Genomic DNA, 57671 nt, shown 5'->3' with positions numbered 1-57671 from the left:
CGCCCGAGAGTGTGGCACCGCGATCGCCGAGCATCGTGTCGAGCCCCTCCGGCAGTTGAGCAAGCAGATCATTCAACCCGGCGTATTCGAGTGCGGTGGTCAGGTCCACGTCGGATGCGTCCGGACACGCGATCTGCAAATTGAAGCGCAGCGTGTCCTTGAACAGGAACACGTCCTGTGAAACGCAACCGACGCGTTGGCTCAACGTCTGCCCATCGATGCACCCAATGTCCTCTCCAAATATCCGGATCGCCCCCTCGTCCGGGACAAGCTGCCTCGTAAGCGCCTTGACAAGCGTACTCTTCCCTGCACCGCTTGGTCCAGTGATGGCGACTCGTGTTCCTGAATCGATAGTGAAACCAATATCATGCAGGGATTGTCGGTTCGCTCCCGGGTAAGTCACGCAAACGCGCTCGAATTCGATTGCGGGTGCAGCAGATTTGGCCGGCGGCGTCGGGTTGAACCGGGACCACGGCGCAGTGGTAGTGGACAGCTTATCGAGGAATCGCCGGAACGTGGTCAGCGATTGTGTGATTTCCGTAAACATATTGCCGAGGACTTCGATCGGCGAAAGTAGCGTCACGGTGTACGCCGCAACCAGGACAAAATCTCCGATCGAACGCGCTCCGGTTGCGACTTCATGCAGAGCCATCAGGAATGTTATGCCAAACAGACCGATGAACAAGCAAGCGTTAATGAACTGCATACGCAAGCTGATTTGCCAATAGTGGCCTTGCGTATGCCGATCTTCGTCGAGCACCCTTTGGTAGCGGAAGAGCAAGAATTGATACCCGTTGAACTGGCGCGCCACCTGAATGTTCGCGATCGAATCCGTCAACGTCCCAAAGGATCTTCTGCCTGCATCCATGCAACGCGACTTCAGTTTGACCAACCGCCTGCCGTGGGTCATGTTATTCGTCACGAAGAGAGCAACATAGATCGCTATCGTCCCGGCAACCAGCAAATCACGATTGGAAGCCAGGACCACGACCGCAATGCAGACCTGGACAATCGGAGAGATAAGCGACGTGGAGAGATTGCGGATAATAAGGTATAGATCATTCGAAGCCTGGCTTATCTCCTGGGTCAGTTCTCCTGAATTCTTTTCGACGAAGAAACTTTCCGGTTGTCCGCAAAGGTAGTTGAAGTAATCGGCGAGCAGCGAGCGGTTTGCACGAAGGCGAAGCATGCTCTGAAGATAACGGTCGACGGTGCCCAGAAGCTTGGGCATCGCGATGGTGATCAGGTAACCCGCCGCGAGATAGATGATGTAAGCGGGCATCCGGCGATCCGCCGCGAGCAGGCTGTCGGTCAATCTCGCCAGGAAGACTGGTGACATCGCCATTGATGCAGCGGCTGACAGCGTGCAGAACAGGATTGCAACGATGAAATAACGCTCCCGGCGCTGCAGATGACGCCCGACTTCAGAATAGATTCCGATCCAACGCTTCATGGTCTGGTTAGCCTTGCAGATTGATGTTCGATCGATCGAATATGCGCTTCAATCTTGTACAGGTTGACGATGTGCTTGAAACTCTCGTTCAATGCAACTCGGCAGTTCTGCCGCACTTCTGCAAGCAACACGCGTCGGTCGATATGCAGCAGCGGCACAAAGTCTGAACGGTCGATCAGATCCAGAAGATTCGCTTCGGATTGAGACAGGAGTTCAAACAAATGCGCTGACGACGCGCGCTTCGTCCGCCGCCATGCAAACGACTTCCCGGACCGTCTGTAAATGGATTCGCGCAGCGTGACACGGTCATGTGTCTCCGTGAACATATCCTCGACGGGTATTTCGATCACGTGTCCGATGACGTTCTGCAGCAGCAACGGTGCCAGCATGAGGGGGCCGGTGCGAGGGACGCTTACTGACTGCAGCGCCTGCAGGATGGCCGAGAGATGGCTGAATTTCGCGGCGCGGGAATCCAGATCCCGAATCAGATAGTGACCAGATCGGCGTGACGACCGCTGTCTCCGCCTCGGCAGCCAGGCCGGCAACGAACCGGCAAGGAATTGCAGCCCAACCAGGCAGCGAACATTGTCGCACACGATTTCAACACCGCGCCGCCCCTTCAACCTGGACAATTTCCGTACGGTTCCAATGTACTCAAGTACCCGGCCCGCCTGCAACGCAGCGAGACACGAATTGCTCCCGGGGTTCTGGACGAATACGTGGTCCCCGCCATGCCCTGTCACGAGAAGTGACGTGTCATCGATCGACAGGTCGGAACGGGCTGAGGTGCAGGATCGGAAAATCGGTACATCGTGAGGAGATGAGGACCGGCCTTCGGCGGAAATCGTGAACGCCTGGCTGTAATCCTCTCGCTCGGGTACAAGACGTTGAATCTCGCAGCCGAGATCCAGCGCTACGGCGGACGCGTCCCGATACTCGCTGTCCCTCGCGTCGGGATCCGATTCGCTATGCAGTACGAGGGGCCTTGTGCCGTTCGCGAGCAGCGTCCAAAGCAAGGTGCTCGAGTCCAGTCCACCCGAGAACATCAACACAGTCGAGTCAAAAGGCTGCGTAAATGCGGCGAGAGTATCGCGCAGCGTATCGACGATATCGCCATTCGGAACGATCGGCCGATTGACGAACGTCGCACCGATGATGCCGGATTTCGACATCCTGATGCATTCACCGAGCATGACCTCGTTTATGTTCTCGAACGACGTGTGTCCATCGAATTTTTGCAGATGCGCGATGAAATCGTGGCAGTAGCCGAAATCGATCCGCTGCTTTGCGAACCCGCCACGCAAAGCTACGAGGACAGCCAGTTCGCTACAGGTGAGCATCATGCCGTCCGACTCGGTGTAGAAGATGTCTGTAGCGCGATACAGGCTTCTGACCACCTCCAGCGTGTCCGCGCCCAACAGGATCGACGTGAAATAGCCGATCGAATTCGATAGACGAGCACGTCTCTCTGCTGGTGGCCGGGCCCGACAGGTCGGCCACTCATATGCCATACCCTCGAAGAATTCGATGAAATTCCCCCACTTCGAAACCGTCCACCGTTCCGAACATCGAACAACGAATTTTCCGTGGCGATGAGTCGTCAGTCGATTTCTTCCCGTCCATTCATCGATGAGGAATTTCAAGTGCTTCGCGATGCCTTCCGGATAAGCGATGAACATCAAACCTCCAGGACGACCGCCAGGTTCTTTCGCAAATCGGCAGCGTCGTTCACGACAGTTCCGGCGACTTCGACCCATGCATGGCTGAAGAAGGGGCGCGTTCTTACCCCGACGACCAGATTCACATCGGGTATTTTTCGCCTCAGGAGAAGCGTCAGCGCAAGCGAATAGGTCAGGCATCGATTACCGCTGACGTCGCAGGCGAACACTCGGTTCAGACTGGCCATGGCGGTCTGCACGGTTTCGTCGACGTCCACGGCTCCGGATACCATTCTTGCCGGCCATTTCTCGATCGACGCGATCCGCCTGAATCCACCGAATTTGATCATGAGCGTCGCCCGATACAGAGCAACGAGCGATGCGCCGGTTCCCCAAAAGGTGGCTGGCACCTGGCGCGTCAAAGGCATCATCCAGCGTTGCTCCACATAGCTCTGCGGCTGCAAGCGGGTCGGAGGCATATCTGCGCGGTCGCGCGACTCTTCCAGCACGCCCATTATCCGCAGTGCATCGTGCAAGCCGGTCTCCCCATACCCCGCCATAGGCTGGTACAGGGCAGCCACGGCTTCCCGTGACACGCCCTTGATCAGATGGAACCGGTTGTCGTTGGTGGTGAGAATGATCAGGTCATCCTCGTAACAGGCCAGTCTCGCGTGCCGACTCAGTGCATAAGGCATTCAGCCATCCCGTGCATCGCTTGTGATTCAATCCCGGACCGAAAAAGGACGGCGGCTCACGATTGGAGCCAGCCGCCCTTCTTTTCGATCAGCCGTAGTAGCCCGAATCCATGATCTGCCAATCATGAATATTCATCGGCCGGTTGAAGTATTCGGCGATGCTGCCGTCTCCCCCCATGGTCAGCTTGCTGGCGTCCTGCTTCAGCGTAATAACGTCGACAGACCCGACGCGCGTGGTTTCGAACAATTCGTTGGTCGAGCTCTTTCCCATAGTATTCCTCAATAAATTTATCAAATGAACATATGAACCCTTCAAGAATGCGCATCACCATAAAAACGAATGATTCGCATTCGCATTCGAATGTATGAATGCCCGTTCCGTGTGTCAAGCCGATTGACATGTGCCCCGAGGGAATTTTTCGCGTGAAGCATGCCTCGCCATTACATACGGAGCCGACGAAAGCCATGCATTACCGACTACTCGAAGCCGCACTGGGCTTGAACTCTCAGTGGTTCTGGGGGGCGCTGCCGCATGAACCGACTGAGCGCACAGTTGCGCTGACGCTCACATGCAGCAGCAAGACGGCCTGCTTCATTAATTGTTAAAAATTATGAACTCCGCATAGAGTTCCTTTTTTTCAGACAGTGCCGCTGTATCACAGCGTCGACGGCAACGAGCCTGAAGGTCTGCGGCGCGGAGAAAGGGGGAATCAACACGGCCATTCGAAGCACCTTGCCTGATGCAAGGTGCGGTCGAGGCTCGATACGAAAACGAGCGTGTTAACGGCAACGCTCGCGACTGGTCAGAACCCTGTCGACGACGCGACGCTGACCGAATTGCTCGATCAAACTCCCGTCGACGAGCAAGTACATATTGTCGGCGGGGTGTAGCTCAAGATTCCAAGCCGCCCCCCCATCCCGGCGCTCAGGCGTCCGCCATCACCAGCAACTGCGCACCGTCCGCGACCTGGTCGCCGACGCCGTACAGCACTTCCGCGACGACGCCCACGCCCGGCGCGCCGATCGTGTGTTCCATCTTCATCGCTTCCATCACGATCAGCGGCGTGCCGGCCTCGACCTTCTGGCCCGGCTCCACCAGCACCGCGATCACCTTGCCCGGCATCGGCGCGGTCAGCCGGCCGCCGCCATGCTCGGCATCGCCGGCGTGCGCGAGCACGTTGCGCCATTCGAACGTCTCGGCGACACCCTGCGTGAACACGTGGAAGCTGTCGCCGTCCGCATACACGCGGCCGCTGCTGCGCACGCCGCCGAGCGTCACGTCGAAATCGAGCGGCGTCGCCCCGCGCGTCCATGCAAACGGCTGCGCGGCCGCGTCGCCCGCGGCGATGCGCGCGCTGCCGCCAGCGTCTTCGTAGGTCACCGTCACATCCGTTTCGCGCTCGGGCGCATGCCATTCGAGCGTGCGGCGATAACCGCCGTTCAGCCGCCAGTCCGGCAGCGAATGCCACGGCGACGCGCCTGCCTGCGCAGCCGCGCCGCGCTCGCGCGCGAGCAAGGCCGCGCAGGCCAGCGCGAGCGTCGCGCGCGGCGGCTGTTGCGGCGCGAACAGCGCATCGTGGTTGCGCTCGATCAGGCCCGTGTCGAGATCGGCGGTCGCGAATGGTGCGCACGCAACGATCCGCTGCAGGAACGCGGCATTCGTATACAGGCCGACCACTTCACAGGCCCGCAGCGCGCGCAGCATCCGGCCGAGCGCTTCCGCGCGGTCCGCGCCGTGCACGATCAGCTTCGCGATCATCGGATCGTAGAACGGCGTGATCGCATCGCCTTCGCGCACGCCGCTGTCGACGCGCACCGGCGCGCCGATCGCGAATTCGACGCCGTCCGGCAGCCGCAGGTGTTTCAGCGTGCCGGTCGACGGCAGGAAGCCGCGCGCCGGGTTCTCCGCATACAGGCGCGCCTCGATCGCATGGCCCTGCACGCGCAGTTCCTCCTGCTTCAATGGCAGCGGCTCGCCCGCTGCGACGCGCAGTTGCCATTCGACGAGATCGAGACCCGTGACCATTTCGGTGACCGGATGCTCGACCTGCAGGCGCGTGTTCATTTCCATGAAGTAGAACGCTTCGCCCGTCATGATGAATTCGACGGTGCCCGCACCGACGTAATTCACCGCACGCGCCGCCGCGACGGCCGCCTCGCCCATCGCGCGGCGCACGTCGTCGTGCAGGCCGGGCGCCGGCGCTTCCTCGAGCACCTTCTGGTGACGGCGCTGCACCGAGCAGTCGCGATCGAACAGGTACACGGTGTTGCCGTGGGTGTCGCCGAACACCTGGACTTCGACGTGGCGCGGGCGCGTCAGGTATTTCTCGATCAGCACGCGGTCATTGCCGAAGCTGCTCGCGGCCTCGCGCTGGCACGACGCGAGCGCCGCCGGGAAATCGGCGGAGCGCTCGACCACGCGCATTCCCTTGCCGCCGCCGCCCGCGCTCGCCTTCAGCAGCACCGGATAACCGATCTCGTCGGCTTCGCGATGCAGGTTGGCCGGGTCCTGATCGTCACCGTGATAGCCGGGCACGAGCGGCACCGCGGCCGCATGCATCAGCGCCTTCGCGGCCGCCTTCGAGCCCATCGCCGCGATCGCGTCGACCGGCGGCCCGATGAACGCGATGCCGGCCGCTTCGCACGCGTGCGCGAAATCCTCGTTCTCCGACAGGAAGCCGTAGCCCGGGTGAATGGCCTGCGCGCCGGTCGCGCGCGCGGCTTCGATGATGCGCTCGATGCGCAGGTAGCTGTCGGCGGCCGCCGAGCCGCCGATGTGCACGGCTTCGTCGCACGCGGCGACGTGCTTCGCGTTCGCGTCCGCGTCGGAATAGACGGCGACGCTCGCGATCCCGAGACGTTTGCACGTCGCGGCGACGCGGCAGGCGATTTCGCCGCGATTGGCGATCAGAATCTTGTCGAACATGGCTTCGGTGTCATCCGGAAAGTGAGTGGCACGCCGTCATTCACGCCACGCAGGCGTGCGTTTTTCGAGGAACGACGCGATCCCTTCGCGCGCTTCCGCGCCGGCGCGGGTCCGCGCGATCCAGTCGGCGGTCTGCTCGATCAGCGTCGCGTCGAGCGGCCGGCCGGCCACGTCGGCGACGAGCCGCTTGCACGCGCGCACCGCATCGGGGCCGTTCGCCACCAGCGCCGCAGCCAGCTTCGCGACGGTTTCGTCGAGCGCCTCCGCCGGCACCGCGTCGTGAATGAAGCCGAGCGACGCGGCGCGCGCGCTGTCGAACACTTCGGCCGTCGTGAAGTAGCGGCGCGCCGCGCGCTCGCCCATCGCGCGCACGACGTACGGCGCGATCGTCGCGGGAATCAGCCCGAGCCGCGCTTCGGACAGGCAGAACTTCGCGCCGTCGACGGCAATCGCGATGTCGGCCGCAGCCACCAGCCCCACGCCGCCCGCATACGCGTCGCCGTGCACGCGCGCGATCACCGGCTTGCCGCAACGATGGATCGCCTCGAGCATCCGCGCGAGCTTGCGCGCGTCGGCGCGGTTCTCGTCATCCGAGTAACCGGCCATCTTCTTCATCCAGTTCAGGTCCGCGCCCGCGCAGAACGCCGGGCCTTCGGCCGCGAGCACGACCGCGCGCACGCCTTCGTGCGCGTCGAGCCATTCGAACGCCGTGGTCAGCTCGGCGATCGTCGTCTCGTTGAACGCATTGCGCACGTCGGGCCGCGCGAGCGTGACGGTCGCCACGCGGCCGGCTTCGCTTACCTTGATCGTTTCGTGTCGCATCGGTGATGTCTCCCCGGCCGTTACATGCGGAACACGCCGAAGCGCGTGTCGTCGATCGGTGCGTTCATCGACGCGGCGAGGCCGAGCCCCAGCACGTCGCGCGTCTGCGCGGGGTCGATCACGCCGTCGTCCCACAAGCGCGCGCTCGCGTAGTACGGATGCCCCTGGCGCTCGTACTGGTCGCGAATCGGCTGCTTGAACGCGTCTTCCTCCTCGGCCGACCAGGCGCCGCCCTTCGCCTCGATGCCGTCGCGGCGCACGGTCGCGAGCACCGATGCGGCCTGCTCGCCGCCCATCACGGAGATCCGTGCATTCGGCCACATCCACAGGAAACGCGGATCGAATGCGCGGCCGCACATCCCGTAGTTGCCGGCACCGAACGAGCCGCCGATGATCACCGTGAACTTCGGCACCTTGGCGTTCGACACGGCCGTCACCATCTTCGCGCCATGACGTGCGATGCCTTCGTTCTCGTACTTGCGGCCGACCATGAAGCCCGTGATGTTCTGCAGGAACACGAGCGGGATCTTGCGCTGGCAGCACAGCTCGATGAAATGTGCGCCCTTCACGGCCGATTCGGAGAACAGGATGCCGTTGTTCGCGACGATCCCGACCGGATGGCCCCAGATGTGCGCGAAGCCCGTGACGAGCGTCGTGCCGAAGCGCGCCTTGAATTCGTCGAACTCCGAATCGTCGACGATGCGCGCGATCACTTCGCGCACGTCGAACGGCTTGCGCGTGTCGACCGGAATCACGCCGTACAGGCTGTTCGTGTCGTAGCGCGGCGGCTTCGGTTCGCGCAGCGCGACCGGCGACGCGATCTTCGGCGCCAGGTGGCCGACGATGTTGCGCGCGATGGACAGCGCATGCGAATCGTTCTGCGCGAGATGGTCGACCACGCCGGACAGGCGCGTATGCACGTCGCCGCCGCCGAGATCCTCGGCGCTCACTTCCTCGCCGGTCGCGGCCTTCACGAGCGGCGGGCCGCCGAGGAAAATCGTGCCCTGGTTCTTCACGATGATCGACTCGTCGCTCATCGCCGGCACATACGCACCGCCCGCCGTGCACGAACCCATCACGACCGCGATCTGCGCGATCCCCGCGGCCGACATCGTCGCCTGGTTGAAGAAGATGCGGCCGAAGTGGTCGCGATCGGGAAACACGTCGTCCTGGTTCGGCAGGTTCGCGCCGCCCGAATCGACGAGGTACACGCACGGCAACCGGTTTTCCGCGGCGATCTCCTGCGCGCGCAGGTGCTTCTTCACGGTCATCGGGTAGTAGGTGCCGCCCTTGACCGTCGCGTCGTTGCACACGATCACGCACTCGCGGCCCGCGATCCGGCCAATCCCGGTGATCACGCCCGCGCCCGGCGCGTCGTCGTTGTACATGCCGTTCGCCGCGAGCTGCGACAGCTCGAGGAACGGCGCGCCGGGATCGAGCAATTGCGCGATCCGGTCGCGCGGCAGCAGCTTGCCGCGCGACAGGTGCTTGTCGCGCGCGGCCGGGCCGCCGCCTTGCGCGAGCTGTTCGATCTTCGCGCGCAGGTCGGCGACGACCGCCTCCAGCGCCGCGGCGTTCGCGCGGAATTCTTCCGAACGCGGGTTCAGTTTCGATTCGATGATCGGCATCGACGGGGCTCCGTTCGCGTGACGTGGGGCGTTACATCGTTTCCGCGAACAGCTCGCGGCCGATCAGCATCCGGCGAATCTCGCTCGTGCCGGCGCCGATCTCGTACAGCTTCGCATCGCGCCACAGGCGCCCGACCGGGTATTCGTTGATGTAGCCGTTGCCGCCGAGGATCTGGATCGCCTCGCCGGCCATCCACGTCGCCTTCTCGGCCGTGTAGAGAATCACGCCCGCGCAGTCCTTGCGGACCTGGCGAATATGGTCGCTGCCCGCCGAGTCGAGATGGCGGCCCACTGCATACAGGTACGCGCGGCACGCCTGGAACGTGGTGTACATGTCGGCGACCTTGCCCTGGATCAGCTGGAATTCGCCGATCGACTGGCCGAACTGCTTGCGGTCGTGGATATACGGCACCACCGCGTCGAGACACGCGGCCATGATGCCCGTCGGGCCGCCCGACAGCACCGCGCGCTCGTAGTCGAGGCCGCTCATCAGCACCTTCACGCCGCCGTTGAGCTGGCCGAGGATGTTCTCTTCCGGCACCTCGACGTCCTGGAACACGAGCTCGCCCGTATGCGACCCGCGCATGCCGAGCTTGTCGAGCTTCTGCGCGACCGAGAAGCCTTTCATGCCCTTCTCGACGATGAACGCGGTGATGCCGCGCGAATTCGCCGCGACGTCCGTCTTCGCGTAGACGACGAGCGTGTCGCAATCCGGGCCGTTGGTGATCCACATCTTCGTGCCGTTGAGCACGTAGCGGTCGCCGCGCTTGTCCGCACGCAGCTTCATGCTGACGACGTCGGAGCCGGCGTTCGGCTCGCTCATCGCGAGCGCGCCGATGTGTTCGCCCGACACGAGCTTCGGCAGGTACTTCTGCTTCTGCGCGTCGGTGCCGTTGCGGTGGATCTGGTTCACGCACAGGTTCGAGTGCGCGCCGTACGACAGGCCGATCGACGCCGACGCGCGCGAGATTTCCTCCATCGCGACCATGTGCGCGGTGTAGCCCATGTTCGCGCCGCCGTATTCCTCGGAGACGGTCATGCCGAGCACGCCGAGATCGCCGAACTTCTTCCACAGATCCATCGGGAACTGGTCGGTACGGTCGACTTCCGCCGCGCGCGGCGTGATTTCCTTCGCCGCAAACGTCGCGACGGCGTCGCGCAGCATCTCGATGTCTTCACCGAGCATGAATTGCACGCCGGGCAGGTTGATCATGTCTCCTCCGTGTTCCAGAAAGTGGGGCGCATGCGCCGATTTCTGAGTTTCGCTCAAATCGGTTCAATGCGTCGATTCATTAAGCCAATACAGCGGAAATTTTGCACAGTTTCGCGCCTCGTCCGGCCTGGCGTCAATAGTTTTTTGAGTGACACTCAGATATCATTGCACCATGACAGCCGCTACCGCCGATACCATGACCGCCACCGCCAAAGCCGATCGCGCCGACTCGTCGCGCGCACCCGCCGGGCGCAAGTCCCAGCAGCGCGTGCAGGACATCCTGCGCGCCGGTCGTGACGTGTTCGCCGAAAAGGGTTACGAGCATGCGACGGCCGCCGAGATCGCGCAGCGCGTCGGCGTGTCGGAGGCGACGGTGTTCAGCTATTTCCGCGGCAAGCGCGAACTCTGCGCACGCGTGATCGCCGACTGGTACGACGAAATCATTGCCGCGTTCGAACACGGGATGCCGCTGGAAGCGTCGGTGCAGCAGCAGTTCGCGTTCATCGTGCGCACGCACTTGCGGCTGATGCTGGTGAACGGCACGGGGCTGTGCGCGCTGGTGCTGTCGGAAGGCCGGGCGAAGCAGCACGCGCTGAGCGACGAGCTCACCGCGCTGCAGCGCCGCTATACGGCGCCGCTGATGGACGTGCTCGCACGCGGCCAGGCGGCCGGACAGGTGCGCCGCGACATGCCGCTGAGCCTGCTGCGCTCGATGGTGTTCGGGCCGATCGAGCACGTGCTGTGGGATGCGATCCTCGGGCACCGCAAGCTCGATACGGAAACGACGGCCACGCAGCTGATCGACATGCTGTGGGCGGCCGTGCAGCCGCCCGCGCCGGAGCAGGCGGCGCTGGTGCGCTTCAGGAACGAGGTCGCGGAAGCGGTGCGGCGGCTGGAAGGGGACGCATCAAGCGCGTGACGCGGGCAGGCGGCGCGCCCGCCGCCCTTCCTCCGTGCCGCTCACGGCTCGGGACCGCTACGCATCCTCGCCGATCCGCAGCGGCGCGCGGCTCTGCTCGTTGTTCAAATGGACGAACTTGCGCAACAGCCGCATCAGCGCCTGCGCATCCTCCTCCCCCATCCCGTCGAACAGCCCCGCACGCAGTTCCTTCACCGACGGAATCAGGTGCGTGAGCAACTCGACGCCCGCCGGCGTCAGCAGCAGGCGCCGCTGACGCCGCGGCAGCACTTCGCGGACGATCAATCCTTTCGCTTCGAGCCGGACCGCGAGATCGGCCGTGGTCGACGTATCGAGCGCCACCCGCTGCGCGAGCGTCACCTGATCGAGCCCCGGATTCTCGTAGAGCATCCGCAGCACCGCGTACTGCACGGGCGTCACGTCCCGGCCCAGCTTCTCGTAGAACATCGCGACCGCGATCTGGTGTGCGCGCCGGATCAGGTGTCCGGGTTCGTCGTACAGATCGAGCGGGAAAGCCGGCGCGTCGGCGGGATTCTTTTTTTCCATGGATGAGTCGATGACAGAGGCGGCACGCGCCGGTTGCGCGCGCCGACGGCATGGCGCTGCCTCGCGCCATTTCCCGGGGAAAACCAGTATACCGCTCGCCTTGCTCCCGCCAATCTCAATGCGTACACTGAATCTCATTCAGTACACGGAATGAATAGATGCCGCGTACCGGCGGCACCGCCCCCGAAGGAGACGATGAACGTGTTTCTCAAGAACGCTTGGTACGTGGCCTGCACGCCCGATGAAATCGACGGCAAGCCGCTGGGTCGCAAGATCTGCAACGAGTCGATGGTGTTTTACCGCGCGGCGGGCGGCCAGGTCGCCGCGCTCGAGGACTTCTGCCCGCACCGCGGCGCGCCGCTGTCGCTGGGCTTCGTGCGCGACGGCGTGCTCGTGTGCGGCTATCACGGGCTGGAAATGGGCTGCAACGGCAAGGCCGCCGGCATGCCGGGCCAGCGCGTCGGCGGCTTCCCGCCGATTCGCAGCTTTCCGGCGGTCGAGCGCCACGGATTCGTGTGGGTCTGGCCGGGCGACGCGTCCGAAGCCGATCCCGCGAAGCTGCCCGTGCTGGCGTGGGCCGAGGATCCGGCCTGGGCGCACGGCGGCGGCCTGTATCACATCCGGTGCGACTACCGGCTGATGATCGACAACCTGATGGACCTCACGCACGAGACCTACGTGCATGCGAGCAGCATCGGCCAGAAGGAAATCGACGAAGCGCCGCCGAAAACGACCAGCCACGGCGACGAAGTCGTCACGAGCCGCTTCATGGAGAACGTGATGCCGCCGCCGTTCTGGCAGATGGGGTTGCGCGGCAACGGCCTCGCCGACGACGTGCCGGTCGACCGCTGGCAGATCTGCCGCTTCACGCCGCCGAGCAACGTGATGATCGAAGTGGGCGTCGCGCATGCGGGCCACGGCGGCTACGACGCGCCGGCCGACCTGAAGGCGTCGTCGATCGTGGTCGACTTCATCACGCCCGAAACCGACACCTCGATCTGGTACTTCTGGGGCATGGCGCGCAACTTCCGGCCCGACGATCGCGCGCTGACCGCCGAGATCCGCGAAGGCCAGGGCAAGATCTTCGCCGAGGATCTCGAGATGCTCGAGCGCCAGCAGCGCAACCTCGAGCAGTGGCCGGACCGCAAGCTGCTCAAGCTCAACATCGACGCCGGTGGCGTGCTGTCGCGCAAGGTGATTGACCGGCTGCTCGCCGACGAACGCACGGCGAGCCCGCAGCGGCCCGTGATTCCGGTCGCCCCGATCAAGGAGGTGTCATGAGCACGGCGACCTTGACGGTGCGCGTGGCCCGCAAGTGGCAGGAAGCGCGCGACATCTGCGGCTTCGAATTCGTCAGCGACGACGGTTCGCCGCTGCCGCGCTTCGATGCCGGCGCGCATATCGACGTGCATCTGCCCGGCGGCCTCGTGCGCCAGTACTCGCTGTGCAATCACCCGGCGCACGGCGATCGCTATCAGATCGCGGTGCTGCGCGACGCCGAGGGCCGCGGCGGGTCGCGCGCGATTCACGATGACGTCCGGCAAGGCGATACCGTGCGGATCGGCATCCCGCGCAATCAATTCCCGCTCGCGCCCGATGCGCCGCACCACCTGCTGCTCGCGGGCGGAATCGGCGTCACGCCGATCCTCAGCATGGCGGAGCGGCTGTTCTCGTCCGGCACGCCGTTCGACCTGCACTACTGCGCGCGTTCGGCCGATCGCATGGCCTTCGTCGAGCGGATCAACGCAGCCGGGTTTCATGACCGCGCCCGCTTCCACGTCGACGACGGCGACGCCGCGCAACGCTTCGACCTGGCCGCCGTGCTCGCCGCGGCGCCGGAAGGCACGCACCTGTACGTGTGCGGTCCGCGCGGCTTCATGGATGCCGTGCTGAACGCAGCACGCGAGCGCAACTGGGACGAAGCGCGGCTGCACTACGAGTTCTTCGGCGGCGCGGCTGCGACATCCAGCGCGGATCGCGCATTCCAGGTCCGGATCGCGAGCAGCGGCCAGGTGATCGACGTGCCGCCCGCATGCACGGTGATCGCGGCGCTGGCGGCGAACGGCGTCGACGTGCTGACGTCGTGCGAGCAAGGCGTATGCGGCACGTGCGTGACTCGTGTGCTCGCAGGCGAGCCCGATCATCGCGATTCGTATCTGACCGACGAAGAAAAGGCAGCCGGCGATCAGTTCATGCCGTGCTGCTCGCGATCCCGGACCGACCTGCTGGTACTCGATCTGTAAATCGGTAAATCGGCAGCGCTGCAGACGGACCGCCCGACACGCGGCGGCCAACCACAATACTGGAGACGAACCATGGAGCAACATGCCCGACCACCGGTCAACAATCCTAAATTCCCGATCGACCGATGGTGGGTGGCCGCCCTCTCGTCCGAACTGACGGACCAACCCGTCGCGCGCACGCTGCTCGGCCGCCCCGTCGTCCTGTTCCGGCTTCCATCTGGGGAAGTCGGGGCGCTCGAGGATCGCTGCTGCCACAAGTCGTTACCGCTGTCGTGCGGCTCGCTCGAAGCGCGTGGCCTGCGCTGCGGCTATCACGGCCTGCTGTTCGACCGCGGCGGCACCTGCGTGGAGATTCCCGGCCAGGCACGGATTCCGCCGAAAGCGTGCGTGGCGTCGTATCCAGTACAGGAACAGGATGCGATCGTGTGGATCTGGATCGGCGCCGACGCGCATGCTCGACCGACCTGCGCGCCGCCGCGCTACGCGTTCCACGCGGATCCGCACTACCGGTTCGGCGGCGGGCACTACCATTACGACGCGCCGTATCAGCTGATTCACGACAACCTGATGGACCTGAGCCACCTCGGCTACGTCCACCTGAAGACGATCGGCGGCAACGCGCCGCTGCACATGGGTGCGGAAACACGCGTCAGCAGCGACGGCGACACGGTGACCCTGGTTCGCCGGATGCCGGATTCCGACCCGCCGCCGACCTACACGGCCGCCTGGCCGTTCGCGGGCCGCGTCGATCGCTGGCAGGAAATCGAATTCCACGTGTCGCACATCCGGATCTGGACCGGCGCGATGGACGCCGGCACCGGCGACCTGCTCGACCCGGCGCGCGGCGGCTTTCACATGCGCGGCTTCCACGGCATCACGCCCGAGACGCATACCACGACGCACTACTTCTGGACCGTCGCGACCAATCCGCAACACGACATCGAACGCGTCGCGCAAACCGTCATCGAACAATCGGCGGCAACCTTCGACGAGGACAAGGCCGTGATCGAGGCGCAATACCGGAATCAGCTGCGGTTTCCGGACGGCCGGCAGATCGACATTCACGTCGACGCGGGGCCCAATCGCGCGCGGCGCGTGATCGAGCGTTTGCTGCCGCAACCCGAGCCCGCGTAAACCGCACGCCGGCGCACGAATGACGCCAGCCGATCGCGGCGGGCGTTCACCTGTGTTGGCCGTCATCGCACGCATTGGCTTGTGTCCCATTCGCTATTTTCCGACTTCGATTTTGTCCCATTTAATTAGTCATACTACTTTTTATGGAGAGTCTTTGACGTGAGCGCAAATATCCGCAATACGATCGACGAATCACCGATGAGCGCGTTCCAGACGATGGCCATCACGGCCTGCGTCGTGCTGAACATGCTCGACGGCTTCGACGTGCTGGCCATCGCGTTTGCCGCGCCGCATCTGGCGGCCGAATGGAAACTGAGCGGCAAGGAAATCGGCCTGCTGCTGAGTGCCGGTCTGGCCGGCATGGGAATCGGCTCGGTGCTGATCGCGCCGCTGGCCGATCGGGTCGGCCGCCGCCGCATCATCCTGCTGTGCCTCGCCGTGATCGCGACCGGGATGCTCGCCTGCGCGGCCACGCACACCACGCTGCAACTCGCGGCCGCGCGTGCGTACACGGGGCTCGGCATCGGCGGCATGCTGGCGAGCCTGACCGTCATCAGCGGCGAGTACGCGTCGAACAAATGGCGCAGCGCCGCGATCGGCATGCAATCGACCGGCTATGCGATCGGCGCCACCGCCGGCGGCGTCATCGCCGGTTACCTGCTGTCGACGTGGGGATGGCGCAGCGTGTTCGCGTTCGGCGGCATCCTGACCTTGCTGGCGATCCCGATGGTGCTCGCGCTGCTGCCGGAATCGCTCGACTTCCTGCTGGCGCGGCGTCCGGACAACGCGTTGCCGACAATCAACCGCATCCTCGCGAGAATGAAACGCGCGCCGATCGACACGCTGCCGGCCGCGACCGCATACGCCGGCACGGCGGGCCCCGCGTCGAACTGGACAGCCGTGCTGCGCGCGCCGCTCACGCGCCGCACGATCGCGCTGTGGATCGCGTTCTTTCTCGTGATGGGCAGTTTCTATTTCGTCGTGAGCTGGACACCGAAGCTGCTGGTCCAGGCCGGGCTGTCGGCATCGCAGGGCGTGACCGGCGGCGTACTGCTCAATCTCGGCGGCATCGCGGGCGCGTCGCTCTTCAGCCTGCTGTCGACGCGGTTCGGCCTGCGCAACCTGCTGGGTGCGACGTTGCTGCTCGGTGGCGCATTGATGGCCGTGTTCGGCGCGAACACGGGCTCGCTCGGCATCGGGATGACGGTCGGAGTATTGCTCGGCGCCGTGATCAATGCGTGCGTGGCCGGCATGTACGCGCTGTCGCCGACCCCGTATCCCGCCGAGATTCGCACGACCGGCATCGGTCTCGCGGTCGGCATCGGCCGCCTCGGCGCGATCCTGTCGCCGATGACCGTCGGCGCGCTGCTGGACGACGGCTGGTCCGTGTCCCATCTCTATCTCGCGTTCCTCGTGCCGATGGCCGGCGCAGCGATCGCCGTCGCGGTGGCAGGCACGCGTGCCGCGGCACCGCACCGGCAACGCGATCCGGCGCTGTCGTAACGCGCCACCTTCGCAGTCTCGCCGATTTCCGCGGGCATCCCGGACATGTCCGGTTCATCAGAACAATCGATAAGCATATCCATATAGTTTTTGGAGACAACCATGAAAACGAAACTGGGCGTCGCACTCGCGACGACGATGGCGCTGGCCGGACCGGCCTGCGCGCAAAGCAGCGTCACGCTGTACGGGATCATCGATACCGGCGTGTCCTACTACAACAACGCCGCGCATGGCGGATCGTTCACCGGGATGCCGACGCTGACCGGCGAAGTGCCGTCACGCTGGGGGCTGCGCGGCACGGAAGATCTCGGCGGCGGCTACCAGGCCTTCTTCGTGCTCGAAAACGGCTTCCAGCCCGGCACCGGTGCGCTGAACTACGGCGGCCGGTTGTTCGGACGGCAGGCGAATGTCGGCGTGAACAGCCCGTTCGGCGCGCTGACCCTCGGCCGCCAGATGAACATGTCGATGATCGTGCTGACCAATGCCGACGTGATCGGCCCGTCGCTGCATTCGATGGCGGATTTCGACTCCTATCTGCCGAATGCGCGCAGCGACAATGCGATCGGCTACAAGGGCACGTTCCACGGCGTGACGCTCGGCGCCACCTACAGCTTCGGCCGCGACGCGGCCGGGCCGGCAGGGCCGTCGGCGACGGGCTGTGCCGGACAGGTGCCCGGCGACATCGTCGCCTGCCGCCAATACACGGCGATGCTCGCGTATGACGCGAGCCATTTCGGGCTGGCCGCGTCGCACGACGTGATGCGCGGCGGCGGCGGTGCGCTCGCGCCGCTGAACAATCCGGCGTACACCGACACGCGCGACATCGTCGCCGGCTACGTGAAGATCGGCCCCGCGAAACTGGGCGCCGGGTGGATTCGCCGCAACCTCGCGGCGGCCGAGCATCTGCAGGCCGACATCGTGTTCGCGGGCGGTACCTACTATGCGACACCCTACCTCGCGCTCGACCTGCAGGGCGTGCGCTACCTGCAACGCCGCGAAAACAGCGAAGGCACGAACGCCACGCTGCTCGTCGGCCGCGCGAGTTACTTCCTGTCGAAACGGACGACGGTCTATACGTCGGTGGGCTACATGTTCAACAGCACGCTCGCCGCGAACGCGGTCGCCGCCGGCGGGACGGTCGGCACCGGGATGAATCAGCTCGGCGTGATGGCCGGCATCCAGCAGAAGTTCTGAACGCCGGATATCGCACATCGAATCCGGTCAATCGGCGCGCCGGCAATGCGTGAGCGTCACCCCCGGCAGCACCGGCGCGTCGATCCGGCCTTCGTTCACGCAACGCAACGCAGCTGAAGCGAAAATTCGCGGACGCCGTGAACGGCGCGGACGATTCCCGGTCCACATCGGTCCATTACAATTGCAAATGATTCTCATTACATATATCATGTGCATCCTGCCGTAGCGAACCTGTGAAGCGCTGCAGCCCGAGCCTTCATCCTTAGCACTCCATCATTCATCGATTCATGCCATCCCGCCGATCGCCCCGCGCGCGGACCTTGCGTCCGTGGCGCGCGAGCCTGCCTGCCCTGCTCACCCTTTGCGTCGCGAGTGGCGCGCATGCCGATGCCGATCCTGCCGCCGCGGTATCGGCGGCCACGTCCGCGTCCACGCCCGTGCCGCCCGAACGCGAACTGCCGACGATCAGCGTCAGCGCGTCGGCCACCGCCGATCCGACTGTCGGCTACCAGCCGCGCAGCAGCAGCATCGCCGGCGGCGACGATCGCCCGCTCAAGGAGATCCCGCAATCGGTCGCCGTGGTCAGCAGCAGCGTGATGCAGGACCAGCAGGCGCGTTCGCTCGACGACGTGCTCGGCAACATCAGCGGCGTCACGCAGACCAACACGCTCGGCGGCACGCGCGACGCGTTCATCAAACGTGGCTTCGGGTCGAACAACGACGGTTCCGTACTCGTCGACGGCGTGCGCACGCCGGTGCTGCACAGCTATCTCGCGACGATCGACCGCGTCGAGGTGCTGAAAGGCCCGGCTTCACTACTGTACGGGATGCAGGATCCGGGCGGCGTGATCAACCTGGTCACGCGCAAGCCGGAGGACACGTTCGGCGGCTCGGTTTCGGCGTCGCGCACAAGCCACGGCGGCAGCAGCGCGCAGTTCGACCTGACCGGCCCGCTCGGCAAGCCCGGCCAGGTCGCGGGCGGCACGCTCGCGTTCCGCCTCACCGGCGAATACGACACGAGCCGCTACTGGCGCAGCTTCGGCCGCGAGCGCAACGCGCTGATCGCGCCCGCGCTGTCGTGGCACGACGCGAACACGTCGATCGACGTCAGCTACCAGTACGTCGACTACGCGATGCCGTTCGATCGCGGCACCGTGCTCGTGAACGGCCGCCCCGACGACGCGCTGCGCTACCGCCGCTACGAGGAAGCGTGGGCGCAAAGCAGCGGGATCCAGGAAACGCTGCGCGCGCGCGTCGAGCACCGCGTCTCCGACGCGTGGCGTGTGCGCGCGACCTACGGCTGGGGCCGCGACCGTTACGACCAATACATCACCCGCGCCACTGCGTTCAACAGCACGACGGGCGGGATGACGCGCTCGTCCGACGCGAACCTCGGCCGCAACGACTCCGACCAGATCGCGACCCTCGGCCTGCTCGGCAACCTCACACTCGCGGGGATGAACCACGCGCTCTACGTCGGCGGCGAGTACGAACGGCAGCGCAGCTTTCGCGGCGACACGATCCGCGGCACCGCGACCAGGGGCTTCGACCTCTACGATCCCGTCTACGGCCTGCTCGCGCCGGGCGGCACGGTGAACGCGAAGCAGAGCGATTCGCTGTCAAAGGTCCACACGTATTCGATGATCGTGCAGGATTCGGTGAAGCTCACCGACCGGCTCACCGCGGTCGGCGGGCTGCGCTGGGAGGACTGGCAGCAGGAATCGGGGATGGGACGGCCGTTCGCGTTCGCCGACCGCTCGCACGGCAACGTGTGGCTGCCGCAGTTCGGGCTCGCGTATGCGCTCACGCCGTCGCTGACCGCGTATGCGAACGTGAGCCGCTCGTTCAAGCCGAACGTCGCGTCGAATGTCGCTTCGCCGCTCGCGCCGGAATTCGGCCGCGTGCTCGAAGCCGGCCTGAAGTTCAGCCTGAAGCCCGGCATCACCGGCACGCTCGCGGCCTACCAGATCGACAAGCGCAACGTCGCGGTCACGGTCGGCGACCTCACGTCGACGATCGGCACCGCACGCTCGCGCGGGATCGAACTCGACGTCGCCGGGCAACTCACGCGGCACCTGAGCCTGATCGGCAGCTACGCGTACACGAACGCGAACGACCGCGACAGCAACACGCCGCTCGTCAACGTCGCACGCCACACCGGCAGCCTGTTTGCGGTGTACGACACGGCAATCGCGAACCTGCCCGGCCGCTGGCGCTTCGGCGGCGGTGCGCGGCTCGTCGGCGCGCGGCCCGGTGACACCGCGAACAGCTTCACGCTGCCCGGCTACGTGACCGTCGATGCGTTTGCCGCCTACGACACGACGATCGGCAAGTTCCCGATGCGCATTCAACTCAACGTGAAGAACCTGTTCGACAAGACCTACTATCCGTCGAGCAACAGCAACCTGATCGTTGCGGTCGGCGAGCCGCGGCTCGTCACGCTGACGACGACGGTGTCGTTCTGACCACCCTCGCGCGGACGGCCGCGGCGTGGCGCGCGGCTAGTCCGCGGTAGGCGGGCAGACCCGATAGAACACGACACTGCACAACACGAGGAAGCCTGCCAGGATCATCATGCCGGTCCGCAGGCCCGCATAGCCGATGATCATCGCACCCAGGATGCCGGACAGGCTCCCGCACGCGTTGATCAGCGCGAAGCCGGCCGCCGCCGCCGGGCCGGACAGCACGCGCCCCGGCAGCGTCCAGTAGATCGGCATCAGCGACAGGATGCCCGACGTCGCGACGGTCAGCATCACCAGCGCGAGCCAGAAGTTGTCGTGCGCCAGCGTCGCGACGAACAGGCCGATCGCGGCCAGCGCGACGGGCACCACGCCGTGCCGCCGCAGCCGCCCGGACTGCTCCGCGCGCTTCGCGTTCACGTACATGCAGATCGCCGCGACACCGAACGGGATGGCCGTCAGCAGCCCGACGTTCAGGCTGTTCGCGACGCCCGCCTCGTGAAACAGCGTCGGCATCCAGAACGTCAGGCCATAGAACCCGGTGTTGAACAGGATCATCACGACGATCAGCGCGTAGATCTTCGGCGACCGGAATGCATCGGCCACGCGATGCGACTTGAAGGCCGCCTCCGTCACGACATTCGCCTCGATGATCTGCTTCTCGTGCGGCGTCAGCCAGTCCACGTCGGCCGGCCTGTTGCGCAGCAGCATCAGGATGACGACGCCCAGCACCACCGACGGCAGCCCTTCGAGCAGGAACAGCCACTGCCACCCGTGGATGCCCGCCACGCCGCCCATCGTCTCCATGATCGCGCCGGACAGCGGCGCGCCGAACACGACGGCGATCGGCAACGCCATCAGGAACAGCGAGTACATGCCGCTCTGGCGCCGGGCCGGCAGCCACGTGTTGGTGTAGTACATCACGCCCGGGACGAAGCCAGCCTCGCAGACGCCCAGCAGGAATCGCAGCGAATAGAATGCGGCTGCGTTCCTCGAGAAGACCATCAGGATCGACACGATCCCCCAGGTGACCATGATCCGCGCGATCCATGCCCGCGCGCCGACCCGCCGCAGGATCAGGTTGCTCGGGATCTCGAACAGCATGTAGCCCCAGAAGAACACGCTCGCACCGAGCGCGAACGACGCATTCGTCAGGCCGAAATCGGCCGCCATCTGCAATTTCGCGAACCCGATGTTGACGCGGTCCAGGTACGACATGATGAAGCCGAGGAAGAACAGCGGGACGATCCTCAGTATCACTTTCCGGTACAACGCGTCTTCGTTGCGTGCCTCGATGCCTGCGTCCAGCGCAAGCGCGACATCCGCCCTCATGGTCAGTTCTCCCGATGAAAACAACCGTCCTTCCAGCAACAGGGGTGATCCGTCAGTCCGTTCCGGTGCGTCCGCCGTCGTGTCGTCAGCGATGCGGCGACGCCCGCCGCTCCGCGAGCGCGAGCACGTCGGCCCAGATTCCGTCGTCGACGGCGATGCCGTGCTGCCGCTGTTCAATCCGCGTGCGCAGCGCGCTCTGCCCCGGATAGAGCACTTCCTTGCTGTCTTCCGCGAGCTCGGATGTGTTCACGTAGTCTGCCACGCCGTCGGCCACGTGGTTCGTGAAGGCTTCGCCGCCGAGCTTGCGCGGGTCGATCACGATGAAGACCTGCGAGCACCCCGTGCAGCTTCCCTGCTGAATCGCATCGATCCCGTTCGTCGCGAGCCCTTCGGACAGCACCGCCGCCAGCACGTCGAGCATGATCGCGAACCCCGCCCCCTTCCAGTAGCCCATCGGCAAGATCCGCATCGACGCTTCGATCGGGCCGGGCTCGGCGGTCAGCTTCCCGTCGCTGTCGAAGCCGGCGGGAAACGGCATGTTCCTCCCCTTGAGGCGGGTGGCCTGCAGCTTTCCGTACGAGTACTGCGACATCGCCATGTCGAGCACGATATGGCCGCGGTCCCGCGGCACCGCCATCACGAACGGGTTGTTGCCGACGCGCGTGTTCTTCCCGCCCCAGCCGGGCATGCAGGATTCGGTGTTGGTCCAGCAGATCGCGATGTAGCCGCGCTCGGCCGCGTACCAGCCGTAGGTGCCGCCCCGCATCCAGTGGGTCGCGTTGCGCATCGCCACGATGCCGACGCCTTGCGCGTCGGCGATCTCGATGGCCCGTTCGGTCGCGGACAGCGCGTTGAGAATGCCCGGCCCGCGCTGGCCGTCGCAGACCTCGATCGCGCCGAATTGCTTGACACGCGTGCGCGTTGCGTCGAGGTTCACCCACCCCTTGTCGAGATAGTCGACGAAGCGCGCCACGCGATTGATGCCGTGCGAATTGACGCCGTCACAGGTCGATTCGGTATGCACTCTCGCGCAGATTTCGGCGTCGCGTTCGCGCATGCCGGCGTTCACGAGCGCCGCATGGATCGCGCGCTGCATGTCTTCGAAGGGAATCCGGGCCACGATGCATGTCTCCTGATGTTGGATGTCGATGTATCCGATCCCGCCCCTGCCCTCGACGCGGCGCGCGGGATTCGCGCCGCACCGGCTCGCCGGCGGCGAGCGATCGCGTCATGCGGCCGGGGGCGCGCGACACGCCCCGGCCGGCGACACGAGCCGGTATCAGCCGCCCGCGAAATCGAGCAGGATCTTGCAGCTTTCCGCGGGATGGCGCTCCGCCATGTCGAATGCTCGCGCGACGTCGCGAAAGCCCACCTTGTGCGTGACGATGTGCTCGGGCTGGATCAGGCCGCGCGCAATCCAGTCGATCACCTGCGGGAACATCGCGCAGTTCAGCCGCGACGCGGCAAGCGTCAGTTCCTTCTTCGTCAGCTCCGCCTGCACGATCGCCGACGGCTCCGACGAAAATCCGAGCACGCCGATCCGGCCGGCCGGCGCGGCGATTCGCACGGCCTCCTCGAGAATCGACGGATGGCAGACCGCATCGAAGATCAGCGTCGGACCGCCGTCGACGCCGCGCTTTTCCAGCGCGTCGGACAGCGACTCGACGCTCGTGTTGATGATCTCGTCCTCCGCCGCGCCGCACTTGCGCGCGAGCTGCAGCCGCGCGTCGAGCCGGTCGGTGATGAACGCGCGAATGCCGTACACGCGCTTGAGCACCTGCAGGATCGTCAGGCCGACGGTGCCGGCGCCATAGATCAGCGCGACATCGCCCGGCAGCACGCCGGTGCGCGACGTCGCGTTCGCGGCCACCGCGAACGGCTCGACGATCGCCGCGCAGGTATCGGCGATCGCGTCCGGAATCCGGTAGGCATTGCCGGCCGGCACGCACGTGTATTGGCTGAAGCCGCCGTCGCGATGCACGCCGAGCACGGTCAGGTGCCGGCACACGTTGCGCCGGCCGATCGTGCACGCGTGGCAATGCCCGCAGCTGATCACCGGATCGACCGCGACGGTCTCGCCGAGCCGCACAGCGTCGACACCCGCGCCGACCGCTTCGATCGTGCCGACGAATTCATGGCCGATGATGCGCGGGTACGACACGAACGGATTCTTGCCGTGAAAGATGTGCAGGTCCGACCCGCAGATGCCCGCGTAGCGCACCTTCACGCGCACCTCGCCGGCGGCGGGTGCAGGCAACGGTACCTCGCGCACGCTCATGCTGTTCGGACGATCGACAACGACGCTCAACATTTCGGTTCTCTCCTTCGATTCTTCGCCGCTCACCCGTCTCACCAGTTCCACATCGAGCCGTCGCGCAGCCGGGCAACCGGCAGGTACGCGCGCTCGTACGGATATTTCGCGGCAAGTGTCTCGTCGATGTCGACGCCGAGACCCGGCACGTCGTCCATCACGAGATAGCCGTCCTCGAAACGGTAGCTGTGCGGAAACACTTCATCGGTCAGCGGACTGTGCGGCATCAATTCCTGGATGCCGAAGTTCGGTGCCCACAGCCCGAAGTTCACGGCCGCCGCCATGCAGACGGGCGACAGGTCGGTCGCGCCGTGGAAGCCGGTGCGCACCTGGTACATCGCCGCGTAGTCGGCGATGCGCCGCACGTGCGTAATGCCGCCCGCGTGCACGATCGTCGCGCGGATGTAGTCGATCAGCTGGTCGCGGATCAGGTCCTTGCAATCCCAGATCGAGTTGAACACCTCGCCGACCGCGAGCGGCGTCGTCGTGTGCTGGCGGATCAGGCGAAACGCGTCCTGGTTCTCCGCGGGCGTCGCGTCCTCGAGCCAGAACAGCCGATGCGGCTCGAGATCGCGGCCGAGCCGCGCGGCCTCGATCGGCGTGAGGCGGTGATGCGCGTCGTGCAGCAGATGCGGTGCATCGCCGACCGCGTCACGCACCTTGCGGAACAGTTCCGGCGTGTGGCGCAGGTAGAGCGCGGTGTCCCACGGTTCCTCGGGCGGCAACCCCTTCTCGGCGGGCTCGTACGCACCGGCCGTCTTGCCGACGCCGTACACCTTGTCGAGCCCCGGCACGCCCGACTGCACGCGGATCGCGCGGTAGCCTTCCTCGATGTGCGCGCGCACCGCGTCGACCGCTTCTTCGTGATCGCGGCCGTTCGCGTGGCCGTACACCATCAGCCCGTCGCGGCTCTTGCCGCCGAGCAGCTGGTAGACGGGCATCCCCGCGAGCTTGCCCTTGATGTCCCATAGCGCCATGTCGATCGCGGCAATCGCGGTCATCGTCACCGGCCCGCGCCGCCAGTACGCGCCGCGATACAGGTATTGCCAGATGTCCTCGATGTTGCGCGGGTCGCGCCCGACGAGGCACGAGAACACGTGGTCTTCCAGGTATGCGCGCACCGCGAGCTCGCGCCCGTTGAGCGTCGCGTCGCCAAGGCCATAGACGCCTTCGTCGGTCACGATCTTCACCGTCACGAAGTTCCGGCCCGGACACGTGACGATGGTCTGCAAGCATTCGATTTTCACTGCGCTCCTCCAGCGGGCGTTTCAGTCGACAAAGTAATGGGGCGCGCGGCTGCGCACGTCCGGCAGATGCGAGCCGATCCGGTCGACGTGCGACGCGACCGATGCACCGAGCAGCGCCATGTTGCGCGACGCGATGTGCGCGAGGATCTGTTCGTGCTCCTGCAGCGCGCGGCGCGCGTGATCCTCGACACGGTCGAGCAGCAGCCAGCGCACGCGGTCGAACTGGCGCTTCATCGGCTGCAGCATTTCCCACACGTGCGGCCGGCCCGCGAACGCGAACATCCGGCCGTGCATCGCCTCGTCGAGATCGAAGAACGCTTCGACGTCGCCGGCTTCCACCGCCGCGCGCTGCGCGTCGATAATCCGCGACAGCTCCGCGAGCTGCGCCGGCGTGATCTTCTGCGCAAGCTCGACGTGGTTCGCGCATTCGAGCGTGCTGCGCGCGAAGCGCCCTTCCTCGAGAATCGACACCGGAATCGGTGCGACCAGCGTGCCGACCTTTCGGATGATCTGCACGAGCCGCTCGTCGGCGAGCTGCGCGAACGCCTCGCGCACCGGCGTGCGACTGACCTTGATCGTCGTGGAGATCACCGCCTCCGACAGCGCGGTGCGCGGCGGCAGCGCGCCGCGCACGATCGCGTGGCGCAAGAGCGCGTGCACCTGCTCCGTATACGACCGGCTCTCGTCCAGCGAGAACCCCTGCAACGCCGTGACCACGACGTCCGCTTCTTCCAATGCTGCCGTTTCGCTCATGGTTGCGATGAATCCGATTCGATATCGATAACTACCATGGTACATAAGCGGGAAATTTCAGGCGATATAGTGTTTACGCCAATAACTTACCCATGAAACTCGAAATAACCTGCACACATTCCGCAATCTACCATGGTACAAAGTGCCGCCGACCGTCATGCCATCCGCCCCCGATTTCCTGCGCACCGCGCCGCCCGGTACGCGCCGCCCCGGTTATGACCGGCGGGCGGTCCGCACGGGCATCGTCCATCTCGGCCTCGGCGCATTCCATCGCGCGCACCAGGCGCTGCATACGGAAACGGTGCTCGAACAGGGCGACCTGCGCTGGGGGATCGTCGGCGTCGAGCTGCGGAGGCGCCATACCGTCGACCTGCTCGCCGCGCAGGATCACCTGTACACGGTCACCGAGCGCGACGGCCACGGCGCGCGCACGCGCATCGTCGGTGCGGTGCACGGCGCGCTGTTCGCGCCCGAATCGCTGCCCGCGCTGCTCGCGCTGATCGCCGATCCGGCCGTGCCGATCGTCAGCCTGACGGTGACCGAGAAAGGCTATTGCCGCCGCCCCGGCGGCGGGCTCGATGTCGACGATCCCGCGATTCGCCAGGATCTCGCAACGCCCGACGCGCCGCGCACCGCGCTCGGCGTGATCGCGGCCGGCCTGCGGCTGCGGCCGGCGCATGCACCGCTGACCGTGGTCTGCTGCGACAACATGACGTCGAACGGCGACACGCTGCGCGCGCTGCTGATCGACTACGCGGAACGCATCGACGGAGACGGCCCGCTCGCGCGGCGCATCCGCGACGACGTCGCGTTTCCGAACAGCATGGTCGACCGGATCGTGCCGGCGGCAACGCCCGAATCGCTCGACTGGACCCACGCGCATCTCGGCGCACGCGACGCGGCCGCGATCGTCTGCGAGCCGTTCTCGCAATGGGTGATCGAGGATCGCTTCGCCGGCCCGCGCCCGCGCTGGGAAGACGCAGGCGCGCACCTCGTCGCGGACGTGCGGCCCTACGAAACGATGAAGCTGCGGTTGCTGAACGGCTCGCATTCGGCGATCGCGTATGCGGGGCAGTTGCGCGGCCGCGCGACCGTGTCCGATGCGATGGCCGACCCGGTGATCGCGGCGCTCGTCGACGGCGTGATGACGCGCGACCTGCTCGCGACCGTCGACGTGCCGTCCGGTTACGACGCGCACGGCTATTGCGCGACGCTCGTGGAGCGCTTCCACAATCCGACGCTCGCGCATCGCACCGAACAGATCGCGATGGACGGCACGCAGAAGGTGCCGCTGCGCTGGCTGCCGGCACTTCGCGAAAGCGCGGCGGCCGGTATCGAGCGTCCGTATCTGGAACGCGCGCTCGCGCTCTGGCTGCATTACCTCGCCACCGCGCGCGACGAATCGGGCAGCGCGCTCGCGATCAGCGATCCGGGCGCGGGCACGCTCGGCGCGATGCTGTCAACGGCCGGCGATGCGGGCAGCGCGGTACGCGCCGCCCTCGGCAGCACCGTGCTTGCCGGTTCGGCCGCGTGGCCCGACGCCTTGATCGCGCGCGTCGGTGCACATCTGTCGACGCTGCGCGCGGGCGGCACCGATGCGCTGCTTGCGCCGTTGCACGCGCGCTGAACGACCGTTCGTCATGGTTCGCCGCAACCGCGGCGAACCCCGCAATACCCCGCCCGCCGACGCCCATGCCGACGCGCGGCGGGCGATCGACAACACAACACATGACGGCCGGCCCACCGGCCGAAGGAGACAGACATGAAGCAGAAGTCGCAGGCGTGGTTCACGGTATTCCTGCTGTTCCTGGTGTACGGCATCAACTATCTCGACCGCGTCGCGCTGTCGATCGTCGCGCCGATCGTGCAGACCGATCTCGGCATCGACGCCGCGCAGATGGGCCTCGTGTTCAGCACGTTCTTCATCGGCTACGCGCTGTTCAATTTCATCGGCGGGCTCGCGTCCGACCGGCTCGGTCCGAAGCTCGTGTACGTGCTGTCGGTCGGCCTGTGGTCGGTGTTCTGCGGGATGACCGCGCTCACCGTCGGCTTCGTGAGCCTGCTGATCGTGCGGTTGCTGTTCGGCATGGCCGAAGGGCCGCTGTGCTCGGCCGCGAACAAGATGGTCAACAACTGGCTGCCGCGCGATGGCGCCGCGACCGCAATGGGCCTGCTCAGCGCCGGCTCGCCGCTCGGCGGCGCGATCGCCGGGCCGATCGTCGGCCTGCTGGCCGCGCAGTTCGGCTGGCGGCCGGCGTTCTGGATCGTGTGTGCGATCGGGCTCGCGTGGGTCGTCGTGTGGATGATGTCGACGTCGGACCGTCCGGCCACGCCGGTGGGCGACGCACCGGGTGCGCCGGCGGCAACGATCCGCGCAACGCTCGCCTGCGCGTCGACGCCGGCGACCACTGGCACCGCAACGCCGGCCCACACGCTGTCGCATTACGTGCGCCAGCCACGCATCCTCGCGACGGCCGCCGCGTTCTTCAGCTACAACTACGTGCTGTTCTTCTTCCTGAGCTGGTTTCCGAGCTACCTCGTGCGTGCGCACCATCTGAACATCAAGGAGATGAGCGTCGCCACCGTTGTGCCCTGGCTCGTCGGCACGGTCGGCCTCGCGTGCGGCGGCGCGATCTCGGATGCGCTGTACCGGCTCACCGGCAACCTGCTGCTGTCGCGCCGGATCGTGCTCGTCACGTGCCTGCTCGGCGCCGGCGTGTGCGTGGCGATCGCGGGCACCGTGCAGTCGACGCAGGGCGCGGTCGCGCTGATGTCGGTGTCGCTGTTCTTCCTGTACGTGACCGGCGCGATCTACTGGGCGATCGTGCAGGACGTCGTGCATCCGACGCGCGTCGGCGGCGTCAGCGGTTTCCTGCATTGCATGGGCAGCCTGTCGGGTGTGATCGGACCGGCCGTGACCGGCTTCATCGTCGAGCGCAGCGGCTCGTTCGCGTCCGCGTTCGTGCTGGCCGGCGCGATCGCCCTCGCGGGCGCGGTGCTGGCCGGCGTGTTCGTGCGCAACGCGCGACCGTCGGAAGTGCTGCGCGAACGCACCGCGCACTGACCTTCCACGGTTGACGAAGGCCGCGCGGCGCCGCAGCAATCGGCGTCGCGCGGCCTTGTCGTTTGCACCAATCATCGGACCCTCGAATAGCTCCCATCCGATATCGCGATTTCCGGGATCGATCGCACGCCTCTAGACTGGCTACGCGATGGCGACGCAGCGCCGCGGCACGGCGATGCGGCCCGCCCCCACAACAACGATCCGGGAGATTCCGATGTCCGACCGGCATGCGCGCCGCAGCGCGCTCAAGACCCTCGGCCTCGCGGCCGGCTCCGCGCTGCTCGGTGCAGCGCGCGTCGCTCAGGCGGCGACACCCGCAACCGGCACGCTGCTGGCCAGCGGCGCGACGCGGCTCGCCGACCTCACCCGCCGCCTCGCGGCCACGCCGAGACGACGCGACTTCAAGACCGTACCGATGATCGTCGAGCGTCCCGATCAATGGGATCACGCCGCGCTGATGGAAGTGATCGGCTATCGCGGCGGCCCGAAGCAGGTGTGGGACAACACCGAGCTTGGCGGTCCGTGGCTGAACCTGATGCGCAATGCGCTGAACGCGCAGATCTGGGCGTTCGGTCATCCGGACTTCCTCGTCGTATCGGCCACGCACGGCGCCGCGCATCTCGCGCTGTTCGATCAAGCCGCGTGGGACAAATACGGCCTCGCGACATTCGCCGGCGCCGCGTTTACGGCCAACACGCTGCTCGCCGCGAAACCCGCGCAGTCGAACGACGCGAACGACCACGAACTGGCCGACGGCGCGTTCTCGTCGCACGACAACAGCATCGCCGCGCTGCAGCAGCGCGGCGTCGTGTTCCTGTCGTGCCACAACGCGATCTGGGAACTCGCGGAACGGCTCGACGGCGCGAACGCGAACCCGGACAAGCTGCCGCTCGACGCACTCGCCGCCGACCTGACCAATCACGTGGTTCCGTCGGCGATCGTCACGCCGGGCGTGGTCGGCACGCTGCCGGAGCTGCAGCAGGCCGGGTTCAGTTACGCGAAATGAGGCGCGCCATGACTTCGATCCACACACGATTCGCGTGGCGACGCCGGTCGCGCACGGCGCTGCATGCCGCACTCGCCGTGCTCTGCTGCACGTCGGCGCTATCGCTCGCCGCGCCCGCCGACGCGCCAGGCAGCGTCTTTCCGCCGTGGCAGGACGGCCGCAACAACGACGCGTCGCACCGCGGCCTCGAATTCACGGTGCCGCAGGTCGACGTGCTCGCCGATTTCCACGGCGACCTCACCGCGCCGAAGCTCGTGCTGTACGTCGGCGGCAACTACTTCTTCGCGATGGCGCCGCTCGTCGCGACGTTCGAGGAAGCGCATCCCGAATACCGCGGCCGCATCTACTGGGAGACGATCCCGCCCGGCCTGCTCGTGAAGCAGATTCACGCAGGCGGCACGATCACCGTCGGCAACATGACGTGGACGGTCAAGCCCGACGCGTATTTCGCCGGGCTCGGCAAGATCAACGACCTGATCGCCGACGGCACGCTCGACGGCCCCGCCGTGCCGTACGTGACGAACCAGCTGACGATCATGGTGCGCGCCGGCAATCCGAAGCACATCGCGTCGCTGAACGATCTGGCGCGGCCCGACGTCACGCTCGCGATGCCGAACCCGGCGTTCGAAGGCGTCGCGCGGCAGATCCGCGCGTCGCTCGTGAAGGCCGGTGGCGACGCGCTGGCGCGCACCGTCTACGACGACAAGGTGCGCGCCGGCACGACCGAGCTCACGCACATCCACCACCGGGAAACCGCGCTGTTCCTGATGCAGGGTCGCGCGGACGCCGGCGTGCTGTGGCAATCCGAAGCGGCATTCCAGGAACAGGTCGGGCATCCGCTGATGCACATCGAGATTCCGTCCGCGCACAATACGACGGCGATCTATGCGGGTGCGATGGTGAAGCACGCGCCGCATCCGGAAGCCGCGCGCGCGTGGCTGGCGTTCATCCGGTCGCCGGACGCCTTCCGGATTTTCGCGCGCTACGGCTTCGGGCAATACGACGCGACGGCACCGGCGCCGCATCTTGCGCCACCGCAAGACCGTCCCGACGCAGGCTGACCGCGACGTTGCGCACGCCATAGGATGGATAACAAAGGAGGGGACACGTGAACGATTCGGTCGACAACCCGCGACGCCGGTTCGCGCCGCTGCTGCTCGCCGCGGCCGCGCTGCTGGCCGGCCACGCCCGCGCGGACGACATCGCGCCCGGCAAGACGATCGCCACCCAAGGCACGACGACGGGCGTGGCCGCCTGCATCGGCTGCCACGGCGCGCAGGGCGAAGGCAATGCAGCGGCCGGCTTCCCGCGCCTCGCGGGCACGAACGCCGCCTATCTTTCCGCACAGCTCGCCGCGTTCGCGGACGGCAGCCGCCAGAATCCGGTCATGCAGCCGCTCGCGAAACTGCTGTCGCCGCACGAACGCGACGCGGTCTCCGCGTATTTCGCGAGCCTGCCCGCACCGCCAGCGATCGTGGCGTCCGACGCCACGTCGATCGATCCGTCGAACGCCGGCGCGTGGCTCGCGACGCGCGGGCGCTGGTCGCAGGGCCTGCCCGCGTGCGCGCAATGCCATGGCGCGGGCGGCCTCGGCGTGGGCACCGCGTTTCCGCCGCTCGCCGGCCAGCCGGCCGCGTATATCGCGGGCCAGCTGAACGGCTGGAAGCACGGTACGCGCCCGCCCGGCCCGATGTCGCTGATGCCGATGATTGCCGGCAAGCTGTCCGATGCCGATATCGACGCGGTGGCCGCGTACTATGCACGCGGCGGTGCCGCGCACGGAGCACAACCATGATCGACCGCACGAAGCTGATCCGCGTCGCATTGCTCGGGGTGGCCTGGCTGCCCGCGCTCGCGTGCGCGGCCGCGCCGCAGGATGCGCCGGCCGCCGCCTCCGCCCCCGTGGCGGCCACGCTTCCCGCTGCGGCGACGGCGCATCCGTTCACGCCGCCGCCCGAATCCGCGATCCCCGCCGACGATTTCGGCAAGACCGTGAAGCTCGGCGAGCAGATCTTCCTGCACACGCCCGAACTCGCGGGCAAGTACGTCGGCAACAAGCTGACCTGCGCGAGTTGCCACCTCGACGCCGGCCGCCGGCCCGATTCGAGCCCGATGTGGGCCGCGTACCTGCTGTACCCGGCCTACCGCAGCAAGAACGGCCACGTGAACACGTTCGCCGAACGCCTGCAGGGATGCTTCAGGTACAGCATGAACGGCAAGGCGCCGCCGGCCGGCGACCCGATCCTCGTTGCGCTCGAAACCTATTCGTACTGGCTCGCGAAGGGTGCGCCGGTCGGGACGAAGCTGCCCGGCCAGGGTTTCCCGAAACTGCCGCCGCCCGCGCGGAAGGCCGACTACGCGCGCGGCGCCGCCGTCTACACGCAGCACTGCGCGCTGTGTCACGGGGCAAACGGCGACGGGCAATCCAGTGGCGGCAAGCCGGTCTTTCCGGCGCTGTGGGGCGCGCGCTCGTTCAACTGGGGGGCCGGGATGGGCGACATCCGCAACGCGGCCGGGTTCGTGAAGGCCAACATGCCGCTCGGGCTCGGCGGCACGCTGACCGATCAGGAAGCGTGGGACGTCGCGACCTTCATGGACAGCCACGAACGTCCGCAGGACCCGCGCTTCACCGGCTCGGTTCAGGACACCCGCGCGAAATTCCACGACTCGCCCGACTCGATGTACGGGCGCGAGGTGAACGGCCGCCTGCTCGGCGCGCCGTGACACGCGGCCGGTGCGGGCGGCACCCCCGCTCGCTCACGGATGCCAGCGATACACGACGAGGCTCGACCCGTTGTAGTTGTCCTTCGTGATCACGTACTCGCCGGTCGAGCGCAGGTACGCACGGATGCCGTACATCGAGTCGACGTCGTTGCCGACGTCCATCGCCGACGTGTTCGAGTTCGTCAGCGTGGTGACGAGGCTGCCGGTGTTCAGGTCGAACACGTCGACGTTCGGCACCGTGTGCACGTAGCCGACGAACAGGTAGTGGCCGGCCGCCGCCATCGATTTCGGATTCGCGCTCGTCAGGTTGATCGCCACGTTCGGGGTGGTGGTGTTGCCGGCCTTCCAGCCGCGATACACCTCGATGTGGCCGTTCATCGCGGTCCAGTCCCAGCTGCCCGAGATGCCCTGTGCGAGGATCATCGTATCGCTGTCGGCCTGGTAGATGATCCGCGTGAGCGGCAGCACGGTGCGCGGAATCGGGATCTGCACCGGCGCGCTCCATGACGGTTTGCCGTTCGCGTCGAAACCCTTCATCGGATAGTGCGAGATGTTGTTGGTGCGATCGAGCCCGGCCCACACGTCGCCGTTGTCGTCGAGCGCGAAGCCGGCCGTCACCTGCAGGTTCGTGTTGAACGGCTTGCCGGGAATCGAGCCGTCCGGAATCGCGATGTAGCCGCTCGCGCTGTTGAAGTGATAGAGGTTGTAGTTGCCCGGGTTCTGCCCGGTCGCGACGAGCATCCGCGTGCCGTTCACCAGCGCGAGCTGGCCGAAATGCTGGCCGCGCTGGTAATCGTTCATGTCGAGGCGCGGGTCCTTCGGATAGGTGAACGGGTCGATCGTGTTCGCGACGAACGTGCCGCCCGCCGTGCCGGTATACACGTTGTTGCCGCTGTAGAAGAACGCGCCGTCGGTCGCCGGGTCGGGCGCGGCCGCGCCCTCGAAGTTCAGCGCCTGCAGCTTCCATTGCAGCACGCCCGTCGGGCTGTACGAATGCAGGTCCGTGCTGCCGTTGCGCCCGAGATCCCAGCCGCCGCCCCATGCGTTGTTCAGCACGTACAGGTTGCCGGCCGCGTCCTTGCCGATGCCCGCGACGCGCGTGAAGCGCTTGTCGCCGACCAGCCCCTTGATGCCCGACGTCGTGTCGAGATAGCCGCCCTGCACGCCGAACGTGCCGACCTGCGCGGGCTGGCCGGCGAGCGTGTAGACCTTGATGTTCATGTCGGGGCCTTCGTCGCCCACCAGCAACTGCCCGCTCGGCGCATCGAAATAGAGCGACGCCGGCCGCGCGCGCGCCGCCATCTGGATCGTGTTCATCGCGGTGCCGGTCGGGCTGAACTGCGCGACCACGCCCGCGCTCTTGCGCGCCACCCACAGGTTGCCGCCCGCATCGAGCGCGAGCGCGCCGGGCCCCGATACGCCGATGTCGCGCTGCCACACGCCGTCCGTCGTGTAGACGCGCACGCGGTTGCCGTAGAAGTCGCTCGCGTACAGCAGGTTGCCGGTCGTCGCGAGGCCGGTGATCACGTCCGCGTACTGGATGCCCGTCCACGTGCTGACCGGGATGCGCAGGTCGCGCTGGTTCGTGCTGCGGTTGTAGCGGCCGACCGACCCGCTGCCGAACGTGCGGTTGTAGCCGAGCGCGACGAACAGCGCGTTCGCGTTGCCGGTGATCGCGCCGCCCTGGAATTCGTCGTGAATGCCGATCGTGCCGAGCGTCTGGCCGTTCTGGTAGATCGCGACGCCGCCCGCGTTCTCGTCCCAGCGCGACGCCGTGTAGATCACGCCTTCGGGCGCGACCCACAGCGAGCGCGCGCCGTTGCCGACGTGCGTGGCCAGCGTGCCGAACGTGTTCGCGAGCCAGTCCGTCGTGTATTGCACTTGTGCGTGACTGACCGGCGCCAGCATTGCCATGCACATTCCCAGCAATACCACACGAAATTGTTTCGATAACATGAATGATGCTCCCGGACGATCGTTTCTCGACACTGTAATTCGCCGTGCATGAAATATTGGTGATTTCTGCAAAAAAACGGCACATTTCCACTGCGAATTACGCATTACGTTTTTTACCGCGCCCAGCTGCTTGAGCGGCGCCGAACCATTCCGGAGATCGCACTGTTCTCCACGCCAGACAATGCTTTCGCGGCCCTTCTTGTTCGGCACTTTCTTCCGGATCTCCAATGCGGGCGCGTCATTTTTTCTGATTTGCGCGCATCGAATTTCCATTACCGGCAAATCGGATCGATGATTACAAATCGAAATTAAAATGAAAGAGAAAAAATATTGACTGGCGCATGCCGCATTGCACGGCTGAATACGCAGGGCGCGCGCCGCATTGCGGGGAAAAATATTGAACAAGTGCAATAACGCGATGCACGGCGCAATGCCGTGGCCAATGCGGATGGCGATAACGGAGATGTGCCGTGCACGGGGCGACGGGCGATGCGCCCGGCGGTGAACGGAGCAGTCCGCGCGCCGCCGGAGCGAATCAGCCCGCGTTGTCGAGTATCGGGCCGTCCCAGCCGTCGAGATACTTGGGCAGCGCATCGACGACGTCGATCACGCGTTGCCGGTAAAACAGATGCATCGCCGGCCGCAAGTCGTCCGGCAGTTGTCCGCCATGGGCGCGCGCGGTCAGGCTGTTCGGCACGACGCGCATGCCGAACCGGTTCGTGCCGCACACGATCTCGCCGCACGCCGCGCACCACGTGCGTGCCATCGACTTCGACGGATGCGGGAACGTCGCGTCGCTACCCGACACGGACACCTGCTCCGGCGGCCACGCGGTCGCGGACAGCATCGACGTGCCGTAGAAATCGCGGCACGTCGCGCAATGACAATTCGCGCGCGCCGCCGGTTCGCCGCTCAGCGTGACGGTGACGGCGCCGCACAGGCAGCTCGCGGAATGCGTTCGGGGCATGTCTCCTCCTGAAAAAAAGGACGCGACAGTATAGGTGGAGGGCCGCGCACGCGACGTCAGGACGTCAGAACTTCTGGCGCAGGCCGACGCTGAAGATCGCCTGCGAACGCGAGTCGGACGAGTGGCCGTTCGCCTTGTCCGACACCGACGCGGTCGCGGCCACCGGCCGGCCGAGTGCGTCGAGCGTCGTGCCGGAGGCATGCTGGTATGCGCCGAGCAGGTACACGCTGGTGCGCTTCGACACGTCGTAGACCGCGCCGAGCGTGACGTTGTGATACTGCGCACGGTTGTCGATGCCGTCGACGTCGCTGCCGCGCGTGTAGCTGTAGCCGGCGAACAGCTGCGTCTGCGGCCGCACGTTCCAGCGGGTGAACACGCCCGCGACGTTGAAGGTCGCGTGGCCGCTGAACAGCGATTGCGCGCCGCTGCGATACTGCACGTTGCTGTAGTCCACGCCGACCACGACCGGGCCGAAGTCGTACGTCGCGCCGGTCGCGATCACCTGCTGCGACTGCGCGCTCGCATAGCCTTCGTTGATCGACGAGTTGAACAGGCCGTCGTCGGTGCTTTGCCACTTGGCCGTCGTCGGATCGGTCGCCCCCGTCTTGCTGTTGTCCGAGCGCTCGTAACCGACGCCCACGCGCAGCGGCCCCGCCGCGTATGCCGCGCCGACGCTCCACGTGTTGCGCTGCTTCATGCTGCCCGGCTGGCTGCCGAAGCCGTACAGCGCGCCGAACGTGACGCCCGAGTAGTTGGCGCTCGTGTACTTGATCGAACTGTCGACGCGTGCGGTCTGGTCGAGATCGTCGATGTCGCCCGGGTGCGCGCCGAAGCCGCCGATGAACGACGACGGGCCGACCGGGCTCACGAAGTCGTCGAGCGACGTGTACTGGCGGCCGAGCGTGATCGTGCCGTAGCGTTCGCTGCCGACCCCGACGAACGCCTGGCGGCCGAACTGGCGGCCTCCCTGGCCCGACGTGCCGTTGGTGATGTCGAAGCCGTTCTCGAGCACGAACAGCGCGCGCATCCCGCCGCCGAGATCTTCGGAACCCTTGATGCCCCAGCGACTGCCGGTCAGGTTGCCGGTGGTCAGGGCGACGTTCGAATGCCCGGTGTAGGCGCCCGGCGAGCCGACCCGTTCGTTGCTGCGATAGGTCACACCCGCGTCGACGACGCCATACAGCGTGACGGAGCTTTGCGCGCAGGCGATGCCCGCGAGCGAGAGCAGCAGCGGTGCTGCGATCAGTTGCTTGTTCATGGTTGTTAGCGTCTCCGGGCGGTCAGCCCGTTGTTCTAGGCGAGTAACGCGTGCGGCCGGCGAGAACCGACGGCATGCGCGGCCGACGACGTCCACACGCGGGGACGCGCGCATGCGATACGCGCGCGACGTCGCGGCGGGCATGCCCGCTGCGGCCCGCCATGGTAGATGGAACCGGTTCCGGTCGATAGCGCAATAATGAAAACAGCTCGTTGCGGAAATCGAGATAGTTAGCCGCGCGGCGGGCCGGCCTGTACAGCGCGGGGCGGCGCGCCCGACAGTGCGCGGCGCGACGGGCGATTTCGCGATGCATGCGTGTCTCGCGACCGACTGCCCTCCTGACCGACCAACGCCCGACACGCGTGTCCGCCCGCCGTCGACGCGATTGGACGACCCGCGCCGAATTCGCGACAATCGCCGTTCCCCGCCTCGACTTCCTCAACATGAAAATCGCCGCGCTGTCCGACATCCACGGCAACCTCGCCGCGCTCGACGCGGTGCTCGCCGACGTGCGCCACCGCGGCGCCGACCTGATCGTCAATCTCGGCGACATCGTGTCCGGCGCGCTGCATCCGGCCGAAACCGCCGACCGCCTGATCGCGCTCGACCTGCCGACCATCAAGGGCAATCACGAGCGGCAACTGCTGACCGGCGAGCGCGACACGATGCGGCTGTCGGATCGCTGGGCGCACGACACGCTGCGCGACGACCATCGCGCCTGGATCGCCGCGCTGCCCGAACGCCTGACGCTCGGCGACGACGTGCTGCTGGTGCACGGCACGCCCGCCAGCGATCTCGTGTATTTCCTCGAAACGGTGACGCCCGACGGCTGCCGCGCGGCGACGCCCGACGAAATCGCGCGGCGCGCGGGCGACGAACCGGCGTCGCTGATCCTGTGCGGCCATACGCATGTACCGCGCATCGCGCAGCTCGACGACGGCCGGCTGATCGTCAATCCCGGCAGCGTCGGGCTGCAGGCGTACACGGACGATCAACCGCATCCGCACCGGATCGAAACCGGCTCGCCGCATGCGCGCTACGCGATGGTGTCGCGCACCTCGGCCGGCTGGCACGCGGAATTCCACGCGGTCGAATACGACTGGCACACGGCTGCCGCCACCGCCGCCTCGCGCGGCCGCGACGACTGGACTGTCGCGCTGCGCACCGGCCGGTGCTGACGCGTCGTCACGCGTCGTTCAACTCGCGCCGTTCAACCCGCTTGGTTTACCGGAAGACCGCCCCGCCATGCCCGTCCCGTCGCAACTGCTCTTCCTGCCCGGCGCGTCGGGCAGCACCGCATTCTGGCAACCGCTCGCGAGCCGTCTCGTGCATCCGGCCGCGCGGCACATCGTGGCCTATCCGGGCTTCGGCGACACGCCGCGCGATCCGGCCGTCGACGATTTCGACGGCCTCGTGCGTCATGTGCTGACCGCGATCGACCGGCCGACCGCCGTGATCGCGCAATCGATGGGCGGCGTGATCGCGATGCGCGCGGCGCTCGAGCGCGCGGAATGCGTCACGCACCTGGTGTTGACGGTCACGTCCGGCGGCCTCGACATGCAGGGGTTGGGTGCACACGACTGGCGCGCCGGCTTCGCGGAAGCGAACCCGCAACTGCCCGACTGGTTCATGACGTTTCGTGCGGACCTGTCGCACGAGATCGGCCGCATCGCGCAACCGACGCTGCTGCTGTGGGGCGATGACGATCCGATCAGCCCCGTCGCGGCCGGGCAGCGCCTGCTCGAACGGTTGCCCGATGCGCGGCTGCACGTGGTGGCGGGCGGCCGCCACGACCTCGCGGCCGCGCATGCGCAGGCGCTTGCGCCGCTCGTCGACGCGCATTTGCAGCGCGTGTAACGCCGCCCGTTTCGAACGACCCGCGCGAAGCCCGCGACACCGCCAACGTCACCGCGTGCAACGCCGCCTCACCCCGCATTCGCCAGCGTCAGCCGCGCCTCGAGCCCGCCGCCATCCGGCCGGTTGCGCAACGTGAGCGTGCCGCCCATCGCAAGCGCGAGCTGCCGTGCGATCGCGAGGCCGAGCCCCGTGCCACCCGTGTCGCGATTGCGCGACGTCTCCACGCGCCGGAACGGTTCGAACACCGCGTCGAGTTGATCCTCCGGAATGCCCGGCCCGCGATCGCGCACCGCAATCACCGCGCCGCCGCCCGGCGCCGCCTGCACGTCGATCTCGGCCGCGCCCGCGAACTTCAGCGCGTTGTCGACCAGGTTGCCGACGATCCGCCGCAACGCCTTCGGCCGCGTGACGAGCGCGAGCGCCCCGCCGCTGCCGCCGTGCAGCGCGACGTCCTGCCCCGCATCCGTGTAGTCGCACACGATGCTGTCGAGCAGCGCATCGAGATCGATGCGGCGCGCGGCCTCTTCCGTGCCGTGCAGCGTGCGCGCATACGCGACGCCTTCCTTCACCAGATGCTCCATCTCGAGCAGGTCCTGGCGCAGCTTCGCGCCTTGCGCGTCGTCGTCCATCACGTCGACGCGCAGCCGCATTCGCGTGATCGGCGTCTGCAGGTCATGCGAGATCGATGCGAGGATCTGCATGCGTTCGGCCATGTACTGCGCGATGCGGTCCTGCATCGCGTTGAACGCCCGCGCGGCGCGCGCGACCTCGGACGGCCCGTCCTCGCTCAGGCGTTCGCCCTTCAAATCGGGGCCGAGCGCGTCGGCGGCCTGCGCGAGCTGGTTCAGCGGCCGCGTCGCGAGCCGCACCGCGAGCCAGCAGCACGCCGCCAGCACCGCAAGCTGCAGCGCCAGCACGTAAGGGAGCCAGCCCGACAGCGGCACCGTCGACATCGGGCGGATGTCGATCGTCAGCGGCGAGCCGTCGGTCAGGCGCAGATGCACCTGCAGATGCTCGCGATCGCCGGGGATCGCGTTCGCGGTCAGCGGGTAGTCGCCGCCGATGCCGTCCGAGATCGAGCGCTCGACGCGCGCCGACAGCCGTGCCTCCGGCGGCGTGCCCGTCTCGCCGGGCCCGAGGATGAACGTGTAGCTGCGCCGCGCGAGACGCGGCAGCCACGCGGCGCGCTGTTCCGGCGGAAGATGATCGAGCAGCGCAACCGAGCTCGCGACCTCGCGCTCGATGTAGCCCATCATCAGGTTGGTGGTCGCCTGGTCGCGCTCGGTCACCGTGAGCCAGAACGACAGCGTCTGCGCGAGCGCGAGGCCCACGCACAGGATCAGCGCGAGCCGCGCGAACAGCGAGCGCGGCCAGTGCCATCGGACGCGCGCGCTCATGCGCCGCCTTCGACCGTGGTGACGGCCGACGAGAACACGTAGCCCTCGTTGCGCAACGTCTTGATGTAGCGCGGCTCGCGCGCGCCGTCCCGCAAGCGCTGGCGCAGCCGGCTCACGAGCAGGTCGATCGACCGGTCGAACGGATCGGACTGCCGGCCCTGCGTGAGGTTGAGCAGTTGATCGCGGGTCAGGATGCGCTGCGGATTGTCGAGGAACACGCGCAGCAGCCGGTATTCGGCACCGCTCAGCGCGACCAGCGTGCCTTCGGCGTCGAGCAGGTGACGCCCCGTCGTATCGAGCCGCCATTCGCCGAACGCGAGCATCGCGGCCGTCTCCGTCACCTGCATGCCGGGCGGCAGCATGCGCGCGCGGCGCAGCACCGAGCGGATTCGCGCGAGCAGCTCGCGCACCGCGAACGGCTTCGCGAGATAGTCGTCCGCGCCCATCTCGAGGCCGATGATGCGGTCGGTTTCCTCGCCGCGCGCGGTCAGCATCAGCACCGGCACCGTCCGGAACTTGCCGGCGCGCAGATCGCGGCACAGCGTGAGGCCGTCCTCGCCGGGCAGCATCAGGTCGAGCACGATCAGGTCGGGCGCGCCGTCGTCGAGCACGTTGCGCATGTCGCGGCCGTTCGCGGCGAGCGATACGCGCATGCCGTTCTTCTCGAGGTAGTCCGCGATCAGTTCGCGTATCGCGCGATCGTCGTCGACGATCAGTACGTGGTCGATCTTGTCCATGAGTCGGTGTCGTTGGCGTGATGGTCCGGCGGGCGATGTCCGCTGTTATACCGCACCGCGGGCAGGCGTTTGTATCGCAATGTATCGCGCCGCCGTGACGACACACAAGCTTGCACACGCACGGCTGCCCGGACACATCGCAGATACGTCGGCGCGGCCCAATGAGGGCTGTCGAAACCTGTCCGGCCGACGCACTCGCGCGGCCGGCCGAACCGGAGAACCGCCATGCTGCCCCGACTCAAGACCGCCGCCCTCGTGCTCGCCCTCGCCGCCACGGCCGGCCTCGCCGTGTTCGCCGGCACCCGCGACGACGCGGGCATGCCCACCGCGCCGGCCGGCTCGCCGGCGCCCGACTTCACCGGCATCGAGCGCTGGCACAACAGTGCGCCGCTCAAGCTCGACCGGTTGCGCGGCAAGGTCGTGCTGGTCGATTTCTGGACGTACTCGTGCATCAACTGCATTCATACGATTCCGTACGTGAACGACTGGTACCGGAAGTATCGCGACCAGGGGCTCGTCGTGGTCGGCGTGCACACGCCCGAGTATCCGTTCGAACGCGACGCGAAGAACGTCGCCGATGCGGTGAAGCGCTTCGGCATCCAGTATCCGGTCGCGCAGGACAACCGCTACGACACGTGGCGCGCGTACGGCAACCAGTACTGGCCCGCGCTTTATCTGATCGACAGGAACGGGACGGTCGTCTATACGCGGTATGGCGAAGGCGGGTACGACAAGACGGAAGCGGCGATTCGGGGCGCGCTGGCGCAGGCGGGAGAAGGCGAAAAACGACCGCAATAGATCGCCAGAGCAGCCCTGGGGGAACCGCTCCGGAAACAGCGAACCCACATCGGACTCATAACCCGCGGCATGTGGTTTTCCCCACGATGGCTGCTGATTCGAACGTGTCGTTTCAAGGATCCCTATCAATATCGAGATGCGCTATCGCGCCACGCGGCTACGATGACGGCTTTCCGAGAGGGCCGATAAATGAAAAGAAGAATTGCAGTCGTTGGCGATAGTCTTTCAAGCGGCGGGACAGTTAGCTCATATGATGGCCCGCCGTTCCTTGTACACGGGCATCAAGCAGCCCTGATCGGGGGCAACGCATTCTGCACCGCGTGCCAAAGCGTCGGCTCCATCGCAAAAGCTGGCGGCCCATACCGAATCAAGTTCCGTGGTGAGGTCGCGCTGGATAACGATGTCGTCATGTGCGGCTGCGCAACTCCGCCGCACATCGTTGCATTGCTTGCCGGCGAAGCTTGGTGCAACGATGGAATAAAGGGGCTCGGGGAAGTCGTTTCGAGCCGCACGCGAACAGGCGAGATCGTGTCTGTCAGGAAAGGCACTTTCGACGAGCGGGTGCGGGTGACCAACGAAGTAACGGAAGGGTTGCCCTACTTTATCGAAACGTCTGACGGTCGCATGCATTTTGGTCGTCTTGATGCAAGCGGCAAACTACCTCGTATCCATACCGGCGACGAGGCAAGCGACTACATCGTCTACTGGGGCGATGACGCGCTCTCGACGCAAAACGGGGATAATTGATGCCACACACCGAGCCCACGAAAGTTCGTACTAACAACACGCAAGGTTCCGAGAAAGAGGTGCCACTATCAGGCATCACCTTTAAAGAGCTTTGGGATAACTTCCCGTCCGGCAATCCGTACCACAACCCGGCGTATACCAATCAATGCGCCATTCGCCTTAGCGTTACTCTGCATCGGGTCGGTGTCGGAATGAAGTCGTTCAATGCAAAGAACGTCAAACCAATGTTGGGCGCAAAGACGATCGGCCGTATATTGCTTGACGGGAAACCCACCGCAACACGTGCTGATGAGCTGGGTGCATGGTTGCAACTGCAGCCGTTCGCAGGTCTTCCGAAAGCCGAAAATATTACCGGGGAGGATTGGGAAGAGAGGGTCAAAGGCCGTACCGGTATCATCCAGTTCTCCAGGTACTGGACGCGCACTGGCGAATCGACCGAGAGCGCAAGTGGCGGCCATATTGATCTGTGGAACGGATCGCGTTTGACGGTCAGCGGATTTTGGAATGGGTTCGCGACATGGGGGCGTTATTTTGGCGCGAGGTCTGTTCGTCAAGGGGCGACCATACTCGGCGACGCATCGTATTCTGATCTTGGCGGCTCGAAGCAAATCTTATTTTGGGAAATCAAGTGAAACGGCTTGCGATATCGCTCTGCGGCTTTTTGTTCGGGCTGCTGGTCGCATGGATATTTATCTATGCGCTCAGCCGTGTTCACTGGGCCAAACCTGACCATATCGCTACAAGCTGCCATGAACTAGGCAAATGCCCGACGCCTTGGTGGATTGCACCAATAATAATTTCGTATTTTTTCGGCCCGGCTATCGCTTTCGGCACACTCAACGCCGTTGCGTGGAAGCGTTGGCCCACTAGAACATGGGCACTGTGGAGCGTCGCAATTCTCGTCGTGACCGCCGCCCTATACATTGTCGATTACGTCATGAAATGAATCGCCAGACCTGTACGACACGTGCCGCCTTCCTTCACCGGCATGTGTATTGCCCTACAAGGTTCGGACGCGTCAAGGAAAACCCGTCCGCACATAAGCGGCATTTGCGCGGTGTTGTGGTTCAGGCGAGGAGCCCCTCACCTCGCGACCGCAAGATTATTCGTTCTTCCGGTCCGCCTCCACCAGCATCGCCTCCCCGATCGCGAGCTTCCCGTCCGCGATCAGCGCGTCGCCCGCGCCGCGAATATCCTCGACCGCCTTGTTCTGCCCGAGCTTGCGCTTGCCGACGAGCCGCGTGATCTCGATCTGCAGCCCGACGATCGACTGCAGCATCGTGTCGAGATAGTCCTTCGGCGCGTCGGCCATCTTCCACGGCACCGGCTGCGATGCCTCGTGCGTGCGCGTCAGCCGCGCGACCACGCCGCGCACGAACTTCTCGTCGTCGCGCACCGTGATGCGGCCGTGCGCATGCACGACCACGTAGTTCCACGTCGGCACCTGCCGATGCGCGACGTGCTTGCTCGGATACCAGTTCGGCGAGATATACGCGTCGCCCGCGCGGAAGATCACGAGCACCTCGTCGCCGTTCGCGACCTCCTGCCAGACCGGATTCGCGCGGGCGACGTGCGCATGCAGCTCGCCGAGGCCGCCGTCGCCCGGCAGCAGTTCGAACGGGATGTGATTCGCGTCGAGCCCGCTCTTCCCGTGCGTGACCAGGCTGCCGAACGGATGCTGGACGATCAGCTCGCGCAGCGCGTCGGGGCGGGCTTCGGCGAAATCGGCGGGGACATACATGGCGGCTCCACGGTCGGACAGGGTTCAGGATCGAACGAGCGGGAAACGGGCTCGTCATGCCCCGATTGTGATTGCTAACTGGCTTATGCTGTAGAGCCGGTTTCGAACAATTTCAGCAGACCAGAATCATGGCCAGAACCGCCCGGATCGTCGAAATCCCGTCGCTCGGCGCGCTCGACCGCGCCGCCGGCGACCTCAGCCGCCAGCTCGCGCAGGCGTTGCGCGACGCGGTGCGCCGCGGCGACGTGCGGCCCGGCGACACGTTGCCGTCCACGCGGCTGCTCGCGGCATCGCTGCAGGTCGCGCGCGGCACCGTCGTCGATGCGTATGCGCAGCTCGTCGCCGAAGGCTTCCTGGAGTCGCGCGGCGGCGCCGGCACGCGGATCGCGAACGCGCTGGCCGAGCCGCCGCCGGCCAGCGGCGAGCCCTCGACCGACTGCCCGCGCAGCGCCGGCACCGGCCTGCCCGAACCGGCCGCGACGTTCGCGCGGATCGCACGCGAATTCCGTCCGCTGCCGGCCGTGCCGTTCGCGATCTCGGTGCCGGTCGGGCTCACCGCACCCGACGACGTCTGGCGCCGGCTCGGCAACCGCCTGCGTGCGCGCGGCGCCGGTGCGCCGTCCGGCTATGCGGATCCGCAAGGCGCGTTGCCGCTGCGCGAAGCGATCGCCGACTACGTGCGCCGGTCGCGCTCGGTGCGCTGCAATGCCGATCAGGTCGTGATCACGAGCGGCACGCAGCAGGGGCTGCACCTCGCCGCTCAAGTGCTGCTCGGTGCCGGCGAGCGCGCATGGGTCGAGAATCCCGCCTATCGCGGCATCACCGCACTGCTCGAGAGCACCGGGCGCCGCGACGCGATGGTCCGCGTGCCGGTCGACGCGGACGGCATCGACGTCGAAGCCGGCATCCGCGCGGCACCGGATGCACGGGCGGCCTTCGTCACGCCATCGCACCAGTACCCGCTGGGAATGCCGATGAGCATGGCGCGGCGCAACGCGCTGCTCGGCTGGGCGCGCACGCAGCGCGCGTGGGTGGTCGAGGACGATTACGACAGCGAGCTGCGCTACGAAGGCTATCCGTTCCCGTCGCTGCAAGGGCTCGATCCCGATCGCGTCGTCTATCTCGGCACGTTCAGCAAGATCCTGTTTCCGTCGCTGCGGCTCGGCTACGTGATCGCGCCGGCCGAGCTCGTGCCCGCGTTCTGCGGCGCGCGCGTGCTGATGGATCGCCACGCGCCGACCGCCGATCAGCACGTGCTCGCCGCGTTCATCGCGGAAGGCCATCTCGACCGTCACATTCGCCGCGTGCGCGGCGTCTATGCGGAACAACGCGCGCTGCTGATCGATACGCTCCACGCGAGGCTGCCGCGCGAACGCGCGTGGGTCCAGCCGGGCGATCAGGGCATGCACGTCGTGCTGTGGCTCGCGGCAGGAATCGACGATCTCGACGTGGTCGCGCGCGCGGCACAGGCGGGCGTCGCGGTGCGCGCGGTGTCGCCGATGTTCGCGCCGGGCACCGCGCGCCCGGGCCTCGTGCTCGGCTTCGGCGGGTTCGATCGCGCGCGAATCGAAGCGGCCGCGCAGCGGCTCGCCGAGGTGGTCGACGACGCGGCCGGGCGCGATTCATCGGAAGAATCGCGGCGACGCACGCAGCGAAAGGTTGTTCGACGGCAACAAACGTAATCGTCTGTAAATCCTGCAAGAAAAGGCCTTTATAGCCACCGGCCGCGCGGCCGGGTTTGCTAGGATCGCGCCTTTTCCGACCGCGCTCCCGTCGCCGTGAATCGCTTCGTGCCGTTTCTTCGAGACCTGTGGCTTCGCTGCCGTACCGGCGCCCGTGCGCTGGGTGCCGGCGCGTGGCATCGCCTGCGTCATCCGACGCGCCGCGGCATCGCGCTGACGCTCGCCGCGATACCGGTGCTCGGCCTGCTGGTCCTGCTCGCGTTCGTCCCGTTCACGCCGAGCATCGGCGACATCCGCAAGGCCCGCATCGACCGCCCCGCGCGCGTGCTGTCGGCCGACGGCCAGCTGATCGCGGAGTTCCGGCCCGTCAACCGCGAATGGGTGCCGCTCAAGCAGATCTCGCCGCACATGGTCGATGCGCTGATCGCGACCGAGGATCACCGCTTCTACGCGCATCACGGGATCGACTGGCGCCGCACGCTCGCCGCCGGGCTGCATACGTTCTCGGGCAGCCGCCAGGGCGGCTCGACGATCACGCAGCAGCTCGCGCGCAATCTGTATCCGGATGAAGTCGGCCGCGCGCCGACGCTCACGCGCAAGGTGAAGGAGCTGATCACCGCGTTCAAGATCGAGACGGTGTACAGCAAGGACGAGATTCTCGAGACCTACCTGAACACCGTGCCGTTCCTGTACAACGCGTACGGCGTCGAAATGGCCGCGCGCACCTATTTCGGCAAGTCGGCCGACCAGCTCGACATCGTCGAGAGCGCGACGCTCGTCGGGATGCTGAAGGGCAACAGCTACTACAACCCGGTGCTGAACCCGGAGCGCGCGGTCCAGCGCCGCAACATCGTGCTCGCGCGCATGGCCGCGATGGGGATGCTGTCGCCGCGCCAGCTCGCGCAATTGCAGCGCCGGCCGCTGCGGGTCGACTTCGAGCCGCAGACCGCGCAGCCGGGCCCCGCGCCGCACTTCGCGGTGCAGCTGCGCAAGTGGCTGATCGCGTGGGCCGATCGCAACAACTACGATCTCTATTCGGACGGCCTCGTCGTGCGCACGACGCTCGATGCACGGCTGCAACGAATGGCGACGGACGCGCTCACGCAGCAAACCGATCGCCTGCAGGCGATCGCCGACGACGCATGGCACAACCCGTCCGGCTGCGGCTTGCGCAACGACCTGTTCCGCGGCTTCATCCGGCAGACGCCCGACTATCGCGACGCGCGCGCCGCCGGGCTCGCCGATGCGGCAGCGTTGAAGCAGCTCGGTTCGAACCGCGCGTTCGTGCGCGCGTTGTGCGAGCGCAAGACGCGGGTGCAGGCCGGCTTCGTCGCGATCGACCCGCGCAACGGCGCGATCCGCGCGTGGGTCGGCAGCCCCGATTTCGGCAGCGAGCCGTTCGATCACGTCGTGCAGGCACGGCGCCAGCCGGGCTCGACGTTCAAGCCGTTCGTCTATGGCGCCGCGTTCGCGGACGGGATGCGACCGGGCGATACGTTCGTCGATCGCCCCGTCGCGATTCCGATCGATGCGCATGCGGTGTGGCGTCCGACCGATGCGGAGCCGCCGACCGACGCGCCGATGACGCTGCGCGACGGGCTGGCGCTGTCGCGCAACCGCATCACCGCACAGGTGATGCAGCGCGAAGGCGCCGCAAAGGTCGCGCAGCTCGCGCGCGCGATGGGCGTGCGCGAGAGCCCGCTCGATGCGGTGCCGTCGCTCGCGCTCGGGACGAGCCCGGTCACGCTGAAGGAAATGGTGTCCGCGTACGGGACGATCGCGAACCGCGGCGTGTACGTCGCGCCGCAGATGATCACGCGCATCGAGGATCGCGACGGCAAGGTGCTCGCCGCGTTCGGCAGCGCGCCGCCCGAACGCGCGTTGCCCGTGGCCGCGGCGCAGACGCTCGTCGACACGATGCGCAGCGTCGTCGATTACGGGACCGGCGCCGACATTCGCTCGCGCTACGGGATTCGCATCGACGTCGCGGGCAAGACCGGCACGACGCAGGACAACACGGACGGCTGGTTCATCCTGATGCATCCGCAACTGGTGGCCGGCGCGTGGGTCGGCTTCGACGACGGCAGCGTGACGCTGCGCAGCGACTACTGGGGCGCGGGCGCGCACAGCGCGTTGCCGATCGTCGGCTCGTTCTACGATGCGGCGCTGCGTGCGGGCGCGATCGACCCGCATGTGCAGTTCTCGCCCGACTTCCGGCCGCACCGTGCGCCGGCGCCGGCACCGAGGCGGCGTCCGCAGCCCGGCCTGTTCGACTGGCTGAAGATTTTCCGCTGATCGCGGCACGGCAACGACGCGTCGTCGCCCCGCGCGCCATCGATCCCGTTTCTCGTGTGTCGACACAACGGATCCGTTGACATCCGATGGCCGGCCCGCCTCCCGCGCCGTCGAACCGGCGGTCGTCAGTCCGCCGTGTCGCCGCTCTTCGGCAGCTTCGACCATGCGTGGCGGCCCGGCGCCGGCGACCATGCCGGACGCGTCTTGCGCTCGGTGTCGATCACGACCAGGTAGCGGCCGGCGATCGGCGTGATGTCGCGATCGCGGCGCAGCACCCACAGCGACTTGCCGGCCTCCACGCGCGCCTGGTAGTCGTCGTCGAGGATCCCGTGGCGATCGAGGAACGTGTTCAGCGACGCAGGAATCCGCACGCAGCCCTTCGAGTGCCGGATACCGAGCAGCGGCTCGAGGCGATCGGGGTCGGTCGCATGCATCTGGAAGCGCATCGGCGATTTGCCGCCCTTGCCCCAGCCACGCTCGCCGTCCACCCAGCCGAAGTCGTAGATGCGCATGTCGCGGCGGCCGTAGCCGCGAATGCCGTTGTCGTTCGTCGTGCCTTCCGCGCGGAAATCCATGTTGTCGGGCGAATGATCGAACACGCCGAGCGGCGTCAGGAAATGATCGTACTTGCCGGGCCAGCCGGTGCCGACCGGCGACGCACCGATCAACAGCCATGCATTGGCCGGCGTCGCGCGGAAGTAGATGAACAGCGCCTGCACGTTCGGTGCGCGGTCGACCATCGCGACGTATTCGCCGGCCAGGTCGCCGAGATCCGCGGCGGCGAGGGCCTTCTGCAGGCGCGCGCCGTACGCGCGCTGCTCGCTGGCGGGCACGTTCAGGCGCCGCGTGACTTCCTGCGTGAAGCGCTTGCGCATGTCGATCGCCCGCGCGGTTGCGTCCTTCGCTTCGTCGGCCGACAGCGCCGGGTGCCGGCGCGGCGGCGTCGGCGCGGGCGCCTCGGCTTCGCTTGCCGGCGTGCCGGATGCGGCCGATGCAGGGGATGCCGCTGAAGCCGGCGCTGCGGTGGACGCCGCGGAAGCCGCCGATGCCCCGCTGGCCGAGGACGCGTGATGGGCAGCGGATGCCGTGGACGATGGCGAGGCTCCCGACGACACAGGTGCCGGCGAAGCCGGGTGCGCGGCCGAAGAAGTCGATAAGGATGGCGTAACAACGGACGACGGGGCGTCGGACGCGGCAAACGCCGGCCGCTCGACAAGAACGGAAATCGGGAGGGCGGCAGCGAGCCACGCGGACGTGGCGACTGCGAGGGCACGGCAACGCGGCTTGGGCAACCGCCGCGCGAGGTCGGAAAGCATCATGCGATCGAAGCCATCGGCCGATCCGGCCGCCGCGCGTGGCGAACGGCACCTCTTCCGCGCGAACCATCGACACGCCGGACACATCACCTGCCCCCGGCGCCGACGCCTCTTCGCGGTGGAGCCGTTCGCGCGTGCAACGCGTCCGGTCCGATGGCGGCTAATGAGTCGTCAGGTCTTTCATTCTACTCGTGCGAACCGAAATCGGCAGGGCCGAACCCCCGGTTTTGCGCCTGGTCACGCTTTGTTGCAACTCGTTGCCGCCGCATCGCCGCCGCGTGGCACGCTGCTTCGTTCGGCCTACCGGGTACGTTGCAACCGCAGGCCTTCGCCCGCATGCCGCACGCGACACGCGGGCGCGCCACCACTGCTTACTTGGAAATGGTTTCGAGCGCGATGCCTTTGGTACGCGGCCCCATGAACCCGATCGCGGCCATCACGATCACCATCGCGCCGGCGATGAACGCGAACACGCCGAACGTGCCGAAACCTTTCAGCACGGCCGCGATCACGAACGACGAGAAGATCGCCGAGAAGCGGCTCCACGAGTAGACGAAGCCCACCGCACGCGCCCGGATCGACGTCGGGAACAGCTCGGCCTGATAGGCATGGAAGCTGTACGACATGATGTTGCTCGCGAGCGTCAGCCCGATGCCGAGCACGATCAGGAACGCGCCCACCGTCGTCTGACTGAACAGCAACCCGCAGACGACGATCGCCGCCGCCATCGCGACGATCACCGACTTGCGCTCGAAGCGGTCGGCGATCACGAGGCCGATCAGCGGACCGAGCGGCGCCGCGAGTGCGATCACGCTCGAATACATGAGGCTCGACGTGATCGTGATGCCCTGCTTGATCAGCAGCGTCGGCACCCAGTTCGCGAAGCCGTAGAAGCCGACCGTCTGGAACACGTTGAAGATCGTCATCATGATCGTGCGCCGGCGATACGGCGGCACCCACATGTCGCGGAAGCTGCCGCGCGGCGGCACCGGCTCGGCCGGCGCGAGCGGCGGCAGCGGCCGGCCGTATTCGGCTTCGACCTTCGCCTCGAGCGCGCGCATGATGCGGTCCGCTTCGTCGACGCGGCCCTGCTGCGCGAGCCAGCGCGGGCTTTCGGGCAATGCGCGGCGAATCCACCACACGAACAGCGCGCCGTGCGCGCCGATCAGCACGACCCAGCGCCAGCCGTCGAGGCCGAACGGCGCTTGCGGCACGAGCAGGTACGCGAGGAACGCGACCACCGGCACCGCGACGAACCCGACCGCCTGCTCGCACGCGAACGCGCGGCCGCGAATCTGCTTCGGCACGAGTTCGGAGATGTACGTGCCGATCGTCACCATCTCGACGCCGAGCCCGAGGCCGACGACGAAGCGCCAGAAGTTCAGCCCGCCTGCCGTGTCCTGGAACGCCATCACGACGTTGGCGGCCGTGTACCACAGCAGCGACCACGTGAAGATCGCGCGGCGGCCGAAGCGGTCCGCGAGGAAGCCGCACGCGATCGTGCCGATGAAGAGGCCGGAAAACAGCGCGGCGATGAAGCTCGCGACGCCCGTGGTGCCGAACAGCCCGTGCGTCGTCGCGGACAGGATCCCGCTTTTCACGAGGCCCGGCGCGACGTAGCCGCTGTATAGCAGGTCGTAGAGTTCGAAGAAGAAGCCGAGGCTCAGCAGCACGACGAGCTTCCAGACGCTGCGGGTCGGCGGCAGGCGGTCGAGGCGGGCCGCAATCGAGCCGGCATCGATGGAAGAGGACGAGGCGGCTGCCTGTGGAATGCTGTCCGTTGAGACCATCTTGGTCGTGTCTCCTGATCGTGTCGTGTGTTGTTGTCCGGCGGCCAGCGGGCCGCCGTCGGGCGATTCGCTGCATTGTACCGGCACGCCGCGCGGCCGGCGCCAGGTGGCGAACCGGTTCGGACACCCCACTTTCGCGCCGGAGAAAGTGTAACTTGCGTAACCTTCTGTCGGTTCTGTAAGGTGCGTCACCGTCGCGGCAGGCGGCTGTCCGGCCGCGGCCGAACCCGGCGCAGCCCCCGTCGGCAACGGCGCACGGGGGCCATCGCGAGCCCACGCGGGCGTCCTGGCGCACGGAAACAGGGCGCGCATTCGTCGCGACCGCGACCGCCACGCCCCGGTAACATGCTACCGGGCCAACTCCCGGCTTCCGGGCGCCTTTCGGCACCCGGCATTGTCGGCAAAACGTAAGTATTCCATGTCCATACAACGACTATCCACGTACGCACGCCGGATCGCGCTGTTCGCACTGCTGCAGTTCGCGGCGATCGCAACCGCGTCGGCGTTTCCGGCGGCCGCATCCGCACCGGGCGCGAGCGGCGCCGGTGCCCCCGTGCCGACCATTTCGCTGAGCGACGCGGTGGCGCAGCTCAAGCAGATGCAGGTGCAACAGGACCGCATCAAGCAGCAGACGTCGAACGCCACCAACAGCAAGGAGCTCGACGGGCTCGGCGACGCGACCCAGGAACTGAGCGCCGACGTCGAGAAGCTGCAGAGCGAGCTCGCGCCGCAGCGCACGCAGATCCAGGCGCAGCTCGACGTGCTCGGCCCGCCGCCGGCGCCGGGCGCCTCGCCCGAGACACCCGCGGTCGCGCAACAGCGGGCGACGCTGAACGCGCGCAAGACGCAAATCGAAGCCGCGCTGAAACAGGCGGCCGACCAGAAGACCAACCTCGCGAACCTGAACGACCAGTTCGCGAAGCTGCACCGCGGCCTGCTGAGGAACCAGCTCGCCTTCCGTTCGGGCAGCATCTTCGGCGCGCAATTCTGGCTGCCGCTGTTCCATCTGTCGCCGGACGACGTCCAGCGGCTCGAGGACTTCAACGGCGAACTGGGCGACATGCTGCGGTCGTCCTGGACCCCCGGCCAGCGCGCGATCACCACGCTGCTGCTGATCGCCGCGCTGGCGGCCTGGCTCGGCGGCCGCCGCGTCGTCGAACGCGGGCTCGCGTGGGTCTGCCTGAACCGCCTGCCGCCCACCCGGCTGCGACGCAGCGCGCTGGCGCTGGCGACGGCGTTCTCGACGCTGCTGGCCACCGCGGTTGCCATCCAGATCCTCTATCTCGCGCTCGCCCGCCACTTCGAGCTGACGCCGTCGATGTCCGATCTGTGGGATCAGTTCGCGAAGCTCGCCGTGACCTGCGCGCTGATCGCCGGCCTCGGCCGCGCGTTGCTCTGCACCCGGCATCCGTCGTGGCGGCTGCCGGCGCTCGCCGATCCCGTCGCGCTGGCGATGAGGCCGTTCCCCGGCGTGCTGGCTGCGCTGCTGCTGCTATCCGGCACGCTCGAATCGATCAACCGGATCGTCGATACCAGCCTGTCCGTCACGCTGTTCGGCCGCGGCATCGTCTCGCTCGTCGTCGTGCTGACCGTCGGCGCGTCGATCCTGCGCGCGAATCGCGTCCGCGCCGCCATCGCGGCATCCGGCGAGGCGCCCGAGAACCGTTCGACGCTCGCGGGCCTGATCCATGCCGGCGTCACGCTGGCGATCGTCGTGTCGCTGGTCGCGCTGCTGATCGGCTACATCACGGTTGCGCGCTTCATCACGTACGAGCTCGTGTGGTTCGAGATCGTGCTGTGCAGCGTCTACATCCTGACGCAGCTGACGCGCGACGCGAGCGAAAGCCTGTTCTCCGCGAACCTGTCGACCGGCAAGCAGATCAAGCACCTGTTCGCGCTCGACGATCGGCATCTCGAGCAGGCGCACACGGTCGTGTCCGGCCTCGGCACGAGCCTGCTGATGCTGGTCGCCGCCATCGCGCTGCTGACGGGCGGTTTCGGCACGACGCCGAGCGACCTGCTCGACAGCGCGGTCGCGATGATCGGCGGCCAGCGGCTGCAGAGCCTGAACATCATGCCCGACCGGATCATGAACGCGGCAATCGGGTTCGCGATCGGCTTCTACCTGCTGCGTTCGGTGCGCCGCTGGCTCGACAACGAGTTCATGCCGGCGCTCGGCATGGATGCGGGCATGCGCGTGTCGCTGATCACGCTGTTCACCAACGTCGGCTATGTCCTCGTCGTGCTGATGACGCTGGGGCTGCTCGGCGTCAAATGGAGCAACCTCGCGTGGATCGTCAGCGCGCTGTCGGTCGGTATCGGCTTCGGTCTGCAGGAGATCGTGAAGAACTTCGTGTCGGGGCTGATCCTGCTGACGGAGCGCCCGGTGAAGGTCGGCGACATGGTCAGCATCGCGGGCGTCGAGGGCGACATCCGCCGCATCAACGTGCGTGCGACCGAGATCCAGTTGAGCGACCGTTCGACCGTGATCGTGCCGAACTCGCAGCTGATCTCGCAGAACGTGCGCAACGTGACGATGGGCAACAGCACGCAGGGCGTCGCGACGCTGATGCTGACGTTCCCGCTGAACACCGACCCCGAGCAGGTGCGCGACCTGCTGCTCGACGCGTACCGCGAACACACGGCGATTCTCGACAAGCCGGCGCCGTCGGTCACGTTCAGCCAGCTCACGCCGGACGGCATCACGCTCAGCGTGACCGGCTACGTGGCGAGCCCGCGGATCGCGGGTTCGACGAAGAGCGATCTGCTGTTCGAGATCCTGAAGCAGTTGCGCGCGGCAAAGATCACGTTGTCGACGCCGCAGATGCTGGTCGTGCAGAACATGCCGGCAAGCGATGGCGCCACCCGGCATGAACCGCGAGTGAGTGAATGAATCGGCGGCGCGCGCCGCTCGAGCGTCGCGGCGCGCGCATCGCCGAAAACGACAAGGGCCGGTTACCGCTTTCGCGGCAACCGGCCCTTTTCATTCGATCGATTCGATCGATTCGACCGTCAACGCCCCCTCGCGGGCGCCTGCCGTCACACGTCGAATTTCACCCCCTGCGCCAGCGGCAGTTGCCGGCTGTAGTTGATCGTGTTCGTCGCACGGCGCATATACGCCTTCCACGCATCCGAACCCGACTCGCGGCCGCCGCCCGTTTCCTTCTCGCCGCCGAACGCGCCACCGATTTCCGCGCCGCTCGTGCCGATGTTCACGTTGACGATCCCGCAATCGCTGCCGGCCGCTGACATGAACTGCTCGGCTTCACGCATGTCGTTCGTGAAGATCGCCGACGACAGGCCCTGCGGCACCGCGTTGTGCAGTTCGATCGCGTCGTCGAAGTTGTCGTAGACCATCACGTACAGGATCGGCGCGAACGTCTCGCGCTCGACCACCGCTGATTGCTTCGGCATCCGCACGATCGCCGGACGCACGTAGTACGCATCCGCGTGACCGACGTCGACACGCTCGCCGCCCTTCACTTCGCCGCCCTGCTCGCGCGCATCGGCCAGCGCCTTCTGCATCGCGTCGAACGACGCACGATCGACCAGCGGGCCGACCAGCGTGCCTTCTTCGAGCGGATTGCCGACCTTCACCGACGCATAGGCCTTCTCGATGCGCGGCAGCAGTTGCTCGACGAGGCTGCGATGCACGATCAGGCGGCGCAGCGTCGTGCAACGCTGGCCGGCCGTGCCGACCGCCGCGAACGTGACCGCGCGCACGACGAGATCCAGATCCGCGCTCGGCGCGACGATCATCCCGTTGTTGCCGCCGAGCTCGAGGATGCCGCGCGCGAGACGCTGGCTCAGCACCTTCGCGACCTCCTGGCCCATCCGCACGCTGCCCGTCGCGCTGACGACCGGCACCTTCTTCGACGCCGTCAGCACCTCACCGACATCGCGCATGCCGAGCACCAGCTGGCTCAGTTCCTTCGGCGCGACGCCCGGATGGGTCTTGTCGAACTCACGGATCGCCTTCTGGAGCAGCACGTGGCACGCGATCGCGGTCAGCGGCGTCTTCTCCGACGGCTTCCACACGACCGAATCGCCGCACACGAACGCGAGCGCCGCGTTCCACGCCCACACCGCGACCGGGAAGTTGAACGCCGAAATCACGCCGCACACGCCGATCGGGTGCCACGTTTCCATCATCCGGTGGCCCGGGCGCTCGGACGCGATCGTGAGGCCGTAAAGCTGACGCGACAGGCCGACCGCGAAGTCGCAGATGTCGATCATTTCCTGCACTTCGCCGAGGCCTTCCGACGTGATCTTGCCGGCTTCGAGCGTGACGAGGCGGCCGAGCTCGGCCTTGTGCTCGCGCAGCACGTTGCCGAACACGCGCACGAGTTCGCCGCGCACCGGCGCCGGCACCGTGCGCCACTTGAGGAATGCGTCGTGCGCGGCGTCGATCTTGCGCTCGGCGTCGGCGGGCGAGTCGACCGCCAGCGTCGCGAGCGTCGCGCCGTCGAGCGGCGAACGCGCGGTCAGCGCATTGCCTTTCCACTGGGCGAGATCGATGTCGAGCGCAGCAAGAATGTCGTTGAATTGCATCACTTCCTCTTCAGGGACAGATTGATCGGTGCGGCGGCGACGCCGCCCGCGTGATTCGATTGGAGCGCGTTCGCGCGCCCTGTGCAAGCGGATGCGCAGCTCGGCAGGCCCGGTGCGCCGCACGGCGCATCGCACGGCGCCGCCACCGGAAATCCGGCCGGACGGCGCGCCCCCGCCTCGCGAGGCACGATCCATGAGACACATTGTCGGCGGCCACAAGTCGGGCCGCTATTGATATTAACTCACGACTTCATTCCCAAAACGCAACACCTGGGCAGGACGAATCCGCCCGTTTCGGCACGGGCATGGGACCTGTCCAAGGCCGGTGTCCGGGCCGCCCCGCCGCTTGCGGCGCGCCGCGACTTGATGACAAAGTTGCATCACCCTGTGCGGAAATATCGTTTGCCGCACCCGCGGCGGGCACCCACAATCGGGGCGGCGTCGAGGTGCACCGCACCCGCCGCGCCGACGGCCGCCCAACGGCGGCCGGACAACAGACGAAGGCGACCCGCGTCGCGGCCCGCTGGACCCGGCCGATCCGGCTCGGCCCCGCGAGGCAGCGCCGCTGCCCGGCCGGCGGCCGGCAGCGCGTCGCACTTCGTAGCCAAAAAACAATCCCGGAGACAGCGCCCAGCACCCGCCATGCATTCAGATGCCCGCCCCGACTCGCCCCGTCCGTCCGGCTCGCCGCCCGCGAAGCCGTCCCTCCACCGCAGCCTGCAGGCGCGCCATCTGCGGATGATCGCGATCGGCGGCTCGATCGGCACGGGCCTGTTCGTCGCGTCCGGCGCGTCGATCTCGCAGGCCGGCCCCGGCGGCGCGATGCTCGCCTACATGATGATCGGGCTGATGGTCTATTTCCTGATGACGAGCCTCGGCGAGATGGCCGCGTTCATGCCGGTGTCGGGCTCGTTCGCGACCTACGGCTCGAAATTCGTCGACGAAGGCTTCGGCTTCGCGCTCGGCTGGAACTACTGGTACAGCTGGGCCGTGACCCTCGCGGTCGAACTCGTCGCCGCGCAGCTCGTGATGAATTACTGGTTTCCGCACGTGCCCGGCGTCTGGTGGAGCGCGATCTTCCTCACGCTGATCTTCGCGCTCAACGCGCTGTCGGTGCGTGGCTTCGGCGAGGCCGAATACTGGTTCGCGCTGATCAAGGTGCTGACCGTGCTCGCGTTCGTCGGCGTCGGCCTGCTGATGATCTTCGGGATCATGCAGGGCGGCCCGAGCGCGGGCTGGGGCAACCTCACGATCGGCGATGCGCCGTTCGCGGGCGGCTGGGCGACGATGCTCGGCGTCGCGATGATCGCGGGCTTCTCGTTCCAGGGCACCGAAATGATCGGCGTCGCGGCCGGCGAATCGGAGAACCCGCGCACCACGATCCCGCGCGCGGTCAGCCAGATCTTCTGGCGGATCCTGCTGTTCTACGTGTTCGCGATCTTCGTGATCGGCGTGCTGATTCCGTACACCGACCCGAGCCTGCTGAAGAGCGACGTGACCGACATCGGTGTCAGCCCGTTCACGCTCGTGTTCCGCCACGCGGGCCTCGCGTTCGCGGCCGGCGTGATGAACGCGGTGATTCTGACGGCCGTGCTGTCGGCCGGCAACTCGGGCATGTATGCGTCGACGCGGATGCTCTACAACCTCGCCGTCGAAGGCCGCGCGCCGAAGCTGTTCGCGAAGCTGTCGCCGGGCGGTGTGCCGCGCAACGCGCTGTATGCGACGACGGCCGTCGGCGCGCTGTGCTTC

At 66.7% G+C, this 57671-nt stretch carries 45 protein-coding genes (1 of these 45 running past the window's edge); 22 read left to right on the top strand and 23 right to left on the bottom strand.

The window, feature by feature from the left end:
- From ACTJKF_RS27680 to ACTJKF_RS27645, 8 genes are all read right to left on the bottom strand, one after another.
- Positions 1 to 1453: the 5' portion of an ATP-binding cassette domain-containing protein gene (locus ACTJKF_RS27680; RefSeq protein WP_440627893.1), read on the bottom strand. Its footprint begins 296 nt before the window's first position; the window shows 1453 of its 1749 coding nt (coding positions 1-1453); it begins with the start codon at positions 1451 to 1453; its stop codon lies beyond the left edge, outside the window.
- Entirely contained in the window at positions 1450 to 3132 is a 1683-nt protein-coding gene (locus tag ACTJKF_RS27675; RefSeq protein WP_440627891.1) for an asparagine synthase-related protein, read from the bottom strand. Before ACTJKF_RS27675 ends, ACTJKF_RS27680 begins: the two co-directional genes overlap by 4 nt.
- The gene (locus tag ACTJKF_RS27670; RefSeq protein ID WP_440627889.1) at positions 3132 to 3806 is read right to left on the bottom strand and encodes a lasso peptide biosynthesis B2 protein; all 675 of its coding nucleotides are present in this window, start codon (positions 3804 to 3806) and stop codon (positions 3132 to 3134) included. The genes ACTJKF_RS27675 and ACTJKF_RS27670 overlap by 1 nt, the downstream gene beginning before the upstream one ends.
- 88 nt (positions 3807 to 3894) lie before the next feature.
- A complete protein-coding gene (locus ACTJKF_RS27665) occupies positions 3895 to 4077 on the bottom strand; it encodes an acinetodin/klebsidin/J25 family lasso peptide (protein WP_440627887.1) in 183 nt (60 codons plus the stop codon).
- Between the two features lie 654 nt (positions 4078 to 4731).
- On the bottom strand, positions 4732 to 6732 hold the full coding sequence (locus ACTJKF_RS27660; protein WP_440627885.1) for an acetyl/propionyl/methylcrotonyl-CoA carboxylase subunit alpha: 2001 nt from the start codon (positions 6730 to 6732) through the stop codon (positions 4732 to 4734).
- A 36-nt stretch (positions 6733 to 6768) separates the two neighbouring features.
- Entirely contained in the window at positions 6769 to 7554 is a 786-nt protein-coding gene (locus tag ACTJKF_RS27655; RefSeq protein WP_440627883.1) for an enoyl-CoA hydratase/isomerase family protein, read from the bottom strand.
- A 20-nt stretch (positions 7555 to 7574) separates the two neighbouring features.
- Complete coding sequence (locus tag ACTJKF_RS27650) at positions 7575 to 9182, bottom strand: carboxyl transferase domain-containing protein (protein WP_440627881.1); 1608 nt, start codon at positions 9180 to 9182, stop codon at positions 7575 to 7577.
- A gap of 31 nt (positions 9183 to 9213) precedes the next feature.
- On the bottom strand, positions 9214 to 10395 hold the full coding sequence (locus ACTJKF_RS27645; RefSeq protein ID WP_440627879.1) for an isovaleryl-CoA dehydrogenase: 1182 nt from the start codon (positions 10393 to 10395) through the stop codon (positions 9214 to 9216).
- 172 nt (positions 10396 to 10567) lie between these two features.
- On the opposite strand from ACTJKF_RS27645, the gene ACTJKF_RS27640 reads away from it, so the two are divergent.
- The gene (locus tag ACTJKF_RS27640) at positions 10568 to 11314 is read left to right on the top strand and encodes a TetR/AcrR family transcriptional regulator (protein ID WP_440627878.1); all 747 of its coding nucleotides are present in this window, start codon (positions 10568 to 10570) and stop codon (positions 11312 to 11314) included.
- Between the two features lie 57 nt (positions 11315 to 11371).
- On the opposite strand, the gene ACTJKF_RS27635 is transcribed toward ACTJKF_RS27640, so the two are convergent.
- Entirely contained in the window at positions 11372 to 11860 is a 489-nt protein-coding gene (locus tag ACTJKF_RS27635; protein ID WP_440627876.1) for a MarR family winged helix-turn-helix transcriptional regulator, read from the bottom strand.
- 201 nt (positions 11861 to 12061) lie between these two features.
- Between ACTJKF_RS27635 and ACTJKF_RS27630 the strand changes: the two genes are divergently transcribed.
- The 6 genes from ACTJKF_RS27630 (at position 12062) to ACTJKF_RS27605 (ending at position 20399) form a co-directional block, all read left to right on the top strand.
- Positions 12062 to 13141 carry an aromatic ring-hydroxylating dioxygenase subunit alpha gene (locus ACTJKF_RS27630; RefSeq protein WP_440627896.1) on the top strand — a complete coding sequence of 360 codons (1080 nt, stop codon included), beginning with the start codon at positions 12062 to 12064 and terminating at the stop codon, positions 13139 to 13141.
- Positions 13138 to 14103 carry a PDR/VanB family oxidoreductase gene (locus ACTJKF_RS27625; RefSeq protein ID WP_440627874.1) on the top strand — a complete coding sequence of 322 codons (966 nt, stop codon included), beginning with the start codon at positions 13138 to 13140 and terminating at the stop codon, positions 14101 to 14103. The genes ACTJKF_RS27630 and ACTJKF_RS27625 overlap by 4 nt, the downstream gene beginning before the upstream one ends.
- Before the next feature lie 72 nt (positions 14104 to 14175).
- Positions 14176 to 15237, top strand: a complete 1062-nt coding sequence (locus ACTJKF_RS27620) for a Rieske 2Fe-2S domain-containing protein (RefSeq protein ID WP_440627872.1) — start codon at positions 14176 to 14178, stop codon at positions 15235 to 15237.
- A 159-nt stretch (positions 15238 to 15396) separates the two neighbouring features.
- Positions 15397 to 16740: an MFS transporter gene (locus ACTJKF_RS27615; protein WP_440627870.1), complete on the top strand. Its 1344-nt coding sequence runs from the start codon at positions 15397 to 15399 to the stop codon at positions 16738 to 16740.
- Positions 16741 to 16842: 102 nt separating this feature from the next.
- Positions 16843 to 17934, top strand: coding sequence for a porin (locus ACTJKF_RS27610; RefSeq protein ID WP_440627869.1), 1092 nt, complete (start codon positions 16843 to 16845; stop codon positions 17932 to 17934).
- 287 nt (positions 17935 to 18221) lie between these two features.
- Positions 18222 to 20399 (top strand): TonB-dependent siderophore receptor, encoded by a 2178-nt coding sequence (locus ACTJKF_RS27605; RefSeq protein ID WP_440627867.1) that lies wholly within the window; start codon positions 18222 to 18224, stop codon positions 20397 to 20399.
- Between the two features lie 36 nt (positions 20400 to 20435).
- Here the strand turns inward: ACTJKF_RS27605 and ACTJKF_RS27600 are convergent, their stop codons facing one another.
- From ACTJKF_RS27600 to ACTJKF_RS27580, 5 genes are all read right to left on the bottom strand, one after another.
- Positions 20436 to 21725, bottom strand: coding sequence for an MFS transporter (locus ACTJKF_RS27600; RefSeq protein WP_440627866.1), 1290 nt, complete (start codon positions 21723 to 21725; stop codon positions 20436 to 20438).
- A gap of 85 nt (positions 21726 to 21810) precedes the next feature.
- Positions 21811 to 22845, bottom strand: coding sequence for a 3-dehydro-L-gulonate 2-dehydrogenase (gene yiaK / locus ACTJKF_RS27595; RefSeq protein ID WP_440627864.1), 1035 nt, complete (start codon positions 22843 to 22845; stop codon positions 21811 to 21813).
- A 159-nt stretch (positions 22846 to 23004) separates the two neighbouring features.
- Positions 23005 to 24036, bottom strand: coding sequence for a Zn-dependent oxidoreductase (locus tag ACTJKF_RS27590; protein WP_440627862.1), 1032 nt, complete (start codon positions 24034 to 24036; stop codon positions 23005 to 23007).
- 38 nt (positions 24037 to 24074) lie between these two features.
- The gene (gene manD, locus ACTJKF_RS27585) at positions 24075 to 25283 is read right to left on the bottom strand and encodes a D-mannonate dehydratase ManD (RefSeq protein ID WP_440627860.1); all 1209 of its coding nucleotides are present in this window, start codon (positions 25281 to 25283) and stop codon (positions 24075 to 24077) included.
- Positions 25284 to 25304: 21 nt separating this feature from the next.
- Positions 25305 to 26036, bottom strand: coding sequence for a GntR family transcriptional regulator (locus ACTJKF_RS27580; RefSeq protein ID WP_440627858.1), 732 nt, complete (start codon positions 26034 to 26036; stop codon positions 25305 to 25307).
- A gap of 157 nt (positions 26037 to 26193) precedes the next feature.
- Between ACTJKF_RS27580 and ACTJKF_RS27575 the strand changes: the two genes are divergently transcribed.
- The 6 genes from ACTJKF_RS27575 to ACTJKF_RS27550 all read left to right on the top strand — a co-directional run bounded on the left by ACTJKF_RS27575 (position 26194) and on the right by ACTJKF_RS27550 (position 32830).
- Positions 26194 to 27663 (top strand): mannitol dehydrogenase family protein, encoded by a 1470-nt coding sequence (locus ACTJKF_RS27575; RefSeq protein ID WP_440627856.1) that lies wholly within the window; start codon positions 26194 to 26196, stop codon positions 27661 to 27663.
- A 135-nt stretch (positions 27664 to 27798) separates the two neighbouring features.
- A complete protein-coding gene (locus tag ACTJKF_RS27570) occupies positions 27799 to 29100 on the top strand; it encodes an MFS transporter (RefSeq protein ID WP_440627854.1) in 1302 nt (433 codons plus the stop codon).
- 214 nt (positions 29101 to 29314) lie between these two features.
- Entirely contained in the window at positions 29315 to 30106 is a 792-nt protein-coding gene (tetH, locus tag ACTJKF_RS27565) for a thiosulfate dehydrogenase (RefSeq protein ID WP_440627853.1), read from the top strand.
- Positions 30107 to 30114: 8 nt separating this feature from the next.
- The gene (locus ACTJKF_RS27560; RefSeq protein WP_440627851.1) at positions 30115 to 31167 is read left to right on the top strand and encodes a molybdate ABC transporter substrate-binding protein; all 1053 of its coding nucleotides are present in this window, start codon (positions 30115 to 30117) and stop codon (positions 31165 to 31167) included.
- 47 nt (positions 31168 to 31214) lie between these two features.
- Positions 31215 to 31901 carry a c-type cytochrome gene (locus ACTJKF_RS27555; protein WP_440627849.1) on the top strand — a complete coding sequence of 229 codons (687 nt, stop codon included), beginning with the start codon at positions 31215 to 31217 and terminating at the stop codon, positions 31899 to 31901.
- Positions 31898 to 32830 carry a c-type cytochrome gene (locus ACTJKF_RS27550; protein ID WP_440627847.1) on the top strand — a complete coding sequence of 311 codons (933 nt, stop codon included), beginning with the start codon at positions 31898 to 31900 and terminating at the stop codon, positions 32828 to 32830. Before ACTJKF_RS27555 ends, ACTJKF_RS27550 begins: the two co-directional genes overlap by 4 nt.
- Positions 32831 to 32863: 33 nt before the next feature.
- Here ACTJKF_RS27550 and ACTJKF_RS27545 read toward each other — a convergent pair whose 3' ends face one another.
- The 3 genes from ACTJKF_RS27545 to ACTJKF_RS27535 all read right to left on the bottom strand — a co-directional run bounded on the left by ACTJKF_RS27545 (position 32864) and on the right by ACTJKF_RS27535 (position 37011).
- On the bottom strand, positions 32864 to 34786 hold the full coding sequence (locus ACTJKF_RS27545) for an SMP-30/gluconolactonase/LRE family protein (RefSeq protein WP_440627846.1): 1923 nt from the start codon (positions 34784 to 34786) through the stop codon (positions 32864 to 32866).
- Between the two features lie 535 nt (positions 34787 to 35321).
- The gene (locus tag ACTJKF_RS27540; protein WP_440627844.1) at positions 35322 to 35753 is read right to left on the bottom strand and encodes a GFA family protein; all 432 of its coding nucleotides are present in this window, start codon (positions 35751 to 35753) and stop codon (positions 35322 to 35324) included.
- A 64-nt stretch (positions 35754 to 35817) separates the two neighbouring features.
- Positions 35818 to 37011, bottom strand: coding sequence for a porin (locus ACTJKF_RS27535; RefSeq protein ID WP_440627843.1), 1194 nt, complete (start codon positions 37009 to 37011; stop codon positions 35818 to 35820).
- 443 nt (positions 37012 to 37454) lie between these two features.
- Here ACTJKF_RS27535 and ACTJKF_RS27530 point away from each other — a divergent pair, with 443 nt between their 5' ends.
- Entirely contained in the window at positions 37455 to 38189 is a 735-nt protein-coding gene (locus ACTJKF_RS27530) for a metallophosphoesterase family protein (RefSeq protein WP_440627841.1), read from the top strand.
- 67 nt (positions 38190 to 38256) lie between these two features.
- Positions 38257 to 38868: an alpha/beta fold hydrolase gene (locus ACTJKF_RS27525; RefSeq protein ID WP_440627839.1), complete on the top strand. Its 612-nt coding sequence runs from the start codon at positions 38257 to 38259 to the stop codon at positions 38866 to 38868.
- A 68-nt stretch (positions 38869 to 38936) separates the two neighbouring features.
- Here the strand turns inward: ACTJKF_RS27525 and ACTJKF_RS27520 are convergent, their stop codons facing one another.
- Both ACTJKF_RS27520 and ACTJKF_RS27515 read right to left on the bottom strand, forming a co-directional pair.
- Positions 38937 to 40265 carry an ATP-binding protein gene (locus tag ACTJKF_RS27520; protein ID WP_440627837.1) on the bottom strand — a complete coding sequence of 443 codons (1329 nt, stop codon included), beginning with the start codon at positions 40263 to 40265 and terminating at the stop codon, positions 38937 to 38939.
- A complete protein-coding gene (locus ACTJKF_RS27515) occupies positions 40262 to 41002 on the bottom strand; it encodes a response regulator (protein ID WP_440627836.1) in 741 nt (246 codons plus the stop codon). Before ACTJKF_RS27515 ends, ACTJKF_RS27520 begins: the two co-directional genes overlap by 4 nt.
- Positions 41003 to 41227: 225 nt before the next feature.
- Between ACTJKF_RS27515 and ACTJKF_RS27510 the strand changes: the two genes are divergently transcribed.
- The 3 genes from ACTJKF_RS27510 (at position 41228) to ACTJKF_RS27500 (ending at position 43179) form a co-directional block, all read left to right on the top strand.
- On the top strand, positions 41228 to 41800 hold the full coding sequence (locus tag ACTJKF_RS27510) for a thioredoxin family protein (RefSeq protein WP_440627834.1): 573 nt from the start codon (positions 41228 to 41230) through the stop codon (positions 41798 to 41800).
- A gap of 189 nt (positions 41801 to 41989) precedes the next feature.
- Positions 41990 to 42547, top strand: a complete 558-nt coding sequence (locus ACTJKF_RS27505; RefSeq protein ID WP_440627833.1) for a PAAR domain-containing protein — start codon at positions 41990 to 41992, stop codon at positions 42545 to 42547.
- Positions 42547 to 43179: a type VI secretion system amidase effector protein Tae4 gene (locus tag ACTJKF_RS27500; RefSeq protein ID WP_440627831.1), complete on the top strand. Its 633-nt coding sequence runs from the start codon at positions 42547 to 42549 to the stop codon at positions 43177 to 43179. The genes ACTJKF_RS27505 and ACTJKF_RS27500 overlap by 1 nt, the downstream gene beginning before the upstream one ends.
- Before the next feature lie 470 nt (positions 43180 to 43649).
- Here the strand turns inward: ACTJKF_RS27500 and ACTJKF_RS27495 are convergent, their stop codons facing one another.
- Positions 43650 to 44288, bottom strand: a complete 639-nt coding sequence (locus tag ACTJKF_RS27495; protein WP_440627830.1) for an FMN-binding negative transcriptional regulator — start codon at positions 44286 to 44288, stop codon at positions 43650 to 43652.
- A 128-nt stretch (positions 44289 to 44416) separates the two neighbouring features.
- Between ACTJKF_RS27495 and pdxR the strand changes: the two genes are divergently transcribed.
- On the top strand, positions 44417 to 45970 hold the full coding sequence (gene pdxR / locus ACTJKF_RS27490) for a MocR-like pyridoxine biosynthesis transcription factor PdxR (RefSeq protein WP_440627828.1): 1554 nt from the start codon (positions 44417 to 44419) through the stop codon (positions 45968 to 45970).
- A gap of 96 nt (positions 45971 to 46066) precedes the next feature.
- Complete coding sequence (locus tag ACTJKF_RS27485; RefSeq protein WP_440627826.1) at positions 46067 to 48265, top strand: penicillin-binding protein 1A; 2199 nt, start codon at positions 46067 to 46069, stop codon at positions 48263 to 48265.
- Positions 48266 to 48390: 125 nt separating this feature from the next.
- Here ACTJKF_RS27485 and ACTJKF_RS27480 read toward each other — a convergent pair whose 3' ends face one another.
- Positions 48391 to 49668 (bottom strand): hypothetical protein, encoded by a 1278-nt coding sequence (locus ACTJKF_RS27480; protein WP_440627824.1) that lies wholly within the window; start codon positions 49666 to 49668, stop codon positions 48391 to 48393.
- A 284-nt stretch (positions 49669 to 49952) separates the two neighbouring features.
- Complete coding sequence (locus ACTJKF_RS27475; RefSeq protein WP_440627823.1) at positions 49953 to 51371, bottom strand: MFS transporter; 1419 nt, start codon at positions 51369 to 51371, stop codon at positions 49953 to 49955.
- 418 nt (positions 51372 to 51789) lie between these two features.
- Between ACTJKF_RS27475 and ACTJKF_RS27470 the strand changes: the two genes are divergently transcribed.
- On the top strand, positions 51790 to 54264 hold the full coding sequence (locus ACTJKF_RS27470) for a DUF3772 domain-containing protein (RefSeq protein ID WP_440627822.1): 2475 nt from the start codon (positions 51790 to 51792) through the stop codon (positions 54262 to 54264).
- 146 nt (positions 54265 to 54410) lie between these two features.
- Here the strand turns inward: ACTJKF_RS27470 and amaB are convergent, their stop codons facing one another.
- Positions 54411 to 55922 (bottom strand): L-piperidine-6-carboxylate dehydrogenase, encoded by a 1512-nt coding sequence (gene amaB / locus ACTJKF_RS27465; RefSeq protein ID WP_440627820.1) that lies wholly within the window; start codon positions 55920 to 55922, stop codon positions 54411 to 54413.
- A 642-nt stretch (positions 55923 to 56564) separates the two neighbouring features.
- On the opposite strand from amaB, the gene ACTJKF_RS27460 reads away from it, so the two are divergent.
- Positions 56565 to 57671, top strand: a 1107-nt coding sequence (locus ACTJKF_RS27460; RefSeq protein WP_440627818.1) for an amino acid permease, incomplete at its 3' end; no start/stop codon positions are given.

This window comes from Burkholderia sp. 22313, assembly GCF_052045245.1.
Lineage (GTDB): Bacteria > Pseudomonadota > Gammaproteobacteria > Burkholderiales > Burkholderiaceae > Burkholderia.
Note: the sequence above shows the minus strand (reverse complement) of the source record. Positions and strands in the feature narration are given on the sequence as shown.

Coding starts and splice junctions, on each gene's coding strand:
- ACTJKF_RS27675 (WP_440627891.1), bottom strand. CDS start 3,132: ATGTTCATCGCTTATCCGGAAGGCATCGCGAAGCACTTGAAATTCCTC.
- ACTJKF_RS27670 (WP_440627889.1), bottom strand. CDS start 3,806: ATGCCTTATGCACTGAGTCGGCACGCGAGACTGGCCTGTTACGAGGAT.
- ACTJKF_RS27665 (WP_440627887.1), bottom strand. CDS start 4,077: ATGGGAAAGAGCTCGACCAACGAATTGTTCGAAACCACGCGCGTCGGG.
- ACTJKF_RS27660 (WP_440627885.1), bottom strand. CDS start 6,732: ATGTTCGACAAGATTCTGATCGCCAATCGCGGCGAAATCGCCTGCCGC.
- ACTJKF_RS27655 (WP_440627883.1), bottom strand. CDS start 7,554: ATGCGACACGAAACGATCAAGGTAAGCGAAGCCGGCCGCGTGGCGACC.
- ACTJKF_RS27650 (WP_440627881.1), bottom strand. CDS start 9,182: ATGCCGATCATCGAATCGAAACTGAACCCGCGTTCGGAAGAATTCCGC.
- ACTJKF_RS27645 (WP_440627879.1), bottom strand. CDS start 10,395: ATGATCAACCTGCCCGGCGTGCAATTCATGCTCGGTGAAGACATCGAG.
- ACTJKF_RS27640 (WP_440627878.1), top strand. CDS start 10,568: ATGACAGCCGCTACCGCCGATACCATGACCGCCACCGCCAAAGCCGAT.
- ACTJKF_RS27635 (WP_440627876.1), bottom strand. CDS start 11,860: ATGGAAAAAAAGAATCCCGCCGACGCGCCGGCTTTCCCGCTCGATCTG.
- ACTJKF_RS27625 (WP_440627874.1), top strand. CDS start 13,138: ATGAGCACGGCGACCTTGACGGTGCGCGTGGCCCGCAAGTGGCAGGAA.
- ACTJKF_RS27620 (WP_440627872.1), top strand. CDS start 14,176: ATGGAGCAACATGCCCGACCACCGGTCAACAATCCTAAATTCCCGATC.
- ACTJKF_RS27610 (WP_440627869.1), top strand. CDS start 16,843: ATGAAAACGAAACTGGGCGTCGCACTCGCGACGACGATGGCGCTGGCC.
- ACTJKF_RS27605 (WP_440627867.1), top strand. CDS start 18,222: ATGCCATCCCGCCGATCGCCCCGCGCGCGGACCTTGCGTCCGTGGCGC.
- ACTJKF_RS27600 (WP_440627866.1), bottom strand. CDS start 21,725: ATGAGGGCGGATGTCGCGCTTGCGCTGGACGCAGGCATCGAGGCACGC.
- ACTJKF_RS27590 (WP_440627862.1), bottom strand. CDS start 24,036: ATGTTGAGCGTCGTTGTCGATCGTCCGAACAGCATGAGCGTGCGCGAG.
- ACTJKF_RS27580 (WP_440627858.1), bottom strand. CDS start 26,036: ATGAGCGAAACGGCAGCATTGGAAGAAGCGGACGTCGTGGTCACGGCG.
- ACTJKF_RS27575 (WP_440627856.1), top strand. CDS start 26,194: ATGCCATCCGCCCCCGATTTCCTGCGCACCGCGCCGCCCGGTACGCGC.
- ACTJKF_RS27570 (WP_440627854.1), top strand. CDS start 27,799: ATGAAGCAGAAGTCGCAGGCGTGGTTCACGGTATTCCTGCTGTTCCTG.
- tetH (WP_440627853.1), top strand. CDS start 29,315: ATGTCCGACCGGCATGCGCGCCGCAGCGCGCTCAAGACCCTCGGCCTC.
- ACTJKF_RS27560 (WP_440627851.1), top strand. CDS start 30,115: ATGACTTCGATCCACACACGATTCGCGTGGCGACGCCGGTCGCGCACG.
- ACTJKF_RS27550 (WP_440627847.1), top strand. CDS start 31,898: ATGATCGACCGCACGAAGCTGATCCGCGTCGCATTGCTCGGGGTGGCC.
- ACTJKF_RS27545 (WP_440627846.1), bottom strand. CDS start 34,786: ATGTTATCGAAACAATTTCGTGTGGTATTGCTGGGAATGTGCATGGCA.
- ACTJKF_RS27540 (WP_440627844.1), bottom strand. CDS start 35,753: ATGCCCCGAACGCATTCCGCGAGCTGCCTGTGCGGCGCCGTCACCGTC.
- ACTJKF_RS27535 (WP_440627843.1), bottom strand. CDS start 37,011: ATGAACAAGCAACTGATCGCAGCACCGCTGCTGCTCTCGCTCGCGGGC.
- ACTJKF_RS27530 (WP_440627841.1), top strand. CDS start 37,455: ATGAAAATCGCCGCGCTGTCCGACATCCACGGCAACCTCGCCGCGCTC.
- ACTJKF_RS27525 (WP_440627839.1), top strand. CDS start 38,257: ATGCCCGTCCCGTCGCAACTGCTCTTCCTGCCCGGCGCGTCGGGCAGC.
- ACTJKF_RS27520 (WP_440627837.1), bottom strand. CDS start 40,265: ATGAGCGCGCGCGTCCGATGGCACTGGCCGCGCTCGCTGTTCGCGCGG.
- ACTJKF_RS27515 (WP_440627836.1), bottom strand. CDS start 41,002: ATGGACAAGATCGACCACGTACTGATCGTCGACGACGATCGCGCGATA.
- ACTJKF_RS27510 (WP_440627834.1), top strand. CDS start 41,228: ATGCTGCCCCGACTCAAGACCGCCGCCCTCGTGCTCGCCCTCGCCGCC.
- ACTJKF_RS27505 (WP_440627833.1), top strand. CDS start 41,990: ATGAAAAGAAGAATTGCAGTCGTTGGCGATAGTCTTTCAAGCGGCGGG.
- ACTJKF_RS27500 (WP_440627831.1), top strand. CDS start 42,547: ATGCCACACACCGAGCCCACGAAAGTTCGTACTAACAACACGCAAGGT.
- ACTJKF_RS27495 (WP_440627830.1), bottom strand. CDS start 44,288: ATGTATGTCCCCGCCGATTTCGCCGAAGCCCGCCCCGACGCGCTGCGC.
- pdxR (WP_440627828.1), top strand. CDS start 44,417: ATGGCCAGAACCGCCCGGATCGTCGAAATCCCGTCGCTCGGCGCGCTC.
- ACTJKF_RS27480 (WP_440627824.1), bottom strand. CDS start 49,668: ATGTGTCCGGCGTGTCGATGGTTCGCGCGGAAGAGGTGCCGTTCGCCA.
- ACTJKF_RS27475 (WP_440627823.1), bottom strand. CDS start 51,371: ATGGTCTCAACGGACAGCATTCCACAGGCAGCCGCCTCGTCCTCTTCC.
- ACTJKF_RS27470 (WP_440627822.1), top strand. CDS start 51,790: ATGTCCATACAACGACTATCCACGTACGCACGCCGGATCGCGCTGTTC.
- amaB (WP_440627820.1), bottom strand. CDS start 55,922: ATGCAATTCAACGACATTCTTGCTGCGCTCGACATCGATCTCGCCCAG.